At 71.1% G+C, this 54,772-nt stretch carries 58 protein-coding genes and 1 pseudogene (2 of these 59 running past the window's edge); 36 read left to right on the top strand and 23 right to left on the bottom strand.

Annotated features, from left to right (window positions below; all coding sequences use genetic code 11):
- Both AC1MEY_RS21920 and AC1MEY_RS21915 read left to right on the top strand, forming a co-directional pair.
- On the top strand, positions 1-688 hold the 3' portion of the coding sequence (locus AC1MEY_RS21920) for a M56 family metallopeptidase (protein WP_480227489.1). It extends 230 nt beyond the left edge of the window; 688 of the gene's 918 nt are visible here — the last part of the coding sequence; the start codon falls outside the window, past its left edge; the stop codon is at positions 686-688.
- Between the two features lie 27 nt (positions 689-715).
- Positions 716-1,927, top strand: a complete 1,212-nt coding sequence (locus tag AC1MEY_RS21915; RefSeq protein WP_480227488.1) for a DUF7373 family lipoprotein — start codon at positions 716-718, stop codon at positions 1,925-1,927.
- Between the two features lie 9 nt (positions 1,928-1,936).
- Here AC1MEY_RS21915 and AC1MEY_RS21910 read toward each other — a convergent pair whose 3' ends face one another.
- The gene (locus AC1MEY_RS21910; RefSeq protein ID WP_480231613.1) at positions 1,937-3,328 is read right to left on the bottom strand and encodes a protein adenylyltransferase SelO; all 1,392 of its coding nucleotides are present in this window, start codon (positions 3,326-3,328) and stop codon (positions 1,937-1,939) included.
- 119 nt (positions 3,329-3,447) lie between these two features.
- Between AC1MEY_RS21910 and AC1MEY_RS21905 the strand changes: the two genes are divergently transcribed.
- The 3 genes from AC1MEY_RS21905 (at position 3,448) to AC1MEY_RS21895 (ending at position 6,322) form a co-directional block, all read left to right on the top strand.
- Positions 3,448-4,239, top strand: a complete 792-nt coding sequence (locus tag AC1MEY_RS21905) for an SDR family NAD(P)-dependent oxidoreductase (RefSeq protein ID WP_480227487.1) — start codon at positions 3,448-3,450, stop codon at positions 4,237-4,239.
- Positions 4,240-4,335: 96 nt separating this feature from the next.
- The gene (locus AC1MEY_RS21900) at positions 4,336-4,731 is read left to right on the top strand and encodes an SRPBCC family protein (protein ID WP_480231612.1); all 396 of its coding nucleotides are present in this window, start codon (positions 4,336-4,338) and stop codon (positions 4,729-4,731) included.
- Complete coding sequence (locus AC1MEY_RS21895) at positions 4,721-6,322, top strand: phytoene desaturase family protein (protein ID WP_480227486.1); 1,602 nt, start codon at positions 4,721-4,723, stop codon at positions 6,320-6,322. The genes AC1MEY_RS21900 and AC1MEY_RS21895 overlap by 11 nt, the downstream gene beginning before the upstream one ends.
- Before the next feature lie 66 nt (positions 6,323-6,388).
- Here AC1MEY_RS21895 and katG read toward each other — a convergent pair whose 3' ends face one another.
- Positions 6,389-8,626, bottom strand: a complete 2,238-nt coding sequence (gene katG / locus AC1MEY_RS21890; RefSeq protein WP_480227485.1) for a catalase/peroxidase HPI — start codon at positions 8,624-8,626, stop codon at positions 6,389-6,391.
- Between the two features lie 45 nt (positions 8,627-8,671).
- On the bottom strand, positions 8,672-9,103 hold the full coding sequence (locus AC1MEY_RS21885) for a Fur family transcriptional regulator (RefSeq protein WP_480227484.1): 432 nt from the start codon (positions 9,101-9,103) through the stop codon (positions 8,672-8,674).
- A 215-nt stretch (positions 9,104-9,318) separates the two neighbouring features.
- Here AC1MEY_RS21885 and AC1MEY_RS21880 point away from each other — a divergent pair, with 215 nt between their 5' ends.
- Positions 9,319-9,486: a hypothetical protein gene (locus AC1MEY_RS21880; RefSeq protein ID WP_480227483.1), complete on the top strand. Its 168-nt coding sequence runs from the start codon at positions 9,319-9,321 to the stop codon at positions 9,484-9,486.
- Positions 9,487-9,738: 252 nt separating this feature from the next.
- Positions 9,739-10,173, top strand: coding sequence for a hypothetical protein (locus AC1MEY_RS21875; RefSeq protein ID WP_480227482.1), 435 nt, complete (start codon positions 9,739-9,741; stop codon positions 10,171-10,173).
- Here AC1MEY_RS21875 and AC1MEY_RS21870 read toward each other — a convergent pair.
- Positions 10,151-11,248: a hypothetical protein gene (locus AC1MEY_RS21870; protein ID WP_480227481.1), complete on the bottom strand. Its 1,098-nt coding sequence runs from the start codon at positions 11,246-11,248 to the stop codon at positions 10,151-10,153. The two genes, AC1MEY_RS21875 and AC1MEY_RS21870, sit on opposite strands and share 23 nt — an antisense overlap.
- Positions 11,249-11,375: 127 nt before the next feature.
- Between AC1MEY_RS21870 and AC1MEY_RS21865 the strand changes: the two genes are divergently transcribed.
- Positions 11,376-11,768 carry a VOC family protein gene (locus AC1MEY_RS21865; RefSeq protein WP_480227480.1) on the top strand — a complete coding sequence of 131 codons (393 nt, stop codon included), beginning with the start codon at positions 11,376-11,378 and terminating at the stop codon, positions 11,766-11,768.
- 25 nt (positions 11,769-11,793) lie between these two features.
- Positions 11,794-15,690, top strand: coding sequence for an ATP-dependent RNA helicase HrpA (gene hrpA, locus AC1MEY_RS21860; RefSeq protein ID WP_480227479.1), 3,897 nt, complete (start codon positions 11,794-11,796; stop codon positions 15,688-15,690).
- Here hrpA and AC1MEY_RS21855 read toward each other — a convergent pair whose 3' ends face one another.
- Positions 15,691-17,625, bottom strand: a complete 1,935-nt coding sequence (locus AC1MEY_RS21855) for a potassium transporter Kup (protein ID WP_480227478.1) — start codon at positions 17,623-17,625, stop codon at positions 15,691-15,693.
- Positions 17,626-17,672: 47 nt separating this feature from the next.
- Complete coding sequence (locus AC1MEY_RS21850; RefSeq protein ID WP_480227477.1) at positions 17,673-17,840, bottom strand: hypothetical protein; 168 nt, start codon at positions 17,838-17,840, stop codon at positions 17,673-17,675.
- A 482-nt stretch (positions 17,841-18,322) separates the two neighbouring features.
- On the opposite strand from AC1MEY_RS21850, the gene AC1MEY_RS21845 reads away from it, so the two are divergent.
- The gene (locus tag AC1MEY_RS21845) at positions 18,323-19,534 is read left to right on the top strand and encodes an IS110 family RNA-guided transposase (protein ID WP_480227476.1); all 1,212 of its coding nucleotides are present in this window, start codon (positions 18,323-18,325) and stop codon (positions 19,532-19,534) included.
- Positions 19,535-19,555: 21 nt separating this feature from the next.
- On the opposite strand, the gene AC1MEY_RS21840 is transcribed toward AC1MEY_RS21845, so the two are convergent.
- The 8 genes from AC1MEY_RS21840 to AC1MEY_RS21805 are packed head-to-tail and all read right to left on the bottom strand — an operon-like array spanning position 19,556 to position 25,703.
- Complete coding sequence (locus AC1MEY_RS21840; RefSeq protein ID WP_480227475.1) at positions 19,556-20,209, bottom strand: MOSC domain-containing protein; 654 nt, start codon at positions 20,207-20,209, stop codon at positions 19,556-19,558.
- A gap of 10 nt (positions 20,210-20,219) precedes the next feature.
- Complete coding sequence (locus AC1MEY_RS21835) at positions 20,220-20,912, bottom strand: hypothetical protein (protein WP_480227474.1); 693 nt, start codon at positions 20,910-20,912, stop codon at positions 20,220-20,222.
- A complete protein-coding gene (locus tag AC1MEY_RS21830; RefSeq protein WP_480227473.1) occupies positions 20,909-21,850 on the bottom strand; it encodes a vWA domain-containing protein in 942 nt (313 codons plus the stop codon). Before AC1MEY_RS21830 ends, AC1MEY_RS21835 begins: the two co-directional genes overlap by 4 nt.
- Positions 21,847-22,824 carry a hypothetical protein gene (locus AC1MEY_RS21825; RefSeq protein ID WP_480227472.1) on the bottom strand — a complete coding sequence of 326 codons (978 nt, stop codon included), beginning with the start codon at positions 22,822-22,824 and terminating at the stop codon, positions 21,847-21,849. The genes AC1MEY_RS21830 and AC1MEY_RS21825 overlap by 4 nt, the downstream gene beginning before the upstream one ends.
- Positions 22,815-23,288 carry a hypothetical protein gene (locus AC1MEY_RS21820; RefSeq protein ID WP_480227471.1) on the bottom strand — a complete coding sequence of 158 codons (474 nt, stop codon included), beginning with the start codon at positions 23,286-23,288 and terminating at the stop codon, positions 22,815-22,817. Before AC1MEY_RS21820 ends, AC1MEY_RS21825 begins: the two co-directional genes overlap by 10 nt.
- A complete protein-coding gene (locus tag AC1MEY_RS21815; RefSeq protein WP_480227470.1) occupies positions 23,278-24,150 on the bottom strand; it encodes a DUF58 domain-containing protein in 873 nt (290 codons plus the stop codon). The genes AC1MEY_RS21820 and AC1MEY_RS21815 overlap by 11 nt, the downstream gene beginning before the upstream one ends.
- 3 nt (positions 24,151-24,153) lie before the next feature.
- Complete coding sequence (locus tag AC1MEY_RS21810; RefSeq protein ID WP_480227469.1) at positions 24,154-25,155, bottom strand: AAA family ATPase; 1,002 nt, start codon at positions 25,153-25,155, stop codon at positions 24,154-24,156.
- 56 nt (positions 25,156-25,211) lie between these two features.
- The gene (locus tag AC1MEY_RS21805; protein WP_480227468.1) at positions 25,212-25,703 is read right to left on the bottom strand and encodes an MSMEG_6728 family protein; all 492 of its coding nucleotides are present in this window, start codon (positions 25,701-25,703) and stop codon (positions 25,212-25,214) included.
- 72 nt (positions 25,704-25,775) lie between these two features.
- Here AC1MEY_RS21805 and AC1MEY_RS21800 point away from each other — a divergent pair, with 72 nt between their 5' ends.
- On the top strand, positions 25,776-26,462 hold the full coding sequence (locus AC1MEY_RS21800; protein ID WP_480227467.1) for a GAP family protein: 687 nt from the start codon (positions 25,776-25,778) through the stop codon (positions 26,460-26,462).
- A 3-nt stretch (positions 26,463-26,465) separates the two neighbouring features.
- On the opposite strand, the gene AC1MEY_RS21795 is transcribed toward AC1MEY_RS21800, so the two are convergent.
- The 4 genes from AC1MEY_RS21795 to lipE form a co-directional block, all read right to left on the bottom strand.
- Complete coding sequence (locus AC1MEY_RS21795; protein WP_480227466.1) at positions 26,466-26,831, bottom strand: cupin domain-containing protein; 366 nt, start codon at positions 26,829-26,831, stop codon at positions 26,466-26,468.
- A gap of 132 nt (positions 26,832-26,963) precedes the next feature.
- Positions 26,964-28,163 carry an acyl-CoA dehydrogenase family protein gene (locus AC1MEY_RS21790; RefSeq protein WP_480231611.1) on the bottom strand — a complete coding sequence of 400 codons (1,200 nt, stop codon included), beginning with the start codon at positions 28,161-28,163 and terminating at the stop codon, positions 26,964-26,966.
- Positions 28,126-29,322 carry an acyl-CoA dehydrogenase family protein gene (locus tag AC1MEY_RS21785; RefSeq protein WP_480227465.1) on the bottom strand — a complete coding sequence of 399 codons (1,197 nt, stop codon included), beginning with the start codon at positions 29,320-29,322 and terminating at the stop codon, positions 28,126-28,128. The genes AC1MEY_RS21790 and AC1MEY_RS21785 overlap by 38 nt, the downstream gene beginning before the upstream one ends.
- A gap of 140 nt (positions 29,323-29,462) precedes the next feature.
- Entirely contained in the window at positions 29,463-30,713 is a 1,251-nt protein-coding gene (gene lipE, locus AC1MEY_RS21780) for a lipase LipE (protein ID WP_480227464.1), read from the bottom strand.
- Between the two features lie 90 nt (positions 30,714-30,803).
- Here lipE and AC1MEY_RS21775 point away from each other — a divergent pair, with 90 nt between their 5' ends.
- The 6 genes from AC1MEY_RS21775 to AC1MEY_RS21750 all read left to right on the top strand — a co-directional run bounded on the left by AC1MEY_RS21775 (position 30,804) and on the right by AC1MEY_RS21750 (position 36,485).
- Positions 30,804-31,715: a DUF1295 domain-containing protein gene (locus AC1MEY_RS21775; protein ID WP_480227463.1), complete on the top strand. Its 912-nt coding sequence runs from the start codon at positions 30,804-30,806 to the stop codon at positions 31,713-31,715.
- On the top strand, positions 31,712-32,833 hold the full coding sequence (locus AC1MEY_RS21770; protein ID WP_480227462.1) for an FAD-dependent oxidoreductase: 1,122 nt from the start codon (positions 31,712-31,714) through the stop codon (positions 32,831-32,833). Before AC1MEY_RS21775 ends, AC1MEY_RS21770 begins: the two co-directional genes overlap by 4 nt.
- A 112-nt stretch (positions 32,834-32,945) precedes the next feature.
- On the top strand, positions 32,946-34,112 hold the full coding sequence (locus AC1MEY_RS21765) for a PP2C family protein-serine/threonine phosphatase (protein WP_480227461.1): 1,167 nt from the start codon (positions 32,946-32,948) through the stop codon (positions 34,110-34,112).
- Positions 34,113-34,123: 11 nt separating this feature from the next.
- Positions 34,124-35,734, top strand: coding sequence for a sensor histidine kinase (locus AC1MEY_RS21760; RefSeq protein ID WP_480227460.1), 1,611 nt, complete (start codon positions 34,124-34,126; stop codon positions 35,732-35,734).
- Positions 35,731-36,171, top strand: a complete 441-nt coding sequence (locus AC1MEY_RS21755; protein ID WP_163795696.1) for a response regulator — start codon at positions 35,731-35,733, stop codon at positions 36,169-36,171. Before AC1MEY_RS21760 ends, AC1MEY_RS21755 begins: the two co-directional genes overlap by 4 nt.
- Positions 36,172-36,230: 59 nt before the next feature.
- The gene (locus tag AC1MEY_RS21750; protein WP_480227459.1) at positions 36,231-36,485 is read left to right on the top strand and encodes a hypothetical protein; all 255 of its coding nucleotides are present in this window, start codon (positions 36,231-36,233) and stop codon (positions 36,483-36,485) included.
- Between the two features lie 16 nt (positions 36,486-36,501).
- Here the strand turns inward: AC1MEY_RS21750 and AC1MEY_RS21745 are convergent.
- Positions 36,502-36,753, bottom strand: a pseudogene (locus AC1MEY_RS21745) (type B 50S ribosomal protein L31); the annotation flags it as partial.
- The gene (gene mrf / locus AC1MEY_RS21740) at positions 36,753-37,946 is read right to left on the bottom strand and encodes a ribosome hibernation factor-recruiting GTPase MRF (RefSeq protein WP_480227458.1); all 1,194 of its coding nucleotides are present in this window, start codon (positions 37,944-37,946) and stop codon (positions 36,753-36,755) included. The pseudogene AC1MEY_RS21745 and the gene mrf, both read right to left, overlap by 1 nt.
- Before the next feature lie 101 nt (positions 37,947-38,047).
- On the opposite strand from mrf, the gene rpmB reads away from it, so the two are divergent.
- From rpmB to AC1MEY_RS21715, 5 genes are read left to right on the top strand one after another with little or no spacing between them, the layout of a single operon-like run.
- Complete coding sequence (gene rpmB / locus AC1MEY_RS21735; RefSeq protein ID WP_480227457.1) at positions 38,048-38,284, top strand: 50S ribosomal protein L28; 237 nt, start codon at positions 38,048-38,050, stop codon at positions 38,282-38,284.
- Positions 38,284-38,448, top strand: a complete 165-nt coding sequence (gene rpmG, locus AC1MEY_RS21730) for a 50S ribosomal protein L33 (RefSeq protein ID WP_480227456.1) — start codon at positions 38,284-38,286, stop codon at positions 38,446-38,448. Before rpmB ends, rpmG begins: the two co-directional genes overlap by 1 nt.
- Before the next feature lie 2 nt (positions 38,449-38,450).
- Positions 38,451-38,756 carry a 30S ribosomal protein S14 gene (gene rpsN, locus AC1MEY_RS21725; RefSeq protein ID WP_480227455.1) on the top strand — a complete coding sequence of 102 codons (306 nt, stop codon included), beginning with the start codon at positions 38,451-38,453 and terminating at the stop codon, positions 38,754-38,756.
- A complete protein-coding gene (gene rpsR / locus AC1MEY_RS21720) occupies positions 38,756-39,010 on the top strand; it encodes a 30S ribosomal protein S18 (RefSeq protein WP_480227454.1) in 255 nt (84 codons plus the stop codon). Before rpsN ends, rpsR begins: the two co-directional genes overlap by 1 nt.
- Positions 39,007-39,345: a hypothetical protein gene (locus AC1MEY_RS21715; RefSeq protein ID WP_480227453.1), complete on the top strand. Its 339-nt coding sequence runs from the start codon at positions 39,007-39,009 to the stop codon at positions 39,343-39,345. Before rpsR ends, AC1MEY_RS21715 begins: the two co-directional genes overlap by 4 nt.
- Here AC1MEY_RS21715 and AC1MEY_RS21710 read toward each other — a convergent pair.
- The gene (locus tag AC1MEY_RS21710; protein ID WP_480227452.1) at positions 39,342-39,710 is read right to left on the bottom strand and encodes a hypothetical protein; all 369 of its coding nucleotides are present in this window, start codon (positions 39,708-39,710) and stop codon (positions 39,342-39,344) included. The two genes, AC1MEY_RS21715 and AC1MEY_RS21710, sit on opposite strands and share 4 nt — an antisense overlap.
- 99 nt (positions 39,711-39,809) lie before the next feature.
- Between AC1MEY_RS21710 and AC1MEY_RS21705 the strand changes: the two genes are divergently transcribed.
- The 9 genes from AC1MEY_RS21705 to AC1MEY_RS21665 all read left to right on the top strand — a co-directional run bounded on the left by AC1MEY_RS21705 (position 39,810) and on the right by AC1MEY_RS21665 (position 47,314).
- The gene (locus AC1MEY_RS21705) at positions 39,810-40,283 is read left to right on the top strand and encodes an SRPBCC family protein (protein WP_480227451.1); all 474 of its coding nucleotides are present in this window, start codon (positions 39,810-39,812) and stop codon (positions 40,281-40,283) included.
- Between the two features lie 11 nt (positions 40,284-40,294).
- The gene (locus tag AC1MEY_RS21700) at positions 40,295-41,470 is read left to right on the top strand and encodes an alpha/beta hydrolase (protein WP_480227450.1); all 1,176 of its coding nucleotides are present in this window, start codon (positions 40,295-40,297) and stop codon (positions 41,468-41,470) included.
- Between the two features lie 63 nt (positions 41,471-41,533).
- A complete protein-coding gene (locus AC1MEY_RS21695; RefSeq protein WP_480227449.1) occupies positions 41,534-42,499 on the top strand; it encodes a DUF4129 domain-containing protein in 966 nt (321 codons plus the stop codon).
- Entirely contained in the window at positions 42,499-42,981 is a 483-nt protein-coding gene (locus AC1MEY_RS21690; protein ID WP_480231610.1) for a hypothetical protein, read from the top strand. The genes AC1MEY_RS21695 and AC1MEY_RS21690 overlap by 1 nt, the downstream gene beginning before the upstream one ends.
- Positions 42,978-43,946: an AAA family ATPase gene (locus tag AC1MEY_RS21685; RefSeq protein ID WP_480227448.1), complete on the top strand. Its 969-nt coding sequence runs from the start codon at positions 42,978-42,980 to the stop codon at positions 43,944-43,946. Before AC1MEY_RS21690 ends, AC1MEY_RS21685 begins: the two co-directional genes overlap by 4 nt.
- A complete protein-coding gene (locus AC1MEY_RS21680) occupies positions 43,943-45,181 on the top strand; it encodes a DUF58 domain-containing protein (protein WP_480227447.1) in 1,239 nt (412 codons plus the stop codon). Before AC1MEY_RS21685 ends, AC1MEY_RS21680 begins: the two co-directional genes overlap by 4 nt.
- 1 nt (position 45,182) lies before the next feature.
- Entirely contained in the window at positions 45,183-45,599 is a 417-nt protein-coding gene (locus tag AC1MEY_RS21675) for a hypothetical protein (protein ID WP_480227446.1), read from the top strand.
- A gap of 40 nt (positions 45,600-45,639) precedes the next feature.
- Complete coding sequence (locus AC1MEY_RS21670; protein WP_480227445.1) at positions 45,640-46,449, top strand: acyl-CoA thioesterase; 810 nt, start codon at positions 45,640-45,642, stop codon at positions 46,447-46,449.
- Positions 46,450-46,465: 16 nt separating this feature from the next.
- Positions 46,466-47,314 (top strand): rhomboid family intramembrane serine protease, encoded by an 849-nt coding sequence (locus AC1MEY_RS21665; RefSeq protein ID WP_480227444.1) that lies wholly within the window; start codon positions 46,466-46,468, stop codon positions 47,312-47,314.
- Between the two features lie 7 nt (positions 47,315-47,321).
- On the opposite strand, the gene AC1MEY_RS21660 is transcribed toward AC1MEY_RS21665, so the two are convergent.
- The gene (locus AC1MEY_RS21660; RefSeq protein WP_480227443.1) at positions 47,322-47,693 is read right to left on the bottom strand and encodes a heme-binding protein; all 372 of its coding nucleotides are present in this window, start codon (positions 47,691-47,693) and stop codon (positions 47,322-47,324) included.
- Positions 47,694-47,983: 290 nt separating this feature from the next.
- On the opposite strand from AC1MEY_RS21660, the gene AC1MEY_RS21655 reads away from it, so the two are divergent.
- Both AC1MEY_RS21655 and AC1MEY_RS21650 read left to right on the top strand, forming a co-directional pair.
- A complete protein-coding gene (locus AC1MEY_RS21655) occupies positions 47,984-49,009 on the top strand; it encodes an esterase family protein (RefSeq protein WP_480227442.1) in 1,026 nt (341 codons plus the stop codon).
- Between the two features lie 46 nt (positions 49,010-49,055).
- Positions 49,056-49,484 (top strand): type II toxin-antitoxin system Rv0910 family toxin, encoded by a 429-nt coding sequence (locus AC1MEY_RS21650; protein ID WP_480227441.1) that lies wholly within the window; start codon positions 49,056-49,058, stop codon positions 49,482-49,484.
- A gap of 90 nt (positions 49,485-49,574) precedes the next feature.
- Here AC1MEY_RS21650 and AC1MEY_RS21645 read toward each other — a convergent pair whose 3' ends face one another.
- Positions 49,575-51,488, bottom strand: a complete 1,914-nt coding sequence (locus AC1MEY_RS21645) for a DNA gyrase subunit B (RefSeq protein ID WP_480227440.1) — start codon at positions 51,486-51,488, stop codon at positions 49,575-49,577.
- Positions 51,489-51,848: 360 nt separating this feature from the next.
- Between AC1MEY_RS21645 and AC1MEY_RS21640 the strand changes: the two genes are divergently transcribed.
- The 3 genes from AC1MEY_RS21640 to AC1MEY_RS21630 all read left to right on the top strand — a co-directional run.
- A complete protein-coding gene (locus AC1MEY_RS21640; RefSeq protein WP_480227439.1) occupies positions 51,849-53,141 on the top strand; it encodes an MFS transporter in 1,293 nt (430 codons plus the stop codon).
- An 18-nt stretch (positions 53,142-53,159) separates the two neighbouring features.
- Positions 53,160-54,203, top strand: a complete 1,044-nt coding sequence (locus AC1MEY_RS21635) for a LacI family DNA-binding transcriptional regulator (protein ID WP_480227438.1) — start codon at positions 53,160-53,162, stop codon at positions 54,201-54,203.
- A gap of 96 nt (positions 54,204-54,299) precedes the next feature.
- On the top strand, positions 54,300-54,772 hold the beginning of the coding sequence (locus AC1MEY_RS21630) for a cytochrome P450 (protein ID WP_480227437.1). Its footprint extends 745 nt past the window's final position; 473 of the gene's 1,218 nt are visible here — the first part of the coding sequence; the start codon lies at positions 54,300-54,302; its stop codon lies off the right edge, out of view.

Genomic DNA, 54,772 nt, shown 5'->3' with positions numbered 1-54,772 from the left:
GCTCGTGCTGCACCGCGGCGGGTGGGCGGGCCACGCCGTGCTCGTCGCGGCGATCGCCGTGGCCGCGGTGTCCTCGATCGTCGTGCTTAGCCGTCTCGGGCTTGCGCTGCACCGGTTCTGGGGCCGCAGCCGCGAACACGCGAGCGCCGCCCGCATCGTCGGCGCCCGATCCGGACACGACGGGGTGGTGGTCGTCCGGGCCCACCGGCCCGCCGCCTACTGCGTCGCGGGCCGCCCCGACGCGATCGTCGTCACCTCGGCCGCCGTGGACGCGCTGCCACCCGAGCAACTGGCGGCGGTCGTCGCCCATGAGCGCGCGCACCTGCGCGGTCGGCACCCCCAGCTGATGATGCTGCTGCGGGCGTGCGCCGCCGCGATGCCCCGCCTGCCCCTGTTCCGCTCGGCTCGGACCGCGGTCGGCGAACTGCTCGAGATGTGCGCCGACGACGAGGCCACCCGCGGGCACGGCCGTGCGGCGCTGCTGTCCGGGCTGATCGCCCTCGCCGAGGGCCCACGGCTACCCGGCGCCGCCATGGGCGTGGCCGACGTCGCGGTGCGTCGGCGCGCGCTGCGGCTCGCCGTGCCCGCCGGCGCAGGCGAACGTTTGCGGCAACGCGTCGTGCTGGGCTCGACCCTGACGGCGATGATCTGTCTACCCGCCGCACTGACGGCCATCTGTCACCTCTGACGCCGGTCGGCCGGATAGGTTGTCGTGATGCGGATCTGCGCGAGACTCGGTGCGGTGGTGGCGGCCTCTGCGGTTCTGGTGGCATGCGGCGGGACCGCGGACGACGGCGATGGCACGGCTGCGCCCACGTCGGCGACCACGTCCGCTCCCGCGGCCATCGTCAGCCCGGATCAACTCGACGCAGGCAACCTCCCGACGACCCCGCGGCCGCCGCTCGGGACGGCGGGGAACCCGGCGACCGGCGTCGTCGCCGACGCACAGCACATGGCGGACTTCGTGATCGGTCCGTGGGACGTCGACGAGGCCGCGGTCACCCCGTACCTCGCCAGCTCGTTCCTGCTCACCAGCCCGCAGGCCCTCGAGCAGCTGGGCCCCACGTCGATCGCCGCGGCAGCGGGCAGGCACGGCATGGTGAACGGGTTCGCATCCGCGCGGCAGGCGACCGACAGGATGGTGCTCGTCAACGCCGTCCTGCGCTTCCCGGACGCCGCGGCTGCGTCGGCCGCCGGCGTCGACATGAACGCCGCAGCGGCGCAGCAGCAGATCCAGGGCACCACCCCGGCACCGACCCAGGTCCCCGGCCATCCCGACACGGTGGCGTCGGCGTACCCCTTCACTCCGCACCAGGCGCCCAAGGCGTGGGGCGCCATCCGGGCGTTCACGCCGCGCGGCCCCTACGTCCTCATGCAGGTCGCGCAGTCCGTCGACGGCCCGGCGGCCGCCGCGAACCTGGTTGCCAAGACCATCGACCTGCAGGGCCCGCTGATCGACCGGTTCACCCCGACCCCCGCCGACGCGATGGCCGACGTGCCGATGGACCCGACCGGACTGCTGGCCCGGACGCTGCCCGCGGGCGCGGGCACCCCGGCGACCAAGAACACCGTCTACAGCGCGCGAGGTGCGCTGCACTTCCAGAGCAACCCGGTCGGATCGGCAGATCTGTTCAAGGACAACGGGGTCGACGCCATCGCGATGGCGGGCACCAACGTCTACCAGGCCAAGGACGAGGCCGCCGCCCAGTGGGTGGCCGACTCCTTCGGCGTCGAGGTGGACACCGAGGGCGTCACCCCCGCCGACCCGGTACCGGGACTGCCAGCCAGCCGCTGCCTGACGTTCCCCAGCGGCTTTTACTGCGTCACGTCGGCGGGCCGCTACGCCATCGAGGTGCAGGCACCACAGCTGGCGGAGGCACACCAGCAGGTCGCCGCGCAGTACGTCATGCTCACCGCGCACGGCTGACGCCGGACGTCAGGTGCCGCAGAACGTCCGGTAGGCGCCGAAGTCCACCGGAGCGGGCTCGGCGTAGCGCTCCAGACCGGACCGCTCCTCGAACGGTGCGCCGACCGCCTCGAGCAGCCGGGTCAGCGGCGCCAGGTCGCCGTCGGTGGCGGCGGCGAGCGCCTCCTCCACAAGGTGGTTGCGCGGGATGTACACCGGGTTCACCCGGCCCATCGCGTCGGCGTCCGGCCCCGCCGCACGCCAGCGCGTCAGCCAGGCGTCGAAGCCGGCGAGGTCGGCGAACAGGCCACGTGCCGGTTCGGTCTCCCCGCGGGCGGCAGCGGTGAGCGAATGGAAGAACGACGTGTAGTCGACGTGGTTGGCGGCCAGCAGTTCCAGCAGATCGGTCGCGAGGGCGTCGGCGGCCTGGTCGCCGGCGAGGCCCAGCTTGGCCCGCATGCCGTCGGTGTAGGCGGCCTCGTACCGGCGGCCGAAGCCGCCGAGCGACTCGGTGGCCAGGGCGATCGCGGTGTCGGCGTCGTCGTCGATAAGGGGCAGCAGCGTCTCGGCGAACCGGGCCAGGTTCCACGCGGCGATCGCGGGCTGGTTGCCGTACGCGTACCGGCCCGCGTGGTCGATCGAGCTGAACACCGTTGCGGGATCGAAGGTCTCCATGAACGCGCACGGCCCGTAGTCGATGGTCTCGCCCGAGATCGTCATGTTGTCGGTGTTCATCACGCCGTGCACGAACCCCAGCAGCATCCACTCGGCGATGAGCGCAGCCTGGACGTCGAGCACCGACTCGAACAGCGCCAGATACGGCCGCTCGGCCTCGGCGGCAGCCGGGTGGTGCCGGGCGATCGCATGGTCGGCGAGGCGCCGGAGCAGGTCGTCACTGCGGGTCAGCGCGGCGTAGACGAAGCTGCCGACGCGCAGGTGGCTGCTCGCCACGCGGGTCAGGACGGCACCGGGAAGCATCGTCTCGCGGACCACGTCGGTGCCCGTCGCGGTGACCGCCAGCGACCGCGTGGTCGGCACGCCCAGCGCGTGCATCGCCTCGCTGATCACGTACTCGCGCAGCATCGGACCCACGGCGGCCAGGCCGTCCCCGCCGCGCGCGAACGGCGTTCTGCCCGAACCCTTCAGGTGGACGTCGCGCAGCCGGCCGTCCGGCGCGACGATTTCGCCGAGCAGCAGCGCACGACCGTCGCCGAGCCGGGGGACCAGGCCACCGAACTGGTGCCCGGCGTAGGCCTGCGCCACCGGTGCGGCGCCCTCGGGCACCGACAGGCCGACCAGGAAGGCCACGCCGTCGGGACTGCGCAGCCATTCGGCATCCAGACCGAGATCCGCGGCGAGTGGCTCGTTGAGCACCAGCAACCGTGGTGCGGGGGCGTCGGCGGCCTGCCAGGAGAGGGCCATCTCGGGCAGTTCGCGGGCGAATCTGTCGGCCAGGACGAGGGCCGTCGCGGGAGAACTCACCTCATCGAGGGTACCGACGCGGGCGTTTGGCGGCGGAGGAGTCGGGTAGGCCGTCGGGCATGTCTCCCGCACGGCAGGCCCTGGTGACGGGCGCGTCCAGCGGCATCGGCCTGGAATTGGCGCGGTTGCTCGCCGCCGACGGCTACGACCTGGTGATCGCCGCCGACGACGCCCGCATCGAGACCGCCGCCCGCGACCTGGCCACCTACGGGACGGTGGTGCGCGACGTGCGGGTGGACCTGGCGGAGCCGGCCGCCGTAGAGCACCTCTACGCGACCGCCACCGACGGCGGCCGCACGATCGACGTGGCAGCGCTCAACGCGGGCACCGGCCGGGCCGGGAGGTTCGTCGACGGCGACCTCGCCGCCGACCTGCGGATCGTCGACGTGAACGTCCGCTCGACGGTGCACCTGGCCAAGCTGGTCCTGATGGACATGGCCGCGCGTGACGCAGGCCGGGTGCTGTTGACCTCGTCGCTGGTGGCCATGATGCCGGGCTCGTACCAGTCGATGTACAACGCGTCGAAGGCATTCGTGCAGTCGTTCGCCGAGGCGCTGCACGACGAGTTCCGCGGCAGCGGGGTGTCGGTGACCGCGCTGATGCCCGGCGCCACCGACACCGACTTCTTCCGGCGCGTACGCATGCTGGACACGCCGCTGGGCCGGATGCCGTTCAAGGACGATCCGGCCAAGACCGCCCGGCAGGGCTACGACGCGATGCTGCGCGGCGACCGCAAGGTCGTCGCCTCGTCACCGGTCAGCAAGGTCACCGGACTGGTGGCGCGCGTCCTGCCCGATTCCGCCAAGGCGACGGCCAACCGGCTGATCGTCACACCGTTCGGTGACCGTTGACCCAGGAAAGGTCGAGATCCCGTGTCTGGCAGTGAAGACAGCTCGCTGACCGTCAAGCGCGACACCACCGCCACCCGGCAGCAGGTCTGGGACGTGATGGCCGACGGCTGGACCTACGCCCAATGGGTGGTGGGCAACAGCCGGATGCGTGCCGTCGACCCGGACTGGCCCGCGGTGGGCAGCACCATCCGGCACTCCGTCGGTGTGTGGCCGTTGCTGCTCGACGACCTGACGGTGGTCGAGGAGTGCGTGCCGCAGCGGCGGTTGGTCCTGATCGCGAAGGGCAGGCCGTTCGGCAAGGCGCGGATCACGTTGCAGCTGTTCGACACTCCGACCGGTTGCCGCATCGAGATGGCCGAGGTGCCCGTCGGCGCACCGATGGGCTGGGTGCCCGAGCGCGCGGCGCTGCTCGCGGCGATGCCGCGCAACCGGGAGTGCACGTGGCGGCTCGCGGCGATCGCCGAGCGCAAGCAACCCCACGATGTCGACTAGCGGCGTCACCGACACCGCGGACGCCGTGGTGATCGGAGCGGGACACAACGGTCTGGTAGCCGCGGCGCACCTCGCCGACGCCGGCTGGGACGTCGTCGTCCTGGAGGCGCAGGCCAATCCCGGTGGCGCCGTGAAGAGCGCCGAGCTGACCCCGGGGTACGTCAGCGACCTCTACAGCGCGTTCTACCCGCTGTCCGTCGCCTCGCCCGCGCTGCGGGAGATGAACCTCGAAGACCACGGCCTGACGTGGTCGCACGCGCCTGCGGTGGTCGGGCACGCCCGCAACGCCGCCGACGACGACGCGCCCGTCATCTACCGCGACGTCGACCGCACGGCAGCAGGACTCGAGCACAACCACCCGGGTGACGGCGCGCGCTGGTGCGACCTCTTCGAGCAGTACCAGGGCATCAAGGACCACCTGCTTCGGACGTTGTTCGCGCCGTTCCCGCCCGTGCGCGGGGCGACCGGGCTGCTGCGCCGCCTCGGCACCGCCGACGCGCTGCGGCTCGCCCACCTGCTGCTGCTGCCGGCCGGGCTGATGAGCCAGCATCTGTTCGCCGGCGACGCCGCGCGACTCCTGCTGCTGGGCAACGCGATGCACGCCGACGTCCCGATCGACGCCCCCGGCAGCGGCGTCATGGGCTACCTGCTGATCATGCTCGCCCAGGACGGCGGCTTTCCCGTGCCGGTGGGCGGCGCGGGACAGCTGGCCGCCGCGCTGGTGCGGCGCGCCGAGTCGGCCGGCGCCCGCGTCGAGTGCGGACGCCCCGTGGAGGCCATCGAGATGAGCGGCGGCCGGGCGGTGGCGGTGCGCACGGCCGACGGCCGGACGGTGCGGGTGCGCAGGGCCGTCATCGCCGACACCTCGGCACCGCAACTGTTCGAGCGACTGCTGCCCAGCGACACGCTGCCCACCAACCTGCGGCACGGCCTGGACCGCTTCGTCTGGGACACCCCGGTGCTGAAGATCAACTATGCCCTGGATGCGCCCATCCCGTGGCGGTCGAAGAGCCTCGCCGGCGCGGGCACCGTCCACCTCGGTGCCGACCACCACGGCCTGGTGCGCTGGATGGCCGACCTCAACACCGAGACGCTGCCCGAGCACCCGTTCCTGCTGTTCGGTCAGATGACCACGTCGGACGCCACCCGCTCCCCGGCGGGCACCGAGAGTGCCTGGGCGTACACGCATCTGCCCCGTGGGCTGGCCGACGACGCGTCCGCCGAACGGCTCTCCGAATCCGTCGACCAGGTGCTCGAGGAGCACGCTCCCGGGTTCGCCGCGCACGTCGTCGGCAAGACCATCCAGCGGCCGTCCGACCTGGAGATCAGCGACGCGAACCTGCACACCGGTGCTGTGAACGGCGGCACGTCACAGTTGTTCCAGCAGTTGATCTTCCGGCCGGCGCCCGGCTTCGGCCGGGCCGAGACCCACGTCGAGAACGTCTTCCTCGGCAGCGCCGGTGCGAGCCCCGGGGGCGGTGTGCACGGCGTGTGCGGCCGCAACGCGGCGCGGGCGGCGCTCGCCTCCGACGGCCGACGGAGGTGGCCGCGCCGTCGGATCAACCGGGCGGTGTCTCGTCTGCTGACCTAGCGGCCCGCAGACGAGAACGGCGCCCGCGAGCGTGATGCTCGCGGGCGCCGCCTCATTCGAGTTCGGTCAGAACTTCTCGAGATCGAACCGGTCGTTGTTGGTCACCTTGACCCAGGCGGCGACGAAGTCCTCGACGAACTTCGTCTGGTCGTCCTGGGCGTAGACCTCGGCGATGGCGCGCAGCACCGAGTTCGAGCCGAACACCAGGTCGTTGACCGTGGCGGTCCACTTGAGCTGACCCGTCGTGCGGTCCTCGCCCTCGTAGACGTTCTCGCCCGTCGACGCCGACTTCCACTTCGTGTTCATGTCGAGCAGGTTCACGAAGAAGTCGTTGGTCAGCGTGCCCGGCCGGTCGGTGAAGACGCCGTGCTTGGTGCCGCCGTGGTTGGCGCCCAGGGCACGGAGCCCGCCGATCAGCACCGTCAGTTCCGGCGCCGTCAGATCGAGCATGTACGCCTTCTCGATCAGCAGCTTCTCCAGCTCGGTCTTCTCGCCCGGCCGCACGTAGTTGCGGAAGCCGTCGGCACGGGGCTCCAGCACTGCGAACGACTCGGCGTCCGTCTGCTCCTGCGTCGCGTCGGTACGACCCGGCGCGAAGTGCACGTTGATCTCGAAACCCGCGTCCTTGGCGGCCTTCTCGATCGCGGCGTCACCGGCGAGGATGATCAGGTCGGCCAGCGAGATCTTCTTGCCACCGGAGGCCGAGGCGTTGAAGTCCGACTGGATCTGCTCGAGCACCGGCAGCACCCTGGCCAACTCTGACGGCTCGTTGGCCTCCCAGTTGCGCTGCGGCTCGAGGCGCAGCCGCGCCCCGTTCGCGCCACCGCGCTTGTCGGTGCCGCGGAAGCTCGACGCCGACGCCCAGGCGGTCTTCACCAGCTGCGGAACCGCCAGCCCGGAGTTGAGCACCGACGCCTTCAGCGAGGCGATGTCCGCGTCGTCGACCAGTGCGTGGTCGACGGCCGGCACCGGGTCCTGCCAGATCTGCGGCTCGGGGATCCACGGGCCGAGGTAGCGGCTCACGGGACCCATGTCGCGATGCAGGAGCTTGTACCAGGCCTTGGCGAAGGCGGCGTTCATCTCCTCGGGGTGGTCGAGCCAGCGACGGGTGATCTTGCCGTAGATGGGGTCGACCCGCATCGAGACGTCGGTGACCAGCATCGTGGGCTTGCGCGGCGCTCCACCGAACGGATCGGGGATGATCGCCTCGGCGTCCTTGGCCTCGAACTGCCATGCGCCTGCGGGGCTCTTGGTCAGCTCCCACTCGTTGCCGTACAGCAACTCCAGGTAGGCGTTGCTCCACTTGGTGGGCGTGGGCGTCCAGACGACCTCGAGACCACTGGTGATCGTGTCGCCGGCCTTGCCGGACGCGAACGCGCACTTCCAGCCGAGGCCCTGCTGCTCGATCGGGGCGCCCTCGGGCTCCGGTCCGACCAGGTCGCCGTCGCCGGCGCCGTGGGTCTTGCCCAGGGTGTGGCCGCCGACGATCAGCGCGGCGGTCTCCTCGTCGTTCATCGCCATGCGGCCGAACGTCTCGCGGATGTCGTGGGCGGCGGCCAACGGATCCGGCTTGCCCTCGGGGCCTTCGGGATTGACGTAGATCAGGCCCATCGTGGTGGCGCCGAACGGCTCCGCCAGCTCGCGCTCACCGGTGTAGCGCTTGTCGGTGCCCAGCCAGGTGTCCTCCTGGCCGAAGAGGATCTCCTCGGGCTCCCAGATGTCCTCGCGGCCGAACGCGAAGCCGAAGGTCTCGAAGTCGGCCGACTCGAGCGCGACGTTGCCGGCGAACACCAGCAGGTCGGCCCAGGAGATCTTGCTGCCGTACTTCTGCTTGACCGGCCACAGCAGACGACGGGCCTTGTCCAGGTTGGCGTTGTCGGGCCAGCTGTTGAGCGGGGCGAAGCGCTGCGAACCCTGACCGCCGCCACCACGGCCGTCGTAGATGCGGTAGGTGCCGGCCGCGTGCCAGCTCATGCGGATGAACAGGCCGGCGTAGCTGCCGTAGTCGGCGGGCCACCAGTCCTGCGAGGTGGTGATGACGTTCATGACGTCGGCCTTGAGGGCGTCGACGTCGAGCTTCTTGAACTCCTCGGCGTAGTCGAAGTCCTCGCCGAGGGGGTTGCCCTTCGCCGGCTGGCGGTGCAGCACGGACACGTCGACCTGCTCGGGCCACCAGTCCTGGTTGGTCAGCGGCGCGTGGCCCTTGGGCTTCGGCGAGTCGATGACCGGGTTCTCGGACTCACTGTGACTGGCGGTGTTGGCGTCGGAGTGTGGGGGGCGAGCATCTGAGGTGTCGGACGACACTATTTCTTCCCTTTCATCGTGGTGGCTGCGATCACGGGCTGTGATCTAAGAAATTCGGACCTCTGCGCAGTCGGGGCACAGACCCCAGTAGATGACCTCGGCCTCGTCGATGACGAAGCCCTGATCGTCCGACGCGGTGAGGCAGGGCGCCTCACCGACTGCGCAGTCGACGTCGGCGATGATCCCGCAGGACCGGCACACGACGTGGTGGTGGTTGTCGCCGACGCGCGCCTCGTAGCGGGCCAGCGAGCCGTTGGGCTGGATGCGGCGGACCAGGCCGGCCGCCGTGAGCGCATTGAGCGCGTCGTAGACCGTCTGGTGCGAGACGTCCGGCGCGTGCTCGCGCGTGGCGCGGATGACGGAGTCGGTCTCGGCGTGCGGATGGTCGTACACGGCCTGCATGACCGCGAGGCGTGGACGCGTGATGCGGAGGTTGGCGCTCCGCAGCAGGGTCCGGAACTCGGGTGATTCAGCCATCGATACGATCTTCGCCCTTTTTCTGGAACATTTCAAGAAAACGCCGGAAAAAATTTGGCTGAACCCTCGACGACCGCGGTGACGGGCCGATTCCTGCCACCCGCCGGTCAATCACTGCCATCGGAAATGGACGGGCCCGTGCGCCGGTTAAACGTGTCATACCGGCTGGAAACACAGCCGAGAGGCCAAGAGACACAACGAGAAAGAAGAAGATCATGAAGAAGTTCGGATTCGCCAGCACCATCGCCACGGGTTTCGCCGCCGCCATGTTCGCCCTGGCCGCCCCGGCCTCCGCCGGCATCGACCACCACACCTGGGTGCACGACATCCAGCAGCAGGGCAACGTCGGCTCCGCCCAGTCCACCGTGGGCAACGGCCGCTAAGCACCGGCACGTCAGGAGGGGCATCCGCTGCGGCGGGTGCCCCTCCTGCTTTCTGTGGGGGCGCCGCCGCCGAACTGGAGAGTCACGTCGCTGCGCGGGCGCAATCGCGACAGTGGTTTCCGTCTCGGCGGGGTGAGGGCGCGTCGTGCGTGCCGCGATGAGTTCACCCGCCGCGCCTGGTCGATATCCGAGCGACGGCATGCGCTGCCGACCGCGTCGGATTGCCCGACAATGGCAGACGGAGGCCAGCCCATGGACACACCCGCACGTCACCGCCGGGACCTCGTGAGCGTCGCCGTGACCGGCCGTCGGGCGTGCGCGGTGCTCGCCGCGGCGTCGGCCGCGCTGCACGGTGTCTCGCTGGGCCACGCAGGCAGCCCCGCGGCGGTGGCGCTGATGCTGGCCATGATCGCGACCTGCGCGCTGTGCGCCCGCGACCTGTGGTCGCGCGGCACCTCGCGCGCCTGGGTGTTGGTCGCCACGATGAACGTCGCGATGGTCGCGCTGCACATGCCCGGCGCGTCGCACCACCACTCCGGCGGCGTGACCGTCACCGCGACGCCGATGGGGACCGCGATGACGGCCGCGACGGCGATCGCCGTGGTCGAGGTGCTGATCGCCGTCGGCGTGCTCTACCGCCGCAGCCGCATCACGGCCCGGGAGTTCAGCCTCGTCCGACCGGGATGACGTCGACCGCGTCGACGTCGTTCGCGATCGGGACGCGTCGGCCGCTGTCCTCGAGGACGAGCGTTCCCGCCGTGTCCGAGGACGCGCCGCCCTGGGGGACGATCAGCGCGCGCTGACCCGGCTCCACGTCGGCGACCTGGAGCGCCACCGTCCGCGGGGTGGCCTCCACGAGATTGCCCTCGGCGAACTCCCACACCAGCGGCGAGTAGTAGCTCGCCGGGTCGCACTTCCACGTCGCGAGGCTCAGCTCCATCGGCTGGTCGGCCGGCCACCACATGTGCATGACCCGCGAACCGGTGGTCGGGTCCGGGGTGGAGACGTCGAACGTCTGCTGCGACCCGTCGGCGGCGGTCACCACCACCGCGGCGTTCCCGCAGTCGGTGCCCGTCGGCCGGAACAGGCCGTACGCGAGTCTGCTGCCATCGGCGCTCAGCACGGCGTTGGCCACGGGCGTGTCCGCCTCGGCCACCCCGAGCGACGCCGGCGGCGCAGTGCCGCGGACGGCGTAGAGCGTGTCCGGGCCACCCTCACCGGCGGGGGCGGACTCCGCGCGGGCGATCACCACGGTGCCGCCGCGGGCGGTCAGCAGTCGCGGCGGCGTCGCCCCGTCGGCGGGCGGTAGCTCGACCTGCCGGCGGACGGTCGGCCCGGCCGCGGCGTTCGCGAGGTCGACCTGCATCAACCGCCCGGGTTGCTCCAGCCACACCAGCAGGCTCCCGCCGGCCGTGCCGACGCGCACACCCGGCGGCACGGTCACCGTGGTGGTCTTGCGCGTCGCCACCTCGATCGCGACGACGTCGCCGTCGGCGGTGTGGCCGACGACGAAGCGGCCGTCCTCGGTGACCACCGGATCGGATGACGGTGCGAAGCTGCCCTGCGCGGACGCGACGACCTTTGTCCCGTCGACCAGCCCGATCTCCCCGGCCGCGCGGTACGCCAGCATCGGGCCGGCGGGCTCGGGGGCGGCGCTGCTGGTCGGCGCCGTGGGCAGCGTCGGGAGCGTGGGCGGCGTGGTCCCGGGCGGGGTGTCGCAGCCCGCCGCCAGCACCATGACGACGGCCAGGACGACGGACACGATCCACGGACCGCGAGTGCTCGGGTGTCGGCGAATCATCGTGCCCATCCAAGCCGAAATCGCGGGCCCGGGTGGCGCCACCCCCGTGCGCTGCGACGATGCCGACGGGCCGTGCCACAGTGGGTCCATGACGACCCCCGCACCCCCACCGGTGGGACGCCTCGGCGCCACGTCCATCGACTGCCCCGACCCCGCGGCGCTCGCCGACTTCTACGGCGCGCTGCTCGGGATGCAGCGGCTCGTCGAGGCCCCCGACGGCAGCGTGATCGCCATCTCCGACGGCACCCACGTGCTGGCGCTCATGCGGGCCGACCACTACGTCGCCCCGACCTGGCCGGAACCGGGCCAGCTGCAGCAGATGCACCTCGACGTCTCGGTGCACGACCTCGACGCCGCCGTGACCGCGGCCGTCGCGCTGGGCGCCCGCGAGGCCGACCACCAGCGCGACCCTGGACGCTGGCGGGTGCTGATCGATCCCGCGGGCCACCCGTTCTGCCTCACCACCGTCGGAGCGGACTGATCGCCGCCCCACTATCCTCGAATGAGTGTCCGAACCGTCCGTAGGCGTCCGCGAGCTGCGTAACCGCCTCGACGGCCTGACCCTGCGCGACGCGGCCCGGCTGGGCCGACGACTGCGCGGCGCGACGCCCGAGCAGGCCCGAAAGCTGAGCGAGCAGATCACCGCCGCCGAGGCCCTGGTGGCAAAGCGCACCGCCGCGATCCCGACGATCACCTACCCGGACCTGCCGGTCAGCGAGCGCCGCGACGACATCGCCGCCGCCATCCGGGACAACCAGGTGGTCGTCGTCGCCGGCGAGACCGGGTCGGGCAAGACCACGCAGCTGCCCAAGATCTGTCTGGAGCTGGGCCGCGGGGTGCGCGGCACGATCGGGCACACCCAGCCGCGGCGACTCGCGGCCCGCACCGTGGCGCAGCGCATCGCCGACGAACTCGGCACCGACCTCGGCGACGTCATCGGCTACACGGTGCGGTTCACCGACCAGGCGAGCGACCGGACGCTGGTCAAGCTGATGACCGACGGCATCCTGCTCGCCGAGATGCAGCGCGACCGTCGCCTGCTGGCCTACGACACGCTCATCCTCGACGAGGCACACGAGCGCAGCCTCAACATCGACTTCCTGCTCGGGTACCTGCGCGAGCTGCTGCCGCGTCGGCCCGACCTCAAGGTGATCGTGACGTCGGCGACCATCGAGCCGGGCCGCTTCGCCGAACACTTCGGCGGCGCGCCGATCGTCGAGGTGTCGGGGCGCACCTATCCGGTCGAGATCCGCTACCGCCCACTGGAGGTCGAGACGTCGGCGGACGTCGACGAGGACGACCCCGACGGCGACGACGTCCGTACCGAAGTACGCGACCAGACCGAGGCCGTCGTCGACGCCGTGCGGGAACTCGAGGCGGAGCCGCCCGGCGACGTGCTGGTGTTCCTCTCCGGTGAACGCGAGATCCGCGACACCGCCGAGGCGCTGCGCGACGCGTTCAAGGGGGACCGGCGCCCGACAGAGATCCTCCCGCTCTACGCGCGGCTGCCCACTGCCGATCAGCAGAAGGTGTTCTCGCCGAGCCACTCCGGCCGCCGGGTGGTGCTGGCCACCAACGTCGCGGAGACGTCGCTGACGGTGCCGGGCATCCGCTACGTCGTCGACCCGGGGACGGCCAGGATCTCGCGGTACAGCCGGCGCACCAAGGTGCAGCGGCTGCCGATCGAGCCGATCTCGCAGGCGTCGGCCGCACAGCGCGCCGGCCGGTCGGGCCGTACCGCGCCCGGCGTCTGCATCCGGCTGTACTCGGAGGACGACTTCGAGTCGCGGCCCCGCTACACCGATCCCGAGATCCTGCGCACCAACCTGGCGGCCGTCATCCTGCAGATGGCGGCGCTGGGCCTCGGCGACGTCGAGGCGTTCCCGTTCCTCGATCCGCCGGAGGCACGCAGCATCCGCGACGGCGTGACGCTGCTGCAGGAACTCGGTGCGTTCGACCGCGGCGGCGCGATAACCGACGTCGGACGCCGCCTGGCGCGGCTGCCGCTGGATCCGCGCATCGGCCGGATGATCCTGCAGGCCGACGAGGAGGGCTGCGTCCGCGAGGTCCTGGTGCTCGCGGCGGCGCTGTCGATCCCGGATCCGCGCGAACGGCCCATCGACCGCGAGGAGGCGGCCAAGCAGAAGCATGCTCGGTTCGCCGACGAGCACTCCGACTTCGTGTCGTTCCTCAACCTGTGGACCTACCTCTCCGAGCAGCGCAGGGAACGGTCGGGGAGTTCGTTCCGGCGGATGTGCCGCGAGGAGTTCCTGCACTACCTGCGGATCCGCGAGTGGCAGGATCTGACCGGCCAGTTACGCAGCATCGCAAGGGATCTCGGCATCCGCGAGCAGGACGAGCCTGCCGACCCGGCGCGGGTGCACGCGGCACTGATCGCCGGTCTGCTGTCGCACGTCGGCCTGCGGGAGGGCGACGGCCGCGAGTACCTGGGCGCGCGGAACTCACGGTTCGTGCTGGCACCGGGATCGGTGCTCACCCGTCGGCCGCCGCGCTGGATCATCGTCGCCGACCTCGTCGAGACCAGCAGGCTCTTCGGCCGGGTGGCCGCCCGCGTCGAGCCGGAGGCGGTCGAACGCGTCGCCGGCGACCTGGTGCAGCGCACCTTCAGCGAGCCGCACTGGGATGCCAAACGCGGGGCGGTGATGGCGTTCGAACGCGTCACGCTCTACGGCCTGCCGCTGGTGCCGCGCCGCCGTGTCGGTTACGCGCAGGTGGACCCGGTGGTGTCGCGGGAGCTGTTCATCCGGCACGCGCTGGTCGAGGGCGACTGGCAGACCCGGCACCACTTCTTCCGTGACAACGTGGCGCTGCTCGCCGACCTCGCGGAGGTCGAGGAGCGGGCGCGCCGGCGCGACCTGCTGGTGGGCGACGACGAGGTGTACGCGCTCTACGACGCCCGCATTCCCGCAGAGGTGGTGTCGGCCAGACACTTCGACGGCTGGTGGAAGAAGCAGCGGCACCGCACGCCGGACCTGCTGACGTTCACGCGCGACGATCTGCTGCGCAGGGACGAGACCGTCGACCAGCCCGACGCGTGGCAGACCGGCGACCTGTCGCTGCCGATCACCTACCGCTTCGAACCGGGCGCGGAGGACGACGGCATCACGGTGCACGTGCCGGTCGACGTGCTGGCCCGCCTCGGGGGCGACGAATTCGCCTGGCACGTACCCGCATTGCGCGAGGAACTGATCACCGCGCTGATCAAGTCGCTGCCCAAGGAGTTGAGGCGCAACTTCGTGCCCGCACCGGACACTGCCCGCGCGATCCTGCCGACGCTGAATCCGGGCGCCGAACCGCTGCTGGAGGCGCTGCAGCGCGAACTGCGCAGGCGCAGTGGCGTCCTGGTGCCCATGGATGCCTTCGACCTGACGAAGGTGCCGCCCCACCTGCGGGTGACGTTCGCCGTGCAGGGGTCCGACGGGGCCGAGGTGGACCGCGGCAAGGACCTGGAGGGACTCAAGGAGCGGCTCGCCACCCCGATGCAGCAGGCCGTCGCCGACGCGGTGTCGGCCGGGCTGGCCCGGCGCGGAATGCGTTCGTGGCCGGATGATCTCGATGAGATCCCACGCACGGTCGAGAACACCGCCGCCGGCCACACCGTTCGCGGCTTCCCCGCACTCGTCGACGCGGGCGCGGGCGTCGACCTCGACGTGTTCGCCTCGGCCGCCGAGCAGCAGGCCCGGATGGGGCCGGGACTGCGACGGCTGCTCCGGCTCGAGATCACCTCACCGGTCAAGGCGGTGGAGCGCGCGCTCGATCCGCGCACCCGCCTGCTCGTCGGCGCGAACCCGGACGGTTCGCTGGCAGCGCTGATCGAGGACTGCGCCGATGCCGTGGTCGACGCGACGATCCCCGCACCCGTGTGGACCCGCACCGAGTTCGCCGCGCTGCGCAAGCAGGTCGCCGGCCGGCTGGTGCCGTCGACGCTCGACCTCGTCGGCCGTGTCGCGAAGGTGCTGGCCGCCGCCCAGGAGGTGCGGTTGGCGTTGCCCGACGCCCCACCGCAGGCACAGGCCGAGTCGATCGCCGACATTCGGGCGCAGCTGGCGCGGCTCATGCCGCCCGGCTTCGTGACCGCTACCGGCGCAACGCATCTGACGGACCTGCAGCGCTACCTGACCGCGATGTCGCGCAGGCTCGAGGTCCTGTCCCGTGCCGTCGGCGCCGACGTCGAGAAGATGGATCGCGTGCACGCGGTGCAGGAGGCGCTCGCCGACCTGGTGCGGTCGCTGACGCCGTCGCGGGCGGCGTCGTCGGACGTCCGCGAGATCGAGCGGCAGATCGAGGAGTTCCGCGTGAGTCTGTGGGCGCAGCAGTTGGGGACGCCGCGTCCGGTCAGCGAGCAGCGCATCTACCGGGCCATCGACGCCGTCGTGCAGTAGCTACACCTCGAGCCGCGAGCCGATCATGATGGTGCGCGACACCGGCAGGTTGAAGTGCGCCGCGGCGTCGGCGGTGATGTACGACGTCGCGACGAAGAGCCGGGTCCGCCACGGCGCCATGGTCGGTGACGAGCACACCACCAGCTCCAGCTTCGACAGGAAGTACGACGCGTGGGCGAGGTCGATCGGTCCCTCGGTCTGTTCGGGGTCGAGCAGGCGCAACGCCGCGGGCACGTCGGGCCGCTCCATGTAGCCGTACCGGGCGCTGACGAAGATGACGCCGTCGGCGGCGAGGTCGAGGTCGTCGACCGACACTCGCTCCGAATCCGGAACGCGGGGAACCGGTTCGACGTCGATCGACAGGATCACCACGTGCGCGTGCAGCACGTTGTTGTGCTCGACGTTCGCCCGCATCGACAGCGGCGCGGTCTCGCTGCCGCGGTTGAGGAAGATCGCGGTGCCGGGGATGCGGACCAGGGGCGGGTCGCGGTGCAGCAGCCCGGCGACGAAGGGTCGCAATGGCCCCTCCACCTCGCTGCGCTTGCGGGTGACGATGGAGCGGCCGCGCTGCCACGTGGTCATCACGGTGAACGCCACGACCGCGATCAGCAGCGGCAGCCAGGCGCCGTGCACCAGCTTGGTCAGGTTGGCCGCGAAGAAGAACAGGTCCACGGTGAGCAGCACCCCGCCACCGCCGAGCACCACCGGAAGCGGCCACCGCCAGCGGGTCCTGGCGTGGTAGAGGAACAGCGTCGTGGTGATGGTGATGGTCCCGGTAACGGCCATGCCGAACGCGTAGGCCAGCGCCTCCGACGACCGGAACGCGAAGACGAGGATCAGCACGCCCACGGCGAGCACGCCGTTGATCCACGGCACGTAGATCTGACCGATCGCCGACGCCGAGGTGTGTGCGACGCGCAGCCGCGGCAGGTACCCCAGTTGCACAGCCTGCGCCGCCACCGAGAACGCGCCGGTGATGACGGCCTGCGAGGCGATCACCGTGGCGGCGGTGGCCAGCACCACCATCGGCACCAGCGCCCAGTCGGGCGTGAGCAGGAAGAACGGCGCGCTCACCTTCTGCTCGTCGCCGAGAAGCAGTGCGCCCTGGCCGAAGTAGTTGAGCGTGAGCGCGGGCAGCACCAGGCCGAGCCATCCGAAGGTGATGGCCTTGCGTCCGAAGTGGCCCATGTCGGCGTAGAGCGCCTCGGCGCCGGTGACCGCGAGCACGACCGCGGCCAGTGCGAAGAAGCCGATGTGGAAGTGCCCGAGCATGAACCCGAGTGCGTAGGTGGGGGAGAGCGCCCGCAGGATCTCGGGTTCGCGCGCGATGCCGGCGACCCCGCAGGCGCCGATGGCGAGGAACCACAGGATCATGACCGGCCCGAAGAACCTGCCGACCGCGGCCGTCCCCCGGCGCTGCACCGAGAACAGCCCGATGATGATGACCGCGGTGATGGGCACGATCCACGGCGCCAGTTCCGGCTCGACGATCTTGAGTCCCTCGACCGCGGACAGCACCGAGATCGCCGGGGTGATCATGCTGTCGCCGAAGAAGAGTGCGGCGCCGAAGATCCCGAGCGCGGACAGCAGCACCGCCGTCCGGCGCCCGCGTCTGCTCGCGCGCTGGCGGAGCAGGGTGATGAGCGCCATGATGCCGCCCTCACCGTGGTTGTCGGCCCGCATCACCAGCGTCACGTAGGTGAGGGTGACGATCAGCATCACCGACCAGAAGATCAGCGAGACGATGCCGTAGATGTGGTCGCGGCTGATGGGCACCGGGTGCGGATCGCTCGGATCGAACACCGTCTGCAGCGTGTAGATGGGGCTGGTGCCGATGTCACCGAACACCACGCCCAGGGCGCCGACGACGATGCCGGTCGACAACTTCGGCGCGGTGGACACCGCTGGATCGTAAGCACGTCCTGCTGTGAACATGCCGAAGGGGCACCCGCATGGCGGATGCCCCTTCGGTGGTGCTCAGGTCAGCGGCTCTGGTGCACCGTCGTGTCGACGTGCGGAGCGGTGGCCGAGTTGGTGATCTGGTCGAGCCACGTGTGGTGGTCGATGCCTGCCGAGGCGGGGGCTGCGAGTCCGAGGACTGCTGCCGCGAGGCCGCCTGCGATGACCGTGGTGAATCCGAGCTTCTTCATTTTCGCGTCTCTTCTTTCGTATCGATCTATTGAGTTGTACGAGCCGTGGCGCCTGTGTCGCGGTTCGAAACCTGTGAGCCCCGGGCGACGTGGTGTCGTCCCGGTCTGCTGGGTGTAACCGGCGTGTTACGCGTTTGATTCCGCGTGAGCACAACGTTTCTCGTCATCGTGAGGGACGACACAGGACCGGCGCGGGGGAGTCCTGGGCCACACCCCGTCTAATGGGAACCGATCGGCGTGTCCTTGACCGGGATCTTGGTTCTCGAGCGGGACGCTGATCACCGAGCCGCCAACCGGTGAGCACTGTTCCCGCCTGGAGTGATAGTCGATTCCTAGGTCTAGATCGTGCCCCGGCTGGTTGGTGAGGTCATCTGTAGCGCTCATGGGATGTCGTGCCGGTCGAGCACTGATCCATTAGGTCGCCGCCGGGTGTCCTTCGGCTCGACCAGGATTCATCCGCATTGAGTCAAGGAGGCCCGCTGATGCTGTTCGTCGGAGACGACTGGGCAGAAGACCACCACGACGTACATCTGATGGACGAGGCCGGCGACAAGCTCGCGTCTCGCCGGCTGCCCGAAGGGCTGGCCGGGATCGCCCGGCTGCACGAGTTGATCGCCGAGCACGCGCAGGATGCCGCCCAGGTCCTGATCGGCATCGAAACCGACCGCGGGCTGTGGGTGGACGCGCTGAGCGCCGCGGGGTATCAGGTGTTCGCGATCAACCCGCTGGCCGCGGCCCGCTACCGCGACCGTCACCACGTCTCGGGTGCCAAGTCCGATCCCGCCGATGCCAAGCTGCTGGCCGACCTGGTGCGCACCGACCGACACAACCACCGCCCGATCGCCGGTGACACCTCAGCGGTCGACGCGGTGAAGGTGCTGGCGCGGGCCCATCAAAGCCTGATCTGGGCGCGGACCCGGCACGCCAACACGCTGCGCAGCACGCTGCGGGAGTACTACCCTGCGGCGCTGGAGGCGTTCGAGGATCTGACCGACCGCGACGCACTGGCCATCCTGGGTCGCGCCCCGACCCCCGCTGACGCGAAACGTCTGAGCCTGGCCAAGATCAGGTCCGCTCTCAAAGCCGCTGGACGCCAACGCAACCTCGATACCCGGGCACTTCAGATTCAACAACTGTTGCGCACCGAGCAGCTCGCTGCGCCCGCCGCGGTCACTGCCGCGTTCGGGGCGACCACCCGCGCCACGGTCGGCATCATCGCCGAGCTAAACCACCAGATAACCGATCTCGAGGTCGAACTCGCGACACATTTTGAGGCACACCCGGACGCCGACATCTACCGCTCCCTGCCAGGACTTGGTGTCATCCTCGGCGCCCGGGTGCTCGGTGAATTCGGGGACGACCCGAACCGCTACACCAGCGCCAAGTGTCGCAAGAACTACGCCGGAACCTCGCCATTGACCATCGCGTCTGGCCGAAAACGTGCCGTGTTGGCCCGCCACGTCCGCAACCGCCGCCTGTATGACGCCGTCGACCAATGGGCCTTCTGCGCCCTGCAACAAAGCCCCGGCGCCCGCGCCTTCAACGACCAACACCGCGCCGTCGGCGACCTGCACCACCAAGCACTACGCGCCCTGGGCAACCGCCTCGTCGGCATCCTGCATGGCTGCCTACGCCACCACACCGCCTACGACGAACACAAAGCCTGGGCACACCGGCAACCCGCGGCAGCTTGACAACCTACGGTCCTGGGATGTCTAGACCCCTGCGCGCCTGCGGGCCTTGCGCTTCAACGGCTCGGGCAGTGCGTCGGCGACCAGCAGGCTCGGCATCAGGTCGGGCTCGAGCATCATCGCGCGGTACACCGTGCCGATCGTGACGTCGTGGTCCGGCCGGTGCACGATCTCGACGGCGTCGCCGGCCTGGACGTGGCCGGGCTCGACGATGCGCAGGTAGGCCCCGGGTGACCCGCCGTGGGTGAACGTCTTGATCCAGCCGCGGATGCCGAGGCGCACCTCGAACGTCTTGCACGGCGTGCGAGGCCGGGTGACCTCCAGGATCAGCCCGTCCGAGCCGATCCGCCACCGTTCCCCGATCAAGGCGCCCGTCACGTCGACACCCGACGTCGTCACGTTCTCGCCGAACATGCCGTTGGTGAGTTCGCGGTCCAGCCGCTCCTGCCAGACGTCGAGGTCCTCGCGGGCGTACGCGTAGACGGCCTGGTCGTCGCCACCGTGGTACTTGCTGTTGCCGATCGAGTCGCCGACGATGCCGCTGCCCAGTCCGTTGCGCATGGAGCCGGGCGGCCGCACCTCCACGGGACCGTCGACGGGCCGCTTGTCGATGCCCGTCGTCGCCGCCCGGACCCCCGGCGCCACGTGGGCGCTGTTCACCGTCAAAACCGATGCCATGGGGTCGAGATTACGGTGCACCGCGGACGGCCGCGCCGTCCAGCAGCAGCTGCCGCAGCTGATCCAGCGGGTCGCCGGGATTCAGGACGCGCTCCCGCTCGTCGGCGTCGCGGTCCGAGCCGCCCGTCGGCGACGGCGCGCCTGCCGGCGGTGGCGCGACCGGCGGGGGAGGCGGCGCCAGCGGGCGTTCGAGCAGCGCGATCTTGCGGGTCAGCCGGTCCGTGGCACCGGTCAGGACGTCACGGCGCTCGGCGTCGGGTTCGTCGGTGTCGGCGAAGCACGACGTGGGGGCGCCCGTGACCGTGGCCAGCGCGCCGCGGTACCGCCCGAGTGCGCCCGGCCCGTCGCCGACGCCGACGAACTGGTCGCCGCGGGCCTCGACGACGAGTGCCAGGTTGGTCAGCGCGGGACACGTCGCGTCGTGGGCGACCGCCGCCCCGAAGTGCGCCTCCGCGTCCTCCAGACGGCCCTCGAGCACCGCCAGCGCGCCCGCGGCGAACGCCGTCGAGTAGGGGTCGACGACGTCGAGCACCTGCATCGTCGACACGTCGTCGCGCAGGGCATCGGCATCGCGGCGCTGGAAGTCCCCGACCGCGGCGCCGCCGGCGACGTAGGCCGACGTCAGCTTGGCGACGATCAGCAGGAGGATCACCACCACCGGTGCCGACCACAGCAGCAGTCGGGTGCGTCCGACGTTCCTCACGCCACCACCCCCCGCGCCCGGCTGCGGCGGACGTCGCGCAGTGTGAGCGTCAGTTCCACGAGCAGCAGCACGGCGGCCAGCAGTGCGGGCGCCCAGTACACCTCGACGGGTCGCGACGACCCGGTGATCGGCTCGTCTTCACCCGCGTCGATGACGCCGGCGCTGAACGGGTCCTCGCCCTGGCCGCGGTCGACGAAGGGCACGCCCAGCTGATCGGCCACCCCGCGCAGCGCGTCGACGTCGATGCTCGAGCGCACCGTCGGGTCCCCGGGGACGGGCCCGCCCGCGGGGCTGCCGTAGCCGAGGACGGCGCCGCCGTCGACGGTGCCCTCGGCGGGGTCGAAGCGCCGCTGCGGCGCCTCCGATCCGCCGGCGCCGGCACCGAGGTAGTAGACCAGGTTCTCTGCGCGCGGGAACTGCTGCTTGGCGGCGATGAGCTGGTAGCGCAACACGTTTCCGGCCGCCGCGACGTTGGTGAGCCGGGGATCCTCGCCCGGGTACGGCGTCGTGGCCGCCAGCACGGGCCGCAGGCTGAACGTGTCGGGCGACAGCGGCCACTCCAGCGCCTGACCGGACGCGAACGAGATCACCGCGAAGCGCGCGTCCGGGTACCGCTCGACCAGCGTCGCGAGGTCGGCCCGTGCGGCGGCCATGCGGCTGCGCCCGTCACCGGCGTCGGTGACGGCCATCCCCGGCGAGCGGTCCACGACGAGGAACACGTTGGGCTGGCCGTCGGCCGCACCCGCCGGCGTGGTCTGCTCGTCGGCGCCGAACACCGGACGGACGGCGGCCAGCAGGACGAGCAGCATCGCGGCGGTCACGCCCGCCCAGCGCCACGGCGAGGTCGACCGGGTGCGCAGCACCGCGATGCGGGCCGCGACGACCACGGCCGCGGCCAGCAGCAGCACCAGCGGGGGGAGGATCGGGTGCACGGTCACCGGCGCACCACCAGCGGGACCAGCGACAGCGCGATCAGTGCGGTCAGCGCGATCAGCAGGGGGACGTCGGGGGATTCGGGTGCGGCCGCGCGGATCCGGTTCTCCACCTCCGGCGAGGGCACGGGCGGGTTCGCGCGGATCTCGTCGAGCTGCGGTGCCACGTTCGACTCGGTGGCGAAGTACCGGCCGCCGGTCGAGCGGGCCAGGTCCTCGAGTACGTCGTCGCCCGGTGCGGTCGTGATGACGTTGACCTGGACGCCGGCCGTCATCGCGAGTTCCCGCAGCCGCGAGGCGCCCACGATCGCCGGACCCGACTGCGCGGTGCGGCCGGGCCCCACGTAGACGATGGAACGGCGTTGTGGCGCAGGCTCGTCGAAGCCGGGGAAGCCGGTCAGGCAGAGCGCGAGCAGGTCGTCGACGCCCTCGGCGTAGTTGACGTACCGCACGTCGGGGGCGAAGTCCGCGCGGCGGTCGTCGACGTCGGCGTCGATCACCGGGGCGGCGTACGCGGCGAACCGTCCGGCGGCGTACTGGTGGTCGCGGGTCAGCGGGACCACCCGGCGATGGGGCGAGGTCAGACCGATGCGCTGCGTGTCGAACGTCGGGACCTTGGCGGCGAAGTAGCGCAGCGTCGCCTCCAGCCGTCGGTCGCCCAGAGGTGCTCCCGCACAGACCATCACGTCCTCGGGCTGGCCTGCGTCGGCGTCGTGGGCCGCGGTCGGCAGGCCCGTCGGCCGGGCACCCGCGACCACCGTCGCAGCGACCGCGACCACGAGCAACACCAGGGTGGCGATCGTCGTGATCGTGCGTCGCCGCAGCGCGCGCACGTAGGCGGGCAGTCGGGTCAGCCTGTCGACGTTGGCCAGCGGACGCAGTCGGCGGCGATCGTCGATCGGCAGCAGCAGCGCGACCACGATGCCCAATGCGAGCGCCACGCACGCGACGATGACGACGAGCCACCAGGTCAGCTCCATGACTGGATCAGCTCCTCGGTGGCGCCGCTGAGCCGGCCGGCGTCCTCGGTCGACTGCGCGTTGAACTGAACGTCGTTGAGCTGCAGCAGCAGTGGCGCGGCCGGCGCCAGGTCGCCTGCGGCGACGTCGTCCACCTGCATGTACTGGGCGGGGGCGCCGGTGTGGCGGTGCAGGAACTCGCGCAGGATGCGGCTCAGCTCGGCGGCGGCCGCCACGGGCGTCAGGTCGCCGCTGCCCAGCCGTTCGCCGACGCGGTGGGCGTCGCGTGCGAAGCGCCGCCGGACCAGCGCCGCGTTCGCGCGTGCCACCACGCCCGGCTTCGCGCCGGGCTCCGACGTGGCGGTCCGGGTGAAGAGGGCCACGTACCAGCCGATCACCAGCAGCGTCAGCACCGCGGCAACCCATGGCAACGCCGACGACGGCGCGCTGGGGCCAACGACGAAGCGCACCAGGTCATCCGGCACGGGCCAGCACCCCGGTCATCCCGATCAGGCCCGCGCGGATGCCGCGGCTCCCCTCGATCAGCGCGTACGGCACGGCGCGGGCGGTCATGGCCTCGTACAGCGCCTCGCGCCGGACCCGCTCGGCCTCCTCGTAGGCGTCGAGGACGTCTCGGCCCAGGTCGCCGCGGCCGAGCACGGTCGCGCCGTCGGCCACGTCGTACCCCAGGGCGTCGTCACCGGGCTCGCCGATGGCGGGGTGATCCACCGTCATCGCCCACATCACGTCGTGCCGGCCCGCCAGCCGGGTCAGCAGGTCGTCGAGCCGGTCGTCGACCTCCGGCTCGTCGGACACGACCACGACGAGGTGGCGGTGCCGGTAATGCTCTGCCACCCAACGCAACTGGGTGACGACGTCGCTGCGGCCGGGCGAGTCGCACGCGTGGTCGAGGTAGCGCTGCAGCATGTACTCGAGGTGCGTCTCACCCCGTCGCAGCCGGATGTCCACGCACCCGCGGCCGTCGCCGAACACCATGCCGATCTCGTCGGAGCGGGGGAGCGTGATCAGCCCGAGCGCGCCGATGACGTTGGCGGCGACCTCACGCTTGGCCTCCCCGGACGGGCTGAGTCCGGCGGTGTCGCGGCCGGCGTCGGCCACCACCAGGATCTTGTGGTGCTTCTCCGAGACGAAGCGCTTGATCAGGACGTTGCCCGAGCGGGCCGTCGCCTTCCAGTCGATGTCGCGGACGTCGTCGCCCGGGACGTAGGGCCGAAGATCGTCGAACTCGAGGCTGCGGGTGTGCACCAGCGAGTAGCGGCCGCCCTCGAGCAGCCCGCTGGTGTCGCGGCCGAAGTACGCCTTCGCGCGATCGAGATGCCTGCCCATGCCTCAGGGCACCCGCACCGCGCCCACCACGGCGTCCACCACGATGTCGGGCGTGATGCGCTGACTGGCGGCCTCGAAGCCGAGGATCAGGCGATGCCGCAGGACCCGGTGCGCCAGGTCGGCGACGTCCTCCGGCATGACGTGGGCGCGGCCGCGCAGCAGCGCCAGCGCGCGTGCCGTCCGGCAGAACGCGATGGTCGCGCGGGGGCTCGCGCCGTACTCGACGAGTCGCGCCAGGCCCGCGGGCAGGTGCTCCTCGGGGATGCGCGTGACCTCGACGAGCCGGCTGGCGTACTGGATCAGCGCGCGGTCCATGTGCACGGCGCCCGCGACCCGCTGCGCCTGGAGCACGTCGTCCAGGCCCACTGCGGGCGGCAGGCGGTGCTGACGCTCGTAGAGGCCGGCGTCCATCCGCGAGATCACCTCGACCTCCTCGTCGGCGGTGGGGTAGCGGACGAGTTCCTTGAGCATGAAGCGGTCGGTCTGCGCCTCCGAGAGGGGGTAGGTGCCCTCCTGGTCGACGGGGTTCTGCGTCGCGATCACCAGGAACGGGTCGGGCAGCGGGTACTCGGCGCCCGCGATCGTCGTCTGGCGCTCCTCCATGGCCTCGAGCATGGCGCTCTGGGTCTTGGCGCTGGAGCGGTTGATCTCGTCGAGCAGCACGACGTTCGCGTGCACCGGGCCGAGCTGCGTGACGAACCGGTTGGTGGCCGACTCGTAGATCTGGGTGCCGACGATGTCGCTGGGCAGCAGGTCCGGCGTGCACTGGATGCGCCGGAACTCGCCGCGGATGGACTCGGCGACCACCCGCGCGGCCGTCGTCTTGGCCAGGCCGGGAAGGCTCTCGATCAGCAGATGGCCGCCGGCCAGCAACGACACCAGCATCGACTCGCGCAGGTGCAGCTGGCCCACCACCTTTGCCGAGAAGGCACCGGCCACGGCGTCCACCGTGCGCAGGGCGCCGTCCACGTCGGAGCGGTCGAGTTGAGGTCGCGCAGCAGTCATGGATCCTTCCGGTCCCGGCGGTCGGGGCTGATCATGATTACCCGGGTGGGCGCATTTCAAGCCCCGGCGTCGATCGGCACCCGTCGCTCCCGGTCCGACGGCGGCCACACGTACGGCAGATCGTCGGGCACGTCGCCGAAGAGCGGGCGGTAGAACTCGGGATCCTTCCTGACCAGCGCCGACTGGTGGCTGAGGTGGAAGTCGCGGTCACCGAGCCACGGCGGCAACTCGTCCTCGGCCGCCAGGACCGGCTGGTCACGGGCCCCGATCAGACCCGTGGTGCGCTCGAGTTCGACCAGCAGCGTCGCAGCGGTGGTGTCGGCGTGGCCACGCAGCAGCCACGCCTCGCAGATGGTCAGGCCATAGCGCACCAGCGCCTCCTCGTAACCCGCCCACATGGCCGCGGCGGGGTGCCGGCGCCAGCCGTATCCGGGCACGACCAGCGCGCGCAGCACCTGGATGTTCTCCGCGCGCTGTTTGCCGAGCCTGCGCGAATCCAGCCGCGCGGCCGATTCGGCGAAGTCGGGGTAGGGCAGGAACGTCTGCATGCGAGGCGCATACCCGCATCGGGCGGTGCCAATGTGCACCCGGGGCGGCAGAACCGTAGGTTCATGGGCGTCATGTTGGCTCTCCTCCTCCCCCTCATCGGGTTCGCGTTCCTCGATTCGCTGAACGTCCTCAACCTCGGGGTGACTTCGGCCGTCGTCTACGACAGCCGGTTGAGCCGCAGGTCGCCGCTGCCCGCGGGGGTGAGCTTCATCGCCGGCGTGTTCATCGCCACCGCGACCTTCGGGATGCTGACGGTGTTCGGTCTGGGCTTCCTCACCGAGCGCGCGGACGTCGACGTCACGCCCACCGTCCGCTACTGGGCGCAGCTGGTGCTCGGCGTGGTGCTGATCGCCCTCGCGGCGTTCTCCGGCCGCGCGTCGGGGGTCGCGCCACCCGAGCGGGCGGTCCAGGCGGCGCGCCGCAATCCGTGGCTGTTCGTGATCGTCGGGCTCGCGGTCGGGATCGGCCAGTCGGCGACGTCGGTGCCGTACCTGAGTGCGCTGGCGCTGATCTCCGCGCACCGTCCGATGCCGTTCGCGTGGCCCGTGCTGGTGCTGATCTACTGCGCACTCGCGCTGTCGTTCTCGGTGTTCGTGCTCGGGCTGTCCACGGTGCGGACACTGCGGGCGCGGCGCGTGCAGCGCCACCTGGTCCGCACCATCACCCGGTTTGGCCCGCCGGTGATCCGCCTGCTGTTCCTGACGATCGGCGTGGTGCTGGTGGTCGGCGCGCTGCTGAATTACCGGGCGCTGTTCTAGGACTCAGTCCGCGTAGTAGTCCGCGCCGCGCGAGAACTCCACGAAGGTGCACGCCTCGTCACCCACGGACCACGCGTCGTGACCGGGCGGCAGCAGCATGACGTCGCCCGCGGAGAAGACCTCCTCCGAGCCGTCGGCCATCCGGACGCCGAGTGCGCCCCGCGTGACCAGGGCGACGTGCGGCAGCTCGCAGAGGTCGGTGCCCGCGTACTCCTTGAGGTCGTTGGACCAGCGGGCACCGCTGTTGAACGTCACCTCCGTCACCGACACACCGGCGAGTTCGGCGGTCCGCTTGGAGATCAGACCGTGGACGTCGCTCTCGACGTCGGCGAGACGGGCCTTCTGCATGGCGGGGTGATAGGTGCTCATGGGCGAATCTCACCACGCCGGGGGGTTCTCGACCAGTGCTGGGCGCTGTTCCAAGGTGCGCCGAGACTGCAGTGAGATCGCGGTTTCGTGACTCCGGGCGATCTCACCGCAGGCTCGGCGGAGTTTCCGGGGCTAGGCGGACCTGCCATCGGCTACCCGGGGCGGACGGTCGGCGGTCGCGACGTCGAGCACCAGCTCGGCCACCCGGTTGCGATGCTGCTCGGCATTGCCCAGCAGGGCCGCGTCGGTGGTCGCACGCTTGTAGTAGAGGTGCGCCTGATGTTCCCAGGTGAACCCGATGCCGCCGTGCACCTGGATGGTGTCGGTCGCGACCCGGGCGAAGGCCGCCGAGCACACCGCCTGCGCGATGCTGGCCGCGAGCGCCGGATCGTCGGTGCCGTCGGACAGCGCCCACACCGCGTGATACGCCGCGGACTGCGCGTGTTCGACCTCGACGAGGAGGTCGGCGAGCTTGTGCTTGACGGCCTGGAACGAGCCGATCGGCCTGCCGAACTGCAGCCGGGTCTTCGCGTACTCGACCGACAGATCGAGCAGATGCCGTGCGGCGCCGACCTGTTCGACGGCCAGCAGCGCGGATCCCACCTGGAGGGCGTGCTCGATGACGCGCACCGCCTCGTCGGGTCCGGCCACCAGCGTGGCGGGGGCGTCGGTGAACTCGACGTCGGCCTGCGGGCGGGTCAGGTCCAGCGTGTTGAGCGGATTTCGTTGCACGCCAGCCGCACCCGTGTCGACGGCGAACAGCGCGACGCCGTCCGGACCGGTGGCCGCGACCAGCAGGTCGTCGGCGACGGTGCCGTCGACGACGCGCGTCGCCGTCCCCGTCAACGTCCAGTCGTCACCGGAGGCCGCAGCGGTGACGGCGACGTCGGCCGGGTCGAAGCCGCCTGCGCGGTCGGCCACGGCGACGGCGGCGGTCCGCCGACCCTCGATCAGCTCGGCGAGCAGTGCGTCGCGCGCGGGTCCGGCCGACGCCGCGACCAGCGCCGGGATGGCCAGGTACACCGTGCCGAACAGCGGCCCGCAGGCCAGCGACGCGGCGAGCCGCTCCACCGCCACGGCCTGGTCGACAAGCGAACCGCCCACGCCGCCATCGGCTTCCGGCACCGACAGGCCGAGCACGCCGAGTTCGGCGCCGAGCCTGCCCCACACCGCGCGGTCGAACGGCGGGTCGGACTCCATGAGCCTGCGCACCGTCGCCTCGTCGAAGTGGTCGCCGCAGAATCCACTGACCGCCGAGCGCAGTTGGGCCTGCTCGTCGGTGAAGATGAATGGCTCAGCCACGAGGGATCTCCTTCCAGGGCATGCCGGCATCGGCACGCAGATCGCCTGGCAGGCCGAGGATGCGCTCGCCGAGGATGTTTCGCATGACTTCCGAGGTGCCACCCTCGATGGTGTTGGCCCGGCTGCGCAGGAACCGCTGCTGAATCGGTCCACGCCAATCGGATTCGTTCTCCGGATCACGACCCGAGCTGTAGCCGTGGTAGAGCGTGCCCTCGGGTCCGAGCAGGTCCATGCAGAACTGGTAGATCAGCTGGTTCAGCTCGGCGCCGACCATCTTGCCGATCGACCCCTCCGGCCCCGGCCCGCCCATCGTGGCCGCGGCTCGCGACCGCTCGGACGTCAGGCGCTGCGCCTCCGACCGCAACCACAACTGCGTCAACCGATCCCGCAGCACCGGGGTGTGCAGGTCGGGCCGTGCCGCCCACAGGGAGACGGCCTCGGAGATGGTGCCCGCACCGCGGCGACTGCCGCTGCCGCCGAGCGCGCTGCGCTCGTTCATCAGCGTCGTCATCGCGACGTTCCAGCCGTTGCCCACCCCGCCGAGGCGATGGGCGTCGGGGATGCGGGCGTCGGAGAAGTACACCTCGTTGAACTCGGCCTGGCCGGTCATCTGGCGCAGTGGCCGCGTCTCGACGCCCGGTCCGTGCATGTCGACGACGAAGTAGGTGAGGCCCTTGTGCTTGGCGACGTCCGGATCGGTGCGGGCGAGCAGCAGGCCCCAGCGGGCTCGGTGGGCGAGGCTCGTCCACACCTTCTGCCCGTTGATCACCCAGTCTTCGCCGTCCGGCACCGCCGACGTCGCCAGCCCGGCGAGGTCGGAGCCGGCGCCGGGCTCGGAGAACAGCTGGCACCAGATGTGCTCGGTGCTGGCCAGCGGCCGCAGCCACGACTTCTTGAGGTCGTCGTCCTGGGCGTGCTCGCGGATGGTCGGCGCGGCCATGCCGTAACCCATCGGGTTCAGGCCCAGCGGCACCGGACCGCCGGCGCCCTGCAGCACGCCGTCGGCGACGGCCTGCAGCCGCCGCGACAGCCCGAGCCCGCCGAAGCCCTCGGGGAAGTGCACCCAGGACAGGCCCGCGTCGTAGCAGGCGGCGAGGTACTCGGGAATGGGAACGGACTTCGGATCGTGTTCGGCGACCACCCGCTGTGCGAGGTCGGCGACGCGATCGACATCAGCATCGTTGCTCATCTGGCCACGATAGGAAGTGGACACCCGTCAAGTAACGGCGGGGGGTGCTTGCGGCGCGAGCGTGCGCGAACTCGGGTTCTGACGCGGCGTGTCGCCCGCAGACACGCACGCTCGCCGGAGGAAATTACCGCCGGGGGAAGTTACCGCCGGCGGGGGAGTTCGGCGGCGATGGCGTCGAGCAGGGCGGGGTAGCGCTTGGCCTCGCGGTGTCCGCCGGGCTTGCCGCTGCTGATGATGCCCGCCGACAACCGGCGCGACGGGTCGGCCCACACGGCGATGTTCACCAGGCCGGTGTGCCCGAACGCGTCGGGCGCGTGGCGGCCGAACGGGCCGAACCGGTCGGACCCCAGCATGAAGCCGGTGCCCCAGCGCAGCGGCACCAGGCCGGTCGCCACGTCGGGCCGCAGCCGGCGCGCCTCCCGGGTGGCGGCACGCAGCGTCTCCGGCGACATGACGCGCACGCCGTCGAGTTCGCCTCCGCGGCGCCAGATCTCGGCGAACCGGGACAGCTCGTCGGCGGTCGAGACGGTGTTCGACGACGGCAGCACGCCGGTCAGGTAGCGCTCGCTGTTGGTGAACGGGATGAGCTGATGCGTGGTGCCACCGATCGCGATCTTGAACGCCTTCGCCATCGGTGCGGGCAGCGGCTTGCCCGTCGCGTGGCTCGGCGCGACCAGCGGGACGTCGGCCGGCGCGACGCCGTAGTTGGTCCAGCGGAAGCCGAGCGGGTCGAGGATCTCGGTCGCGAGGATCTCGCGGATGTTGCGACCCGTTGCGGCGGAGACGATCTCGCGCATCAGCGGACCCCACGTCAGTGCGTGGTAGACGTGCACGAGTCCCGGCTTGTAGATCGGCTTGAGCTTGCCCAGCATCTCGCGGGCGTACTCGCTGTCGTCCATCCGCTTGACGTCGGGCCGCGGCCCGGTCGCGAACGGCACGCCCGCGCTGTGGGTCATCACGTGCCGGATGGTGGTGCGGTCCTTGCCGTGGCTGGTGTAGCTCGGCAGGTAGTCGCACACCCGGTCGTCGAGGGAGAACGCGCCGCGCTCGACGAGCATGTGCACCACCGTGGTGGTGATGGCCTTGGCCGACGAGTAGGCGCAGAACGGCGTCTCGGTGGTCGCCGGCACCAGCTCGGCGTCCGGCGGATCCTCCGGCCCGTTGCCCCAGCCGTGGCCGATCGCGCGGTTGAGCACCACGCGACCGTCGACGCGCAGACACACCTGGATCGCCGGGTGCATGCCGGCCCGGTACCAGTCCCGTGCGCGATCCCAGATGCGTTCGACCGCGGCGGCGCCGACGTCACCGGCGTCCTCGTCGGCGACCGTCGTGACGGCGTCGAGGGCCTCGTCGGAGCCGGAGGGAACGCGGATTCGACCGTCAGCAGACACGTTCGACAGGTTACGGGCAGCTCGCCGAACCACCCTCGACGCGGAACTAGAACGTGTTACAGTTCGCGCACTTCGGAGCCGGAGGAGACCATGACCGAGACGACGCCCGGGACCAGATCCAAGGCGGCATCGCTCGCCATCGTGACGCTCGCCTACGTGATCGCCGTCGCGGTGGCGGCCGCCTGGCTGATCTGGGGCCCCACCACCGGATGGCCGTGGCTCGACGCCCTGATCGCCGACGTCCTGGCCACCCTGGTGGTGTTCGCCTTCAGCCGCGCCTACCGCAACTCGAGCTTCTACGACGCCTACTGGAGCGTCGTCCCGCCGCTGCTGCTCCTCTACTGGTGGACCCAGGCCGGGCCCGGCGTCGACCAGGTGCGCGTGGCACTGGTGGCGATCGTCGTGGTGCTGTGGGCCGTCCGGCTCACCGGCAACTGGGTCTACTCGTTTCCCGGCCTGCACCACGAGGACTGGCGCTACCCGATGTTCCGCGAACGCGCCGGCCGGTGGGAGTTCCTGGCCGACCTCGTCGCCATCCACCTGATCCCCACACTGCAGGTGTTCCTCGGCATGGTGCCGGTGTACGTCGCCGTCACCCGGCCCGGTGCCGGCATCGCGTGGCTCGCGGGGGTCGCGTTCGTCATCGGCATAGCGGCGGTGACGCTCGAACTGGTCGCCGACGGGCAGATGCACCGGTTCGCCCGGACCCGCGCGCCGGGCCAGGCGATGGACCGCGGACTGTGGTCGTGGTCGCGGCACCCGAACTACTTCGGCGAGTTCGCCTTTTGGCTGTCGCTCGGCCTGTTCGGGGTCGCGTCGGCACCCGCGGACTGGTGGTGGGTGATGGCGGGTGCGGTGCTGATGCTCGCGCTGTTCCTCGGCGCCAGCATCCCGATGATGGAGGAGCGCAGCCTGTCCCGGCGGCCCGAGTACCAGGACGTGATCGACCGGGTCTCGAAGTTCGTGCCGCGGCCGCCGCGGCGATCGGGGGCCGTGCGATGACGCGCGTCGTGATCGCGGGTCTCGGCGACAGCGGCGTGCTGACGGCGATCCGGCTGGCCAAGAACCCGGGCGTCGAGGTGGTCGGCATCTCCGCCAAGCCCGCACTGGTGAGCGGTCAGGAACTCGGCTGGCGGATCAGCAGGCCCGACCACTGGGCCCGGCACAACTGGATCTCATTCGACCGATTCCGCGGCCTCGACGGCGTCCGCACGCTGCACGGCACGCTGACGGAACTGGACCCGGTGGGCCGCACGGTGTCGGTGCGCACGGCCGACGGTGCCGAGGTGGCCGAGCCGTACGACGCGCTGATCATCTCCACGGGCGTCACCAACGGCTTCTGGCGGCAGGCCACGCTGCAGTCGGCCGACGAGATCGGCGCCGACCTGCGCGCCGCGCACGACCGGCTGACCGCCGCGTCGTCGGTGATCGTGGTCGGTGGCGGCGGGGCCGCGGTGAGCAGTGCGGCGAACGTCGCCCGCACCTGGCCCGACAAGCGCGTCGAGCTGTACTTCCCGGGCGACCGCGCCCTCACCCAGTACCACCCGCGGACGTGGGCCCGCGTCGAGCGCCGGCTGGTCGAGGCCGGGGTGGTGTTGCGACCGGGGCACCGCGCGGTGCTGCCCGACGGCTTCACCGGCGACACCATCACCGGCGATCCGGTCGAGTGGAGCACCGGTCAGCCGCCGGCATCGGCCGACGCCGTGCTGTGGACGGTGGGCCGGGTGCGGCCCAACACCGCCTGGCTGCCACGCGATCTGCTCGACGACGACGGCTTCGTCCGGGTCACGCCGGACCTCCGGGTACCGGGCCACCGCGGCGTCTACGCGCTCGGGGACGTCGCGGCCACCGACCCCCAGCGCAGCTCCGCACGCAACCGGGCCGATGGGCTGCTGGCGCACAACGTGCTGGCCGACGTCGAGGGCAGACCGCTGCGCACCTACTCGCCGCCGCGGTCGCGATGGGGGTCGATCCTCGGCATCCAGCGCGACGGCCTGGAGGTGTTCGCCCCGAACGGGCGCGCGTTCCGCTTCCCGGCGTGGTCCTTCGAACGCGTCCTGATGCCGTGGATCGTGCGGCGCGGCATCTACGGCGGCATCCGGGACACGCCGAGCCGCTGACAACCGGCGAAGGCGCTCAACCCGGCGGAACGACTTGAGTATCCTCGTCCCATCGTCAATATCATCGGACCCACCTGCGTCGGTGCGTGTGCTCACCCCTGACTTCGAACCCGTGGCACCCGGCCAACAGCTGTCGTTGCTGTTGGTCGAGGACGACCGCGAGGACGCGATCCTCGTCGAGGAGCTGATCGCCGACGCCAACGCCGACATCCGCGTGGTGGTCGCCGAGACGATGGCGGACGCCGAACGCGAACTGGCCCGGGAACGCCCGGACTGCGTCCTGCTCGACCTGAACCTGCCCGACGCGAACGGCATCAGTGCGCTCGACCGGATCGCCAAGCGCGGCGACCACCTGCCGGTCGTCGTCCTCACCGGGCTCGCCGACGAACACTTCGGGGTGTCGGCGCTCGCGTCGGGAGCCCAGGACTACCTGGTCAAGGGCCGCGTCGAGCCGGAGATGCTGCGCCGCGCCCTGCTCTACGCCATCGAGCGCAAGCGCGCCGAGCTGACGTCCGCGGCGCTGCGCTCGAGCCAGGTGACCGCGCTGGAGAACGCCCGACTGGCCCGCGGCCTGCTGCCCACGCCGCTGCTGCTCGACCAGACCGGCGTCGAGATCGAGGCGCAGTACCAGCCCAGCCACCAGAACGCACTGCTCGGCGGCGACTTCTACGACGTCGTCGAGACGCCGGACGGCACCGTGCACGTGATGGTCGGCGACGTGGCCGGACACGGCCCGGACGCCGCGGCGCTCGGCGTCGCGCTACGCATCGGCTGGCGGGCGCTGACGTTCGCCGGTCTGCGGGGCAACGAACGCATGCTGCAGCTGGAACGGATCCTGCGCGCCGAGCGTCCGGTGAGCAGCGGCATCTTCGCGACGGTGCTCAGCGTGGCGCTCGCTCCCGACGGGCTCGGCTTCACCGCCGTGCGGGCCGGCCACCCCGGCATGCTGCTGCACGGCCCCGGCTCCGTCGAATGGCTGGAGCCCCCGGCCGGCCCGGCACTCGGCCTCAACGGCACCCGCTGGCCGCTCAGCGAACTCGAACTTCCCGCCGGGCACGGCCTGGTGCTGCTGACCGACGGCATCTTCGAAGGACATGCCGGGCCCGGCAACCAGCGGCTCGGCGAGGAGGGACTGTTGGAACTCGCCCGGCCGCTGGCAGGACTGCCCGGCAAGGACTTCGTCCGGTCGCTCATCGAGGCGGCCGACGACGTCGCCCGTTCCCACGGTGGCATCAGCGACGACGTCGCGGTGGTCCGCGTGGAACGGACGCGACGATGACGGGCCGGCCGATGACGCGCACCGCCGACGGTGGCCGCGGCCGACGGCTGACCGTGCAGGGCTGGCAGAACCTGGCCCTGAGCCTGATGGCCGTCGTGGTGCTCGCCGGCGCGGTCACCGGTGCGGTGCTGATCAACCGGACCGACCACGTGTCCCGGACACTCATCGACGACATCCAGCCAGCGCGGGTCGCGTCCTACCGGCTGCAGACCGCGCTGCGCGACCAGGAGACGGCCACCCGGGGGTACGCGATCACCGCCGACCGGCAATTCCTGCAGCCCTACGTCGACGGCCTCCAGGCCGAGCGGGCGGCGTCCGAGGCCATGCGCGCCCGGCTGACCGACCGGCCCGACCTGCTCGCCGACCTCGACGCCGCGGAGCAGGCCGCCGAGAACTGGCGGTCCAGCTACGCCGAGCCGCTGATCGCAGGAGTCCGGCCGCAGGAGCGCATCGACCCCGCGGTGATCGAGCGGGGCAAGGTCGAATTCGACGCCATCCGGCAGCTCTTCGACGTGCAGTCGCAGAACCTGCTCGAGGCCCGCGACGCCGGGGTGGCCGAACTCGACGAGGTGCGCGGCTGGCGCGATCGGGACCTGATCGTCATGATCGTCGCGTTCTTCGCCGCCGCGATCGCACTCGCCGTGCTCATCCACAACGCGGTGACGCGGCCCCTGCGCCGCCTCGCCGAGTCCTGCCGCCGCATCACCGAGGGCAACCTCGAGGAGAAGATCGTCCCGCGCGGACCCAAGGACATCAGGGCGATCGCCGTCGACGTCGAGAACATGCGCCAGCACATCGTCGACGAACTGCAGGCGTCGCAGGTTGCCCGCGCCCAACTCGACGAGCAGACCGTCGAATTGCGCCGCTCCAACGCCGAACTCGAGCAGTTCGCCTACGTCGCCTCGCACGACCTGCAGGAACCGCTGCGCAAGGTCACCTCGTTCTGTCAGCTGATCGAGAAGCGGTACGGCGACAAGCTCGACGAGCGGGGCGTCGAGTACATCGGGTTCGCCGTCGACGGCGCGAAGCGCATGCAGGTGCTGATCAACGACCTGCTGACGTTCTCCCGGGTCGGCCGGCTCAACGCGACGCACGCCGAGGTCGACCTCGACAAGACGCTCGATGCGGCGCTCGCCAACATCGTCACCGCCGTCGAGGAATCCGGCGCCGAGATCGTCCGGCCGGACGCCGGGCTGCCACCGGTGCTCGGCGATCCGACGCTGATGACGATGCTGTGGCAGAACCTGATCGGCAACGCGGTGAAGTTCCGCCGCGAGGGGGTGGCGCCCCGCATCGTCGTCGAGTGCGTGCCGGGCGACGACGACATGTGGGACTTCACCCTGTCGGACAACGGGATCGGCATCGCACCGGAGTTCGTCGAGAAGGTGTTCGTGATCTTCCAGCGCCTGCACGGGCGTGACGCCTACACCGGAACCGGCATAGGGTTGGCCCTCTGCAAGAAGATCGTGGAGTACCACGGCGGCGCGATCTCGATCGACACCGCCTACGAGGCAGGCACCCGGTTCCGCTTCACCCTGCCGATGGTGACCACCACGACCGACGACGTGATCGACGCCGCGGGCTCCGCGCCCGCGGCCGCCTTGGAAGGGAACCGCACATGACACCCGCAGGCCGACCCATCGACGTACTGCTGGTCGAGGACGATCCGGGCGACGAGTTGATCACCCGGGAAGCGTTCGAGCACAACAAGATCAAGAACAACCTGCACGTCGCCCACGACGGCGAGGAGGGGTTGGACTTCCTGTACCGGCGCGGTGCGTTCGCCGACGCGCCGCGTCCCGACCTGATCCTGCTGGACCTCAACCTGCCGAAGTACGACGGTCGCCAGCTGCTCGAGCAGATCAAGTCCGACGCCGATCTCTGCACCATCCCGGTGGTCGTGCTGACCACGTCGTCGGCGGAGGAGGACATCCTGCGCAGCTACAAGCTGCACGCGAACGCCTACGTGACCAAGCCGGTCGACCTCGATCAGTTCATGAGCGCCGTGCGCCAGATCGACGAGTTCTTCGTGCAGGTCGTGCGGCTGCCGCAGTTCTAGGCGTTTGACCCGCCGCCCGTCGGGAACCCGTGCCCACTGAACCTCGAAGGAGTGGACACATGACCATCTGTGCGACGTGTGGCAACGACTATGACAAGGCGTTCACCGTCACCTGGCCCGACGGCCGATCGGAGACGTTCGACAGCGTCGAATGCGCGGCGTCCCAGCTGGCACCGGAGTGCGGGCACTGCGGGTGCCGAATCCTGGGCCACGGCATCGAGACCGACGAGGGGATGTTCTGCTGCGCGCACTGCGCGCGCAAGGACAGCAGCGCCGACGTAAACGACCGCTATCCGGTGCCGGCGGGCGGCTGACGCGCTCGTCGCCGCCACGCGTGCCGTAGCGGCGGCGGAACTTCTCCACCTGACCCGCGGTGTCCAGGACCCGGTTGCGGCCGGTCCAGAACGGATGGCTGTCCGCGCTCACCTCGACGACGACGAGCGGGTAGGTCCTGATCCCGTCCGGGGTCTCCCACTCGATGGTCCGGCCGCTGGTGGCGGTGGACCTGGTGAGGAATGCGGCGCCGGTGTTGGCGTCCTTGAAGACCACCGGGTGGTAGTCGGGGTGCATCTGCGGCTTCATCAGGAGTCTCCTTCTGTCGTGCTTCGGGTGGATGCCGCTTCGGTGTCGGCCGCGTGGCCGCACGGGTCGGTGTGCCAGTCGCCGAACGGATCCTCGAGGTCCGGCCAGGTCGAGGGACGCGACATCTCGTCGTCGGTCAGCAGCGCCGCGTCGAGGGCGGCGAGGATCTCGGCGGGGTCCGCGCCGCACACCAGGATGGCCATCGACGTGTGCCGGTCACCGAACGCGGGATGCCACATCAGGTCCGCCATCGCGCGGCGCTCCCCGTCGACGTAGGCCCGCTTGTGAACGGTCATGGCCGCCAACCACTTTCCCGCCGAGCTGACCCGCAGGCCGCCGCCCGCGGACTCCAGCCACATCGCGTGGTCGGGGCGACCGGCGAGCCACAGCCGGCCGCGGGTGCGCACCACGCCGTCGAGCAGCAGGTCGATCGCGTCGTGCAGACGCCGGGGATGGAACGGCCGTCGTGAGGTGAATTCGACCAGCTCGGTGCCGGATTCGGCCGACAGCGGGGGTTGGCCGGCGAGCAGGGGGCCGTGCGGATCGTCGCCGACCCCGCGCCGGGCGTCCGGTTCGAGATGGGCCAGCGCCTGTTCGAGCCGGGCGACGCCGGTGGTGAGTCGGGCCCGCGGGCTCAGCCGGCGCAGCACGCCCAGCGTCGACCGGTCCGGAGCCGTCAGCACCAGCACGTCGGCGAACTCGGCCTGACCGACGGCGACCTGAGCGACGGTCCTGCCGTCGGCCAACTCGTCGTCGCCCAGGGCCGCGGGAAGCCAGGAGACGGCGTCGATGCACGTGACCACCGCGGCGATCTCGACGTCGCGCGCGGCGACGCCGTCGACGTAGCCCGGACCGACCCGGACCCGAACGTGGTTGATGGCGAAGCAGATCGGCTCGGGCTCGAGCCACGGCGCCAGGTGGACCACGATCCGGTCGACGTCGGACCGTCGGTGCAGCACGCGCAGGAGCACCAGCAGGTCGTTGCGGATGGTGCACGCCAGGCACCCGTGCGCGAGTTCCAGGATGGTCTCGACGGTGACGAGTTCGCCGTGCTGCAGCGCGATCAGCGTGCGCCGGACGACGTGCCCATCGAAGCGGTGCTCGACGACGAGCGTTCCCGGGGTCCGGAGCAGCACGCCCGTCGCCGCGTCGGTGTCACCCTGTCCGGCGACGAGTATCAGCGGAGTCCGCACGACCCTCCTATCGGTAATGGTTTTCAACAAGGTGGCGCTTACGCTACGCTGCGATCGAGTGCTTGTCGAAAATCATTGTCATTAAGAACGGAGGTGTGCGGATGTCGGCGACATGTCAGGTCACCGGGCGCACAGTCGGATTCGGGAACACGGTGTCCCACTCCCACCGGCGGAGCAGGCGCACGTGGCGGCCGAACATCCAGGTCAAGACCTACTACCTGCCGTCGGAGGGGCGGCGGGTGAAGCTCCGGGTGAGTGCCAAGGGCATCAAGGTCATCGACCGTGACGGCATCGAGGCAGTGGTCGGCCGGATGCGACGCGACGGGCAGAAGATCTGATGGCCAGCACCGACATTCGACCCGTCGTCAAGCTGAAGTCCACGGCGGGAACCGGTTACACGTACGTCACCAGGAAGAACCGGCGCAACGACCCGGACCGGATCGTGCTGCGCAAGTACGACCCGGTGATCCGGCGGCACGTCGACTTCCGCGAGGAGCGCTGACCATGGCGAAGAAGTCGAAGATCGTCAAGAACGACCGGCGTCGCATCGTCGTCGCCCGGTACGCCGAACGCCGCGCGGAACTCAAGGCCGTCATCGCCGCGCCGACGAGTACGCGGGAACAGCGGGCGGCGGCCGTGACCGAGCTGTCGCGGCAGCCCCGGGATGCCAGCCCCGTGCGGGTGCGCAACCGCGATGCCGTCGACGGCCGGCCGCGCGGGCACCTGCGCAAGTTCGGGCTGTCGCGGGTGCGCGTGCGGGAACTGGCCCACGAGGGCCACCTGCCGGGCGTGCGAAAGTCGAGCTGGTGATGGCGAAGAGGGTTGCGGCGGTTCGCCCGTCGCGCGATGGAAAGCCGCGCAAGAACCTGCTCACCGGCCTGGGTCTGGACACCGTCGACTACAAGGACACGTCCACGCTGCGGGTGTTCATCTCCGAACGCGGCAAGATCCGCTCACGCAGCGTCACTGGCCTGACCGTCCGTCAGCAGCGGGAGGTCGCCACCGCGATCAAGAACGCCCGCGAGATGGCGTTGCTGCCCTACCCGGCGGGCAAGCCGCGATGAGTGCGCCGACCACGGCCACGCGCAGGCCGTTCACGCTCGTCGTCTGCACGGGATGCGATTTGGCCGAGGATTCCTCGGTGATCGAGCGGTTGCGCGGGACCGTCCGTCGCTGCCCGCACGGGGTGCTGGTGTCGGCCGGTCGCACGGTCGGGCCGAGGACGTGGGTGCTGATGCAGCCGTGCTGGCCGGACCGGACGCCGGTCGGTTCGGCGCACTGGATCGGACCGGTGGTCGACCGCCGCGACGCACGCGAGCTGTGCAGCTGGGTCGAGGGCGGGGACTGGGACGTCGCCGCGCTGCCCGCACGGCTGCGGTCCGCGCCGCCGGATGGCTAGGGGATGAACCGGTCGCTGTTCAGTTCGGTCCAGACGCGGCGACTCAGCGCGGTGAGCCTGCGCCACGCGCGCGGGCGGGCCGCGTCGGCCAGCACCTCGGCGACGTAGTCGACGTCGGTGATCACGTACCCGCCGTCGGTGCGCCGCCACAGCCCGTCGAGGCACAGCTCGATGGCCGCCATGGTCGAGATCTGCGGCGCCGCGATCGCGTCGAGGTCCGCGTCGGAGACGAACGACGGACGCACCGACTCGCTGGAGTGCGCCACGGCGCGGGCGTGGACCTCCAGCGCGGGGCCACTCACCAGACACGTCGCGTCGCGGTGCCGCAGTGTCTCGACCTGCCGGAATACGTCCCTCTCGCGCATGCCGCCAGCATAGCCGTAACACGCACGTAACACGGATTTAGCATGGAATCGGCTCCGGTAGGGTTCGGATCGATCACGACCGCGACCTCCGGAGGCGACATGGCAGGCAAGACCTTCACGTTCGAGGTCACGCGGACCAGTACCGCCCCACCGGCCACGCTGTTCCGCCTCGAGACCGACGGTGCGCGCTGGAGCGAATGGGCCAAGCCCGTTGTCTTCCAGTCCAGTTGGGACACCCAGGGCGATCCCGCCCCCGGTGGCGTCGGCGCCGTGCGCAAGGTCGGGCTGTGGCCGGTCGTCATGCTCGAGAAGACCGTCGAGTACGAACAGGACCGCAGGCACGTCTACACGCTGATCGCCCCGAGCACGCCCGCCGTCGGCTACCACGGCGAGGCCATCTTCACCCCGAACGCCTCGGGCGGGACCGATCTGACGTGGCGGGGCTGGTTCACCGAGGGCGTGCCGGGCACCGGCCCGGTGATGCGGGCGGTCCTCGGCGGCGCGATCAAGGTCATCTCGCTCCGGCTGATCGCGGCGGCCGAGCGCGAGGCCGCCGCCAACCCGAGCACCTGACCGGCACGACCGTGCGGGCGCGGGTCCTGGCCGCCGTCGCCACGACCCTCGTCGCGGGCATCCTCGGCGTGCTCGCGCTCGGGGTCGCAGGCACGCTGCTGTACGACGTGCCCATGCTCGGGCTCGCCACCGGATTCGTCCCGCCGGTGATGTCGTGGTTCGTGATCGCCGCCGTACTGATGGTGCCGGCGCCGATCGCGCTGTGGCGGTGGCGCCGGGCGCGGACCGCCGTCGCCCTGATCGCGGTCGCCGTGCTCACCGCGGCAGGCGGTTCGTTCGTGATCGCCCGCCAGGTGTCCGCCGTCGAGGACGCCGGCGCGCGCGTCGACCTGCTCGACACCCTGTCCGTGTGGTCGGCACCCGGTGCGGCACCGGACGCCGACGAGACGTATGGCACGTTCGAGGGGAAACCCCTGGGGCTGAGCGTCTTCCGGCCGGCACCCGGCGGTCCGCCCGCACCGGTGCTCGTCTTCGTGCACGGCGGGGGATGGGTGGCGGGCGAGCGCAACGCCCACGCCGCCGACTTCCGCTGGTTCGCCGACCGCGGGTGGCTGACCATCTCGGTCGGCTACTCGTTTTCGTCGTCGCAGCGGCACCTGTGGGACGTCGTGCAGTCGCAGATCGGATGCGCGCTCACGTGGGTGGCCGCCAACGCCGGCAGGTACGGCGGCGACGGCGCGAAACTGTCGCTGAGCGGTGACTCCGCGGGCGGCAACCTCGCCATCAACGTCGGCTATCTCTCGGCCCGCGAGCCCGCGAACTCGTCGTGCGCCGGCACCATGCCACGGGTGTCGGCGGTGTCGACGCTCTATCCGGCCGTCGACCCCGCCGCGGTCTACGACAACCCCGACCCGGTACTCGGCGATACGTCCCGCGGATTCGCGGCGGCGTACCTCGGCGGGTCGCCCACCGAGTTCCCCGAGCGGTTCGCCGCCGTCGCCGGGGCCACCTACATCGGGCCCGGCGCGCCGCCGGTGCTGATCCTGCTCGGGGCGACCGACCACCTGGTGCCCGTCGACGGCGCGTACCGCTTCGCCGACCAGGCCCGTGACGCAGGCCTGGACGTGCGGGTGGTGTCGGTGCCGTACGCCGACCACGTCTTCGACGCCCGGCCCGGCAGCATCGGTCAGCAGGCCTTCCGGCAACTGACGGCATCGTGGTTGCGCGACCACGGCCAGGGACCCTGACGGTCGGCCTACGATCGAGTCCTCACCAGGACGCGAGCGGCCACGGTCGCCGGGAGGTCTGCGATGGCCGGAACGACCGACCCGTCGATGGGGCGCGCGACGACGTCCGCATCGATCGCGGTCGGGTTCCTCGCGCTCACCACGATCGCGCTGCGCGGCCACGTTCCCGGTGGCGCGCCCGCCGCGCCCGAACGCACCCCCGACGACCCGGTGGCCGGCGTGGTCGTCATCGTGCTGCTCGTCGCCGCGGTGGCGGCGGTGGCCGTCGCGGTGCTCACCCGGCTGCGGCGGCCGACGCCCGCCGCGGTACGGGTCACGGGCCGCCTCGACTGGGTGCGCGCCGACGGGGGCGGGTCGTCGCGCCGGACCGTGCTGATCGCGTTCGGGGCGATCCTGCTGTGGGTACTGCTCGTCGCGATGCTGAGCCGGCTGACCCTCGACACCCCCTCGGGCGGGGCCGCGCCCGACGCGGCGGTCGAGACGGCGCCGTCCGACCCGCCGCCTGCCGCGCCCGAACCGCCGGATCCCGCGCGGGTCCCCGCCGAACGGGACTGGAACCTGCTCGGCTACTTCTACGTGGCCACGGCCGCCTTCCTCGTCGTGGTCGTCGCGGGCAGCGTCGCCGCCGCGCGCCGTCGCCCCCGCACCGCGGTGGCCGCCGCCCCCGACGTCGAACACGAGCAGCGCCCCGACACCCAGTCCGAGGATCTGGCCCGCGCGGCCGAGGTGGGCCTCGCCGCCGTCGAGGACCTGACCCGCGACCCCCGCAGTTCGATCATCGCCTGCTGGGTGGCGATGGAACGGGAACTGGCCCGCGTCCCCGGCGCCAGCCCCCGCGACTTCGACACCGCCTCCGAGGTGCTGGCGCGCGCCGTCGACCTGAACGCGTTGCGCCCGGACAGCGCAACGGAACTGGTGGACCTGTTCGAGGAGGCGCGATTCAGCCCGCACGTGATGACCGAACGGCACCGCGAATCCGCCGTCGACGTGCTGCGCCGCGTGCTCGACGAGCTGGGCGGCGTCACGTGATGCGGCTGCTGGCGGCCGCGCTGCTGCTGATCGCCGTCGTCGAGGTGGCGGTGCTCGCGGTGCCGGACAGGTCGGTGATCGCCTGGGCGGGCGGTGCCGCGGCGGCCGTCGTCCTCGTCACGCTGCGCTGGTGGGTGGTGCGGGACGTGCCCGCCCCCGTCGACGAGTCGACGTCGCGCGACCCGTCGGAGACGTTGCGGCGGTGGCTCGCCCGCACCGACACCCTGGTCGCGTGGGCCGACGCCAGCCGAGCCGACTGGGACAAGCACCTCCGACCCGTGCTCGCCCGGCAGTTCGAACTGGCCACCGGGCAGCGCAGATCCAAGAACGCGGCGAGCTTCCACGCGACCGCGCGCATGGTGTTCGGCGACGAGCTGTGGGTGTGGGTGGACCCCGATGCCGTGGCCACCGAGGGGCGGGACGCACCGGGGCCCGGCCGCGCCGTGCTCGACGAGCTACTTCGACGGTTGGAGCGAATATGACCGAGGTGTCCAGCGCCGCAACCACTGCCGCGGCGTGCGAGGCCGTGCTCGACGAGGTGCAGCGGGTCGTGGTGGGCCGCAGGCCGGCGCTCGAGCTGATCCTGGTCGCCGTCCTCGCCCGGGGACACGCTCTGATCGAGGACCTGCCCGGCCTGGGCAAGACGCTGATCGCCCGGTGCTTCGCCGCCGCGCTCGGCCTCGAGTTCACCCGCGTGCAATTCACCCCCGACCTGCTGCCCGCGGACCTGCTGGGCTCGACGATCTACGACATGCGTTCGGGCCGCTTCGAATTCCGGCCCGGCCCCATCTTCACCAACCTGCTGCTCGCCGACGAGATCAACCGGACGCCGCCCAAGACCCAGGCCGCGCTGCTGGAGGCCATGGCCGAGGGGCAGATCAGCATCGACGGCGTGACCCACCGGCTCGACCAGCCGTTCGTGGTGCTCGCCACCGACAACCCGATCGAGTACGAGGGCACCTATCCACTGCCCGAGGCGCAGCTCGACCGCTTCACCGTGCGGCTCGAACTGCGCTATCTGTCCGCGGCGGAGGAGGTCTCGATGCTGCGGCGCCGGCTCGACCGCGGTACTCCGGAGGCGACGGTCGACAAGGTGATCGACGCCGCCGACCTGCTCGCGATGCGCGAGTCGGTCGAACGGGTGACGGTGCACGAGGACGTCCTGCAGTACGTCGTGTCGCTCGCCAACGCCAGCCGGCAGCACCCGCAGGTCGCCGTCGGCGCCAGCCCGCGTGCCGAGCTGGACCTTGTGCAGCTCGCGCGTGCCCGCGCGCTGCTCGCCGGCCGCGACTACGTGATCCCCGAGGACGTCAAGGCGCTGGCCGTGCCCGCCATGGCCCACCGGATCAGCCTGCGACCCGAGATGTGGGTGCGTCAGGTGCGCAGTGTCGACGTCGTCGAGGAACTGCTCAAGCGGGTGCCGGTGCCGCGCACGGGTGGCGCGTGAGCACACCCGTCGAACTCCGTTGGCGCGCATCGTCGTTGACCCGCGCGCTGGTGACGTGCGTGGCGTTCGGGTTGGCGGCGGCGGTGCTCACCGCGGCGTGGCAGGTGGCGGTGTTCGTCGCCCCGCTGGCCGGCGTGCTGGCGGCGCTGGCCTGGCAGCGGCGGGGCCCGACCGTCGTCGTGCACGCCGAACCCGCTGTTCTTCGGTGCTTCGAGACCGAGGACGTGCACCTGGTGGTCTGGGCGACCGCCGACGACGGCTCGCGGGTCGAGGTGGCCGTCACCGGCGCCGACGGGCTGCGCTGCGCGGCCACCCGGCGCGACGACGGCCGCATCGCGGTGACGGCAGGCGCCGAGCGCTGGGGACGGTACCCGCTCGACGTGCACGTGAGCGTCGACGGCCGTGGCGGGCTGTTCACCGGCACGGGCGCCGCCACGGCGGGCAGCGTGTTCGTGTTCCCACTGGTGCCCGCGGAGTCGACGGCGTTGCCGCGCACCGAACTCCTCGACCGGCTCGGCACGCACATCACCGCCCGCATCGGCCGCGGCGTCGAGTTCGGCGGCATCCGCACCTACGTGCCCGGCGACCACCTGCGCACGGTGAACTGGCCGGTGAGCGCGCGCCGGGGCAGCCTGCACGTCACCGAGCGGCTCAGCGAGCGCGCCGCCGACGTCGTGGTGCTCGTCGACACCTACGACCAGCCGACCGGTCCGGCCACGGCGGCCACCGAGCGGACCGCGCGCGGGGCGGTGCAGGTGGTCCAGAGCGCGCTGCGCGGCGGCGACCGTGCGGGCGTCGTCGCGCTCGGCGGGACCCCGCGGTGGTTGCCGCCCGACATCGGCCGCAGGCAGTTCTACCGCGTGCTGGACGCGGTGCTGGGCGCCGGTGACGGCCACCAGCGCTCGACCGGCACGCTGGCGCCGCGGGCGTCGGTGCCGTCCGGGGCGATCGTCGTCGCGTTCTCGACGCTGCTCGACACCGACTTCGCGCTAGCCCTGATCGACCTGTGCCGCCTCGGACACGTCGTGATCGCGGTCGACGTGCTGTCCGGCGCGCCGTTCGGCGACGACCAGGACCCGCTGGTGCACCGGATGTGGTCGCAGCAGCGGTCGTTCATGTACCGCGACATGGCGACCGTGGGCGTCGACGTCGTGGCCTGGCCGTCGGACTCGGCGCTCGACCACGTCATGCACCTCGTGCCCGACCACCGGCGGCGCACCGCCAGGCGGCGCTGACGTGCGCGCGCTGTCACCGGCCTTCGGGCTGCTGATGATCGCCGCGGCGGCCGGTGGCGTCGACGGTCGGCTGATCGCGCTGGTGGCCGGAGCGGCCGTGGCGGTGGCCGCCGGGATCCGCTGGGCGGGAGCGGCTACCGTCGCCGTGGGGTGCGTGGTCGCGCTGCTGATTCTGACCGACCCACCCGCCCTGGTCGCCGCGCTCGCCGGCCTGGCGGCCGCCGCGTACCTGGTGACCCGCCACGGCGGCGAGGGCGGCGTCACCGCGCCGACGGTGCTGGGCGCGCTCGGAGCGTCGGCGGTCGCGACGCTCGCGGCGCTCGTCCCGGCCGACGTCGCGTGGCTGCCCGTGGTGGCGCCGTTCGCGGTCGTCGTCGTCTTCGGCGTCGTCGCGCGGCCGTTCCTCCCGCTCGACTGAGCGCGGATCCGACGCCCGCCGTCGGCTAGGGTGCCATTCGATGACACCTGTCAATTCCGGCGCCGGCGGGCGAAGTTGGATCGCCCGGCTCCTGCGGTTCGAGCGACGCGGTGACGTCTTCATCGCTCCCAACCCCGATCGCGGGCCGGGCGACCGGCTGTTCGGCGGCCTGATCGCGGCGCAGGCCCTGGCCGCCGCCGGCGCGACCGTCGAGCCCGACAAGCTGCCGCAGTCGCTGCACCTGTACTTCGTGCGCGGAGGGCAGTACGGCGTCGACGTCGAACTCCGCGTCGAGCGCACCCGCGACGGCCGGTCCTTCGACAACCGCCGCGTCACCGCCGTCCAGCACGGCAAGGTGATCCTCGAGATGATCGCGTCGTTCCATCGCGCCGAGGACGCCGCCGACTGGCAGCCGCCCGTCGTACCCGCGCTCGAGTTCGACGACGCGGTGCTCAAGACGCCGACGCTGGGCTTCGCGGACCGCTTCGACATGCGGGTCACCCCCGGCGACGACTCGGCGTTCGCGGTGCCGCCGTTCTGGATCCGCACCCGCGACCCCATCGAGGACGACCCGCTGATCCGGGCCTGCGCGTTGACCTTCCTGTCCGACTTCGGTCCCGTGCCCGTCGCGCGCCCACCGGGCGTGCCGCTCGACCCGCACGTCGGGTACGCCGCCAGCCTGGACCACGCGGTGTGGTTTCACCGCCCGTTCGATCCGCACGAGTGGCACCGCTACGAGGTGCGGTCGCTGACCAACAGCGACGCCCGCGGATTGGTGGCCGGTTCGCTCTACTCGGTCTCGGGCGCGTTGGTGGCGAGCACCACCCAGGAAGCGCTTTGGCGGTTCTAGCTGGAAGAGTGGTGACGTGAGCTACCCGTACCAACAGTCGCCGCAGGGCGTGCCGCCGACCTGCTACCGGCATCCGGACCGGCCGACCTACGTGCACTGCACCCGGTGTCAGCGGCCGATCTGCCCGGAGTGCATGCGGCAGGCGCCGGTGGGACACCAGTGCCCCGAGTGCATCGGGGCCGCCGCCCGCTCGGTGCGGCAACCGGTGACCGCGTTCGGCGGCAGGCCCGTCTCGCGGCCGCTGGTGACCTACGTCCTGATCGCGCTGAACGTGGTGGCCTTCGTCTTCCAGAATGCCAACGACGACGTGAGCCGGCAGTTCCTCCTGAAACCGACCGACATCGCCTACGACGATCAGTTCTACCGGCTGGTGACCTGGGCCTTCCTGCACTCGAGCATCACGCACATCCTGTTCAACATGGTGGCGCTGTACTTCACCGGACCCGCGCTGGAGGCCGCGCTCGGGCACCTCCGGTTCCTCGGGGTGTACGCGGTGAGTGCCCTCGGCGGGTCGGTGCTGGTGTACCTGATGACGCCGATCGAGACGGAAACCGTTGGTGCGTCCGGCGCAATCTTTGGACTGTTCGGCGCATTGCTTGTGCTGGCCCGCAAGCTCGACTTCGACATGCGGCCGATCGTGATAATCATCGTGATCAACCTGGTGATCACGTTCGTCGTGCCCGCGATCAGCTGGCAGGGCCACGTCGGCGGCCTGCTCACCGGCGCCGTGATCGCCGGGGCGTACGGGTACGCGCCGCGGGCGAATCGCAACCTGGTGCAGGCGGGCGTCACGATCGCGCTGCTGGTGCTGTTCGCGGCGCTGGTCTACTGGCGGACCGACGGCATCCTGCTCGGCCTGGGCTAGCGGTCGGTCACGGCGCGGGCGGTGCGCCGCAGCGGTCCTTGATGTCGACCAGCGGCTGACGGATGCCGGCCACCTCGGCCTGCTCCTGCGGATGCTGCGCCAGCCAGCCCTGCGTCTTCTGCGCGACGTCCTCGCGCGGCATCCCGCTGAGCGTCGACACGTAGGCGTTGAGGTCGGGGTGGGTGAACAGGTACGCCGACGTCGACGCCGAGACCCCGGCGCGGACGCCCTCGAGGTCGGCGGCGCTGCAGTTCGGCGGGTTGGCGCCGGGATCGGCGTCGGCGAGGGCGGGTGCGATGCCGCCGAACAGCGCCGCGCCCAGCAGGCCGCCGCCGACGACGGCGCCGCCGGTGAGTCGTTGGGTGGTGGAACGTGTCATGGCGTGACCCTCTCGTCGGTTGATCGCCGCTTTTCCGGTTGATCGCTGCTTTCCTGTTGATCGAAGTGTGCCGACCTCCGGCGCCCGTGTCGGCCCGCCCAAGGTGATTCACAGGTGCTTCCCCGACGGTGCACAGCGCGGACTCATCTCACCTGGAGTCGGCACGGTCGGCCATCGATCGCGATACGCCTCGATAACGAGCTGATCTCGGCCCGCGTGGGGCGGGTGTGTCTGATGAGGCCGTTGTTACGTTGCCGGGGAATCGACGTAGGACGAATGGAGTGCATCCGGTGTTGTTGAAGCTGAAGCGGCTGGCGGCCGTCCTGTTCGCAGCACTCACGCTGCCCGCGCTGATCGGCGTGACTGCGGCGCAGGCGCCCACCGCCGGCGCCTACTCCCGTGCCGGTCTGCCCATCGAGCAGCTCGACGTGCCGTCGCCGTCGATGGGACGCAACATCCGGGTGACGTTCCAGGGCGGCGGTCCGCACGCGGTCTACCTGCTCGACGGCCTGCGCGCGCAGGAGGATGCGAGCGGCTGGGACATCAACACCGCCGCCTTCGAGTGGTACCACGAATCGGGCCTGTCGCTGGTGATGCCCGTCGGCGGGCAGTCCAGCTTCTACACCGACTGGTACCGGCCCGCCGTCGGCAGCGCGGGCCCGGTCACCTACAAGTGGGAGACGTTCCTGACCCAGGAGCTGCCCGGCTGGCTCGCCGCCAACCGTGGCATCGCACCCACCGGCAACGCCGTCGTGGGCCTGTCGATGGCGGGCGGCGCCGCACTGACGCTGGCGACCTGGCATCCCGCCCAGTTCATCTTCGCCGCGTCGCTGTCCGGCTTCCTCAACCCGTCACAGGGCTTGTGGCCCACCATGATCGGCTTCGCCATGAAGGACGCCGGCGGCTTCAACGCCACCGACATGTGGGGGACGACGAGCGATCCGGCCTGGCGCCGCAACGACCCCACCGTGAACATCAACATGCTGGTGGCCAACAACACCGCAGTGTGGGTGTACTGCGGCAACGGCAGATCGTCCGACCTCGACGCACCCGGCGACTTCGGCACGGCCTACAGCTCGCAGTTCCTCGAGAACATCACCATCAACACCAACAAGGACTTCCAGAAGCGGTACGTGGCCGCCGGTGGCCGCAACGCGATCTTCAACTTCCCGGCCAACGGCACGCACAGCTGGGGCTACTGGGGCGCTCAGCTGCAGGCGATGAAGCCGGATCTGCAGCGCGTGCTGGGCGCCGCCCTGCCGCCGCCTCCGCCGCCCCCGCCGGCACCCGCGCCGGCGCCGATTCCGGTCCCGTAACCGCGCTCGGCGGGTCGATCCGGCGTCAGTCGGGTACAAGTGGTGCATGGCGACCGTTGACGTGTCCGTAACCTCTGCCCTCTCGCCCGAGCGGGCGTGGGTGCTCGCAAGCAACCTCGAACGCTTCGACGAGTGGCTGACGATCTTCGGCGGATGGAAGAGCCCGGTGCCCGAGGTCGTCGAGAAGGGCACCACGGTGTCGTCGTTGATCAAGGTCAAGGGCTTCCGCAACACGATCCACTGGGAGGTGACGGAGTACGACGAGCCGCACCGCATCGAGATGCGCGGCACCGGTCGCGGCGGGGTGCACATCGACCTGCACATGACGATCGACGACAACCAGCCCGGCACCACGTTCCACCTGAAGGCGGGCCTGCACGGCGCGCTGCTCGACGGCCCGATCGGCGCCCTGTGCGCACGCGTGCTCCGCGGCGACGTCGAGAAGTCGGTCAACAACCTCGCCGCGCTGAGCTGACGCCTTCCGGAGACACCTCTCCCGCCGAGACTGCTGTGAGATCGCGATTCGGCGCCCGGCGACGATCTCACAGCAGTCTCGCGGCTCCGGTCAGACGTCCAGGAAGCGGACGTCCCGCGCATTGCGGGTGATGAACAGCCGTCGCGCCTCGACGTCCTCGCCCATGACGATCGAGAACAACCGGTCGGCAGCGGCGGCGTCGTCGACGGTGACCCTGCGCAGCACCCGCACGGCCGGGTTCATCGTCGTCTCCCACAGTTCGCTCGCATCCATCTCGCCGAGACCCTTGTAGCGCTGGATGCCGTCGTCGGCGTTGATCCGCCGGCCCGCCGCCCGTCCCGCCGCCAGCAGCCCGTCGCGCTCGCGGTCGGAGTACGCGAACTCCGGGGCGGCGCGCTGCCACTTGAGCTTGTAGAGCGGCGGCTGGGCGAGGTACACGTGCCCGCCCTCGAGCAGCGGCCTGGTGAACCGGAACAGCAGCGTGAGGAGCAGCGTGGAGATGTGCTGCCCGTCGACGTCGGCGTCGGCCATCAGCACCACCTTGTGATAGCGCAGTCCGGTGATGTCGAAGTCGCGGTGGATGCCCGTGCCCAGTGCCGAGACGATCGCCTGGACCTCGGTGTTCTTCAGGACCCGGTCGAGCCGTGCCTTCTCGACGTTGATGATCTTCCCGCGCAGCGGCAGGATCGCCTGGAACTCCGAGTCCCTGCCGCTCTTGGCCGACCCACCGGCCGAATCACCCTCGACCACATACAGTTCCGAGCGCACCGGGTCGGTCGATCGGCAGTCGGCCAGCTTGCCGGGGAGCCCGCCGACGGTCATTCGCTTCGCGCGCGACGCGTCGACGCCTGCCCGATCGCGGGCGGCGCGCAGTGCCTTGGCCACGATGATCTTCGCCTCGGCGGGATTGCGGTCGAGCCAGCCCGCCAGCTGCTCGTAGCAGACCGAGTACACGAACGACCGGATCTCCCTGTTGGTCAGCGCGCCCTTGGTCTGACCCTCGAACTGCGGCGCGGCGACCCGGACCGAGACGACCGCCGTCAACCCCTGCCGGACGTCGTCCCCCTTCGGCACCGGTGACCGGGGCTTGAGCAGGTTGCGTTGCCGCGCATGCGCGTTCACCGCCGCGGTGAGCGCGCTGCGGAAGGCCTCGTCGTGGGTGCCGCCCCGGCGGGTGGGGACGGTGTTCGCGAAGCTGCGGACGACGGCGTCGCCGTACCCGCCGCTCCACTGCAGGGCGACGTCCACCGCGTGCTCCGGAGTCGTTGCCGCGAAGCGGATCACGCTGGGATGGATGGGTGCGGTGGTGAGTTCGCGGACGAAGTCGGTCAGACCGTTCCGGTAGCGGAAGGTCCGGGGTGGTTGCCCGTCCCCGCGTTCGTCGGCGAGTGTGACGGTCAGGCCGTCGTTGAGGAAGGCGACCTCGCGGAGTCGGGCCGCGACGGTGTCCGCGTCGAATCGCGTGACGTCGAAGATGCCGCCGTCCGGCCAGAATCGGACGGCGGTGCCGGTCGCCCCGGTCGGCCCGCCGCGGCGCAGCGTCCCCGGGACGGCGCGGTCGTAGGTCTGGCACCACTGATAGCCGTCGCGGCGGACGTCCACCTCGAGACGGGTCGACAGCGCGTTGACCACCGAGACGCCGACGCCGTGCAGACCGCCCGAGGCGCCGTACGCCTTGTCGCCGAACTTGCCGCCCGCGTGCAGCACGGTCATGACGACGTCGACCGTCGGGACGCCCGACGAGTGGAGGTCCACGGGGATGCCGCGGCCGTCATCGGCGACCTCGACGCCGCCGTCGGCCAGCAGTCGGACGTCGATCCGGGTGGCGTGACCGGCCATCGCCTCGTCGACCGCGTTGTCCACGATCTCCGACACCAGATGGTGCAATCCCGTCTCGTCGACGGACCCGATGTACATGCCGGGGAGTTTGCGGACGGCGTCCAAACCGTCCAGTATCCGGATAGAATCTCCGGTGTAGGCGTCCTGATTTCGGGCAGCATCCATCGCCGTGTCTCCTCGGGGATCGTCGCAGGTGAGAGGCGGCGTGGCCGCGCCGCGGTACCCCTCAAGTCTACGCGAAGACGGGCGTTTCGGACACGATCTCAGGACGCCATTCGAGCCCCCTGGCGGCGATGCCTGGGAGTTGCCAGGAGCGCCCCGTGGTCATTCGATACCCGAAACGCGAGATGGCCGCTCAGGCGCTTCGCCGAGTGTCGCGTCGTGTCACGGTTCGCGGCCGGAACCGTGGCGGTAACCAACGTTCGGCGAGGGGGGGGCTAAGCACTTCGCCTACTTCCGTTCACGGCCGCGGCCGGTTCCGCTCTGCGTATCCTGTTGCGCCACAGCACCCGACGGAAGGACGCCATGTCGACGACGCCGCCCACGACCGCGCGACCGGCCGCCGTGCGCAAGGCCGTCGTCGGCGCCTCCATCGGAAACGCGGTGGAGTGGTTCGACTTCGCGATCTACGGATTCCTCGCGACGTTCATCGCCGCCGAGTTCTTCCCCGCCGGCGACGACACCGCCGCGCTGCTCAACACCTTCGCGATCTTCGCGGCGGCGTTCTTCGCGAGGCCGCTCGGCGGGTTCGTGTTCGGCCCGCTCGGCGACCGGCTCGGCAGGCAGCGGGTGCTCGCGATCGTGATTCTGCTGATGTCGGCGGCGACGGTGGCGATCGGCCTACTGCCCACCTACGACGCGATCGGGGTGGCCGCCCCGCTGCTGCTGCTGTTCTTCCGGTGCCTGCAGGGCTTCTCCGCAGGCGGCGAATACGGCGGTGGGGCAGTGTATCTCGCGGAGTACGCCGCCGACGAGCGCCGCGGTCTGACGGTGACGTTCATGGCGTGGTCGGGAGTGGTCGGCTTCCTGCTCGGTTCGATCACCGTGACGGTGCTGCAGGCCGCGCTGCCCGCCGCCGCCATGGAGTCCTACGGCTGGCGGATCCCGTTCCTGCTCGCGGCGCCACTGGGACTGGTGGGCCTGTACATCCGGCTGCGTCTCGACGACACCCCGGAGTTCACCCGGCTGAGCACCCTCGACGAGGTCGCGACGCGGCCGCTGCGCGAGGCCGTGCGGACGTCGTGGACGGCCATCCTCCAGGTGATCGGGCTGTTCCTGATCTTCAACGTCGGCTACTACGTGGTGTTCACGTTCCTGCCGACCTACCTCATCAAGACCCTGGACTACTCCAGGACCGCGTCGTTCACGTCGATCACGCTCGCGAGCCTGACCGCGCTGGTGCTGATCCTTCCGTTCGCGGCGCTGTCGGACCGGGTGGGCCGGCGGCCGATGTTGATCGCGGGGTCGGCACTGTTCGTGGTCGCCGCGTATCCGCTGTTCCTGCTGCTGAACTCGGGGTCGCTGACGGCGGCCATCGCCGCGCACTGTCTGCTCGCCGCGATCGAGTCGGTGTACATCTCCGCGGCGGTGACGGCCGGCGTCGAACTCTTCGCCACCCGCGTGCGCTACAGCGGGTTCTCGGTGGGCTACAACATCGCGGTCGCGGGGTTCGGCGGCACCACCCCCTACGTGGTGACGTGGTTGACCGGCGCGACGGGTGCGCTCGCGCCTGCGTTCTACCTGATGGGCGCCGCCCTGCTGTCGCTGCTGACGGTGCTGGGGCTCCGGGAGACGGCGGGCACCAGGTTGCGTACCTGACGTGCCACGATGTGCGGTGTGAGCGCGAAGGACGGGGCGCGGCCGACCGGGTCCAACAAGTCGGCGCGGCCGACCGGGTCCAACAAGTCGGCGCGGCCGACGAAAGCCGACGTCGCGCGCCTGGCCAAGGTGTCGCCCGCCACCGTGTCCTACGTGCTGAACGACGTGACCGGCCAGACGATCTCCGCGCAGACCCGGGCGGCCGTGCGCGCCGCGGCCAAGGAACTCGGGTACCGGCCCAACCTGGCCGCGCGGAACCTCGCCCGCGGGGGCAGCGGCGTGATGCTCTACGTGGTGCCGCGCATCTCGCTGGGCGACCTGCTGATCGAGGTGGGCAGCCGGCTGACGGCGGCGCTGGCCAGGCACGGCGTCGTGCTGTCGCTGCAGTTCGAGACCGAGGACGGCCGCAACGTGGTCGACGCCATCGCCGATCTGAACCCGATCGCCGTGACCGGTGTGTTTCCGCTGCGCGGTGCGGCGCTGGACGCGGTGACGGCCGCGGGCATCCCGCAGATCCACCTCGGCAGCGCCCAGTTGCACGCGATGGGCGCACTGCACCTGACGATCGGGGAGATGCGGGTGGACCACCTCGCCGCGCGCGGACACCGCCGCCTTGCGTTCGCGTTCTCCGACGTCGAGCAGGTGCGGCCGCTGGGGGAGTACTGGCTCGCCGGTCTGCGCGCCGCCGCGGACGCCCGCGGCCTCGGCGGGATCACCACCGGCGTCCTGCGCGGTGACGGCACCAACGCCGCCGAGGTGGTGACCGGATGGGTGGCCGACGGGGTCACGGCCGTGTGCGCGGAGAGCGACGAGACCGCGATGGTGGCGCTGCACGGCATCCGGCGGGCCGGTCTGCGCTGCCCCGAGGACCTGGCGGTGATGGGCGTGGACGCCCGGCCGCTGGGTGCGGTCAGCGCACCACCGCTGACCTCGGTGGGCTTCGACGCCGAGACCATCGTCGACGTGTCCGTCGCGGCGATGATGGCCGAGCTGGGCTATCCGTCGGTGCGGGAGCCGAGCAGCGCGAACGTGGCCCACCTGATTGTGCGCGAGACCACCTGACCACTCGACCCTTGTCGGGCGGTCGCTCAGCCGTGTAGCTTACGCGTGTAAGCGCACCCGGCGCCGGGTGGCGGCGGACCCTCGAGGAGTGAGCACGTGACCGATTCGGCAACCGTCGACGCAGCGACCAGAGACCTGTACTTCGATCCCTACGACGTCGAGATCAACGCCGACCCGTACCCGGTGTTCGCGCGGCTGCGCGAGGAGGCGCCGCTGTACTACAACGACGTCCACGACTTCTACGCCGTCAGCCGGTTCGCCGACGTCAACCGGGCGCTCGTCGACCATGAGACGTTCAGTTCGGCGCGCGGCGCGATCATCGAACTGATCAAGGCCAACATCGACATCCCCTCGGGCGCACTGATCTTCGAGGACCCGCCGATCCACACGACGCACCGCAAGCTGCTGGCCCGGATGTTCACGCCGCGCAAGATCAGCGCACTGGAGCCGAGGATCCGCGAGTACTGCGCGCAGGCCCTGGACCCGCTGGTCGGCGGAAACCGCTTCGACTTCGTCACCGACCTCGGCGCCATCATGCCGATGAAGGTGATCAGCGCCCTGCTCGGCAT

The sequence above is a fragment of the Mycobacterium sp. PTI7 genome, assembly GCF_056679845.1.
This window is presented reverse-complemented; position numbering and strand designations above follow the sequence as displayed.

Excerpts from the sequence above, each read along its gene's own strand:
- AC1MEY_RS21685 (WP_480227448.1), top strand. The coding sequence starts at position 42,978 with ATGACCGAGGTGTCCAGCGCCGCAACCACTGCCGCGGCGTGCGAGGCC.
- AC1MEY_RS21755 (WP_163795696.1), top strand. The coding sequence starts at position 35,731 with ATGACACCCGCAGGCCGACCCATCGACGTACTGCTGGTCGAGGACGAT.
- AC1MEY_RS21650 (WP_480227441.1), top strand. The coding sequence starts at position 49,056 with ATGGCGACCGTTGACGTGTCCGTAACCTCTGCCCTCTCGCCCGAGCGG.
- AC1MEY_RS21660 (WP_480227443.1), bottom strand. The coding sequence starts at position 47,693 with ATGACACGTTCCACCACCCAACGACTCACCGGCGGCGCCGTCGTCGGC.
- rpmB (WP_480227457.1), top strand. The coding sequence starts at position 38,048 with ATGTCGGCGACATGTCAGGTCACCGGGCGCACAGTCGGATTCGGGAAC.
- AC1MEY_RS21865 (WP_480227480.1), top strand. The coding sequence starts at position 11,376 with ATGACGACCCCCGCACCCCCACCGGTGGGACGCCTCGGCGCCACGTCC.
- AC1MEY_RS21915 (WP_480227488.1), top strand. The coding sequence starts at position 716 with ATGCGGATCTGCGCGAGACTCGGTGCGGTGGTGGCGGCCTCTGCGGTT.
- AC1MEY_RS21645 (WP_480227440.1), bottom strand. The coding sequence starts at position 51,488 with ATGGATGCTGCCCGAAATCAGGACGCCTACACCGGAGATTCTATCCGG.
- AC1MEY_RS21850 (WP_480227477.1), bottom strand. The coding sequence starts at position 17,840 with ATGAAGAAGCTCGGATTCACCACGGTCATCGCAGGCGGCCTCGCGGCA.
- AC1MEY_RS21775 (WP_480227463.1), top strand. The coding sequence starts at position 30,804 with ATGACCGAGACGACGCCCGGGACCAGATCCAAGGCGGCATCGCTCGCC.
- AC1MEY_RS21885 (WP_480227484.1), bottom strand. The coding sequence starts at position 9,103 with ATGGCTGAATCACCCGAGTTCCGGACCCTGCTGCGGAGCGCCAACCTC.
- AC1MEY_RS21705 (WP_480227451.1), top strand. The coding sequence starts at position 39,810 with ATGGCAGGCAAGACCTTCACGTTCGAGGTCACGCGGACCAGTACCGCC.
- AC1MEY_RS21900 (WP_480231612.1), top strand. The coding sequence starts at position 4,336 with ATGGCCGACGGCTGGACCTACGCCCAATGGGTGGTGGGCAACAGCCGG.
- AC1MEY_RS21805 (WP_480227468.1), bottom strand. The coding sequence starts at position 25,703 with ATGCAGACGTTCCTGCCCTACCCCGACTTCGCCGAATCGGCCGCGCGG.
- AC1MEY_RS21795 (WP_480227466.1), bottom strand. The coding sequence starts at position 26,831 with ATGAGCACCTATCACCCCGCCATGCAGAAGGCCCGTCTCGCCGACGTC.
- AC1MEY_RS21910 (WP_480231613.1), bottom strand. The coding sequence starts at position 3,328 with ATGGCCCTCTCCTGGCAGGCCGCCGACGCCCCCGCACCACGGTTGCTG.
- AC1MEY_RS21880 (WP_480227483.1), top strand. The coding sequence starts at position 9,319 with ATGAAGAAGTTCGGATTCGCCAGCACCATCGCCACGGGTTTCGCCGCC.
- AC1MEY_RS21815 (WP_480227470.1), bottom strand. The coding sequence starts at position 24,150 with ATGGGCAGGCATCTCGATCGCGCGAAGGCGTACTTCGGCCGCGACACC.
- AC1MEY_RS21785 (WP_480227465.1), bottom strand. The coding sequence starts at position 29,322 with ATGAGCAACGATGCTGATGTCGATCGCGTCGCCGACCTCGCACAGCGG.
- AC1MEY_RS21905 (WP_480227487.1), top strand. The coding sequence starts at position 3,448 with ATGTCTCCCGCACGGCAGGCCCTGGTGACGGGCGCGTCCAGCGGCATC.
- AC1MEY_RS21750 (WP_480227459.1), top strand. The coding sequence starts at position 36,231 with ATGACCATCTGTGCGACGTGTGGCAACGACTATGACAAGGCGTTCACC.
- AC1MEY_RS21840 (WP_480227475.1), bottom strand. The coding sequence starts at position 20,209 with ATGGCATCGGTTTTGACGGTGAACAGCGCCCACGTGGCGCCGGGGGTC.
- AC1MEY_RS21760 (WP_480227460.1), top strand. The coding sequence starts at position 34,124 with ATGACGCGCACCGCCGACGGTGGCCGCGGCCGACGGCTGACCGTGCAG.
- AC1MEY_RS21845 (WP_480227476.1), top strand. The coding sequence starts at position 18,323 with ATGCTGTTCGTCGGAGACGACTGGGCAGAAGACCACCACGACGTACAT.
- rpsR (WP_480227454.1), top strand. The coding sequence starts at position 38,756 with ATGGCGAAGAGGGTTGCGGCGGTTCGCCCGTCGCGCGATGGAAAGCCG.
- AC1MEY_RS21895 (WP_480227486.1), top strand. The coding sequence starts at position 4,721 with ATGTCGACTAGCGGCGTCACCGACACCGCGGACGCCGTGGTGATCGGA.
- AC1MEY_RS21800 (WP_480227467.1), top strand. The coding sequence starts at position 25,776 with ATGTTGGCTCTCCTCCTCCCCCTCATCGGGTTCGCGTTCCTCGATTCG.
- AC1MEY_RS21695 (WP_480227449.1), top strand. The coding sequence starts at position 41,534 with ATGGCCGGAACGACCGACCCGTCGATGGGGCGCGCGACGACGTCCGCA.
- rpsN (WP_480227455.1), top strand. The coding sequence starts at position 38,451 with ATGGCGAAGAAGTCGAAGATCGTCAAGAACGACCGGCGTCGCATCGTC.
- AC1MEY_RS21790 (WP_480231611.1), bottom strand. The coding sequence starts at position 28,163 with ATGCCGGCATGCCCTGGAAGGAGATCCCTCGTGGCTGAGCCATTCATC.
- AC1MEY_RS21715 (WP_480227453.1), top strand. The coding sequence starts at position 39,007 with ATGAGTGCGCCGACCACGGCCACGCGCAGGCCGTTCACGCTCGTCGTC.
- AC1MEY_RS21710 (WP_480227452.1), bottom strand. The coding sequence starts at position 39,710 with ATGCGCGAGAGGGACGTATTCCGGCAGGTCGAGACACTGCGGCACCGC.
- AC1MEY_RS21770 (WP_480227462.1), top strand. The coding sequence starts at position 31,712 with ATGACGCGCGTCGTGATCGCGGGTCTCGGCGACAGCGGCGTGCTGACG.
- AC1MEY_RS21875 (WP_480227482.1), top strand. The coding sequence starts at position 9,739 with ATGGACACACCCGCACGTCACCGCCGGGACCTCGTGAGCGTCGCCGTG.
- AC1MEY_RS21825 (WP_480227472.1), bottom strand. The coding sequence starts at position 22,824 with ATGGAGCTGACCTGGTGGCTCGTCGTCATCGTCGCGTGCGTGGCGCTC.
- AC1MEY_RS21640 (WP_480227439.1), top strand. The coding sequence starts at position 51,849 with ATGTCGACGACGCCGCCCACGACCGCGCGACCGGCCGCCGTGCGCAAG.
- AC1MEY_RS21855 (WP_480227478.1), bottom strand. The coding sequence starts at position 17,625 with ATGTTCACAGCAGGACGTGCTTACGATCCAGCGGTGTCCACCGCGCCG.
- AC1MEY_RS21690 (WP_480231610.1), top strand. The coding sequence starts at position 42,499 with ATGCGGCTGCTGGCGGCCGCGCTGCTGCTGATCGCCGTCGTCGAGGTG.
- AC1MEY_RS21670 (WP_480227445.1), top strand. The coding sequence starts at position 45,640 with ATGACACCTGTCAATTCCGGCGCCGGCGGGCGAAGTTGGATCGCCCGG.
- rpmG (WP_480227456.1), top strand. The coding sequence starts at position 38,284 with ATGGCCAGCACCGACATTCGACCCGTCGTCAAGCTGAAGTCCACGGCG.
- AC1MEY_RS21810 (WP_480227469.1), bottom strand. The coding sequence starts at position 25,155 with ATGACTGCTGCGCGACCTCAACTCGACCGCTCCGACGTGGACGGCGCC.